48 protein-coding genes (2 of these 48 running past the window's edge) are annotated in these 57671 nt (G+C 59.4%); 27 read left to right on the forward strand and 21 right to left on the reverse strand.

Translation table 11 applies throughout. The features are described from left to right. Positions 1-45 carry the beginning of a phosphoadenylyl-sulfate reductase gene (locus HKD28_RS04465; RefSeq protein ID WP_194267167.1) on the reverse strand. It extends 636 nt beyond the left edge of the window, so only the first 45 of its 681 coding nucleotides appear in the window; the start codon lies at positions 43-45; the stop codon falls past the left edge of the window. 268 nt (positions 46-313) lie between these two features. Next, a complete protein-coding gene (pspF, locus tag HKD28_RS04470; RefSeq protein WP_194267169.1) occupies positions 314-1375 on the reverse strand; it encodes a phage shock protein operon transcriptional activator in 1062 nt (353 codons plus the stop codon). A 113-nt stretch (positions 1376-1488) separates the two neighbouring features. Here pspF and pspA point away from each other — a divergent pair, with 113 nt between their 5' ends. From pspA to radA, 8 genes are all read left to right on the forward strand, one after another. Continuing rightward, positions 1489-2172, forward strand: coding sequence for a phage shock protein PspA (gene pspA / locus HKD28_RS04475; RefSeq protein WP_099285830.1), 684 nt, complete (start codon positions 1489-1491; stop codon positions 2170-2172). Between the two features lie 27 nt (positions 2173-2199). Continuing rightward, on the forward strand, positions 2200-2439 hold the full coding sequence (pspB, locus tag HKD28_RS04480; protein WP_194267171.1) for an envelope stress response membrane protein PspB: 240 nt from the start codon (positions 2200-2202) through the stop codon (positions 2437-2439). Beyond that, the gene (locus tag HKD28_RS04485; protein ID WP_194267174.1) at positions 2436-3695 is read left to right on the forward strand and encodes a hypothetical protein; all 1260 of its coding nucleotides are present in this window, start codon (positions 2436-2438) and stop codon (positions 3693-3695) included. Before pspB ends, HKD28_RS04485 begins: the two co-directional genes overlap by 4 nt. 2 nt (positions 3696-3697) lie before the next feature. Continuing rightward, on the forward strand, positions 3698-5041 hold the full coding sequence (locus HKD28_RS04490) for a GIN domain-containing protein (RefSeq protein WP_194267176.1): 1344 nt from the start codon (positions 3698-3700) through the stop codon (positions 5039-5041). 52 nt (positions 5042-5093) lie between these two features. Next, the gene (locus tag HKD28_RS04495; RefSeq protein WP_062029251.1) at positions 5094-5879 is read left to right on the forward strand and encodes an MlaE family ABC transporter permease; all 786 of its coding nucleotides are present in this window, start codon (positions 5094-5096) and stop codon (positions 5877-5879) included. Further along, positions 5876-6676, forward strand: a complete 801-nt coding sequence (locus HKD28_RS04500; protein WP_194267186.1) for an ABC transporter ATP-binding protein — start codon at positions 5876-5878, stop codon at positions 6674-6676. The genes HKD28_RS04495 and HKD28_RS04500 overlap by 4 nt, the downstream gene beginning before the upstream one ends. Continuing rightward, positions 6673-6879 (forward strand): hypothetical protein, encoded by a 207-nt coding sequence (locus tag HKD28_RS04505; protein WP_194267490.1) that lies wholly within the window; start codon positions 6673-6675, stop codon positions 6877-6879. The genes HKD28_RS04500 and HKD28_RS04505 overlap by 4 nt, the downstream gene beginning before the upstream one ends. Before the next feature lie 172 nt (positions 6880-7051). Further along, positions 7052-8452 (forward strand): DNA repair protein RadA, encoded by a 1401-nt coding sequence (gene radA / locus HKD28_RS04510; RefSeq protein WP_194267188.1) that lies wholly within the window; start codon positions 7052-7054, stop codon positions 8450-8452. Between the two features lie 9 nt (positions 8453-8461). On the opposite strand, the gene HKD28_RS04515 is transcribed toward radA, so the two are convergent. Then, entirely contained in the window at positions 8462-10132 is a 1671-nt protein-coding gene (locus HKD28_RS04515; protein WP_194267191.1) for an alginate export family protein, read from the reverse strand. Positions 10133-10231: 99 nt separating this feature from the next. After that, complete coding sequence (locus HKD28_RS04520) at positions 10232-10819, reverse strand: IMPACT family protein (RefSeq protein WP_194267194.1); 588 nt, start codon at positions 10817-10819, stop codon at positions 10232-10234. A gap of 80 nt (positions 10820-10899) precedes the next feature. Between HKD28_RS04520 and HKD28_RS04525 the strand changes: the two genes are divergently transcribed. From HKD28_RS04525 to HKD28_RS04540, 4 genes are all read left to right on the forward strand, one after another. Next, positions 10900-13488 (forward strand): MMPL family transporter, encoded by a 2589-nt coding sequence (locus tag HKD28_RS04525; protein WP_194267470.1) that lies wholly within the window; start codon positions 10900-10902, stop codon positions 13486-13488. A 104-nt stretch (positions 13489-13592) separates the two neighbouring features. Continuing rightward, positions 13593-14144: a VOC family protein gene (locus tag HKD28_RS04530; protein ID WP_194267196.1), complete on the forward strand. Its 552-nt coding sequence runs from the start codon at positions 13593-13595 to the stop codon at positions 14142-14144. Further along, the gene (locus HKD28_RS04535; protein ID WP_099285839.1) at positions 14141-14656 is read left to right on the forward strand and encodes a cupin domain-containing protein; all 516 of its coding nucleotides are present in this window, start codon (positions 14141-14143) and stop codon (positions 14654-14656) included. Before HKD28_RS04530 ends, HKD28_RS04535 begins: the two co-directional genes overlap by 4 nt. Positions 14657-15357: 701 nt before the next feature. Beyond that, positions 15358-18561 (forward strand): TonB-dependent receptor domain-containing protein, encoded by a 3204-nt coding sequence (locus HKD28_RS04540; RefSeq protein WP_235993293.1) that lies wholly within the window; start codon positions 15358-15360, stop codon positions 18559-18561. Between the two features lie 133 nt (positions 18562-18694). Here the strand turns inward: HKD28_RS04540 and HKD28_RS04545 are convergent, their stop codons facing one another. The 3 genes from HKD28_RS04545 to HKD28_RS04555 are packed head-to-tail and all read right to left on the reverse strand — an operon-like array spanning position 18695 to position 21186. Next, the gene (locus HKD28_RS04545; RefSeq protein WP_194267201.1) at positions 18695-19930 is read right to left on the reverse strand and encodes an NAD(P)/FAD-dependent oxidoreductase; all 1236 of its coding nucleotides are present in this window, start codon (positions 19928-19930) and stop codon (positions 18695-18697) included. A gap of 39 nt (positions 19931-19969) precedes the next feature. Next, the gene (locus tag HKD28_RS04550) at positions 19970-20938 is read right to left on the reverse strand and encodes a nucleoside hydrolase (protein ID WP_194267202.1); all 969 of its coding nucleotides are present in this window, start codon (positions 20936-20938) and stop codon (positions 19970-19972) included. Beyond that, positions 20935-21186 (reverse strand): DUF3297 family protein, encoded by a 252-nt coding sequence (locus tag HKD28_RS04555; protein WP_099285842.1) that lies wholly within the window; start codon positions 21184-21186, stop codon positions 20935-20937. Before HKD28_RS04555 ends, HKD28_RS04550 begins: the two co-directional genes overlap by 4 nt. Positions 21187-21363: 177 nt before the next feature. Between HKD28_RS04555 and HKD28_RS04560 the strand changes: the two genes are divergently transcribed. The 4 genes from HKD28_RS04560 to HKD28_RS04575 all read left to right on the forward strand — a co-directional run bounded on the left by HKD28_RS04560 (position 21364) and on the right by HKD28_RS04575 (position 28752). Continuing rightward, on the forward strand, positions 21364-22560 hold the full coding sequence (locus HKD28_RS04560; protein WP_194267203.1) for a lipase family protein: 1197 nt from the start codon (positions 21364-21366) through the stop codon (positions 22558-22560). 71 nt (positions 22561-22631) lie between these two features. After that, the gene (locus HKD28_RS04565) at positions 22632-23435 is read left to right on the forward strand and encodes an SDR family NAD(P)-dependent oxidoreductase (RefSeq protein WP_194267204.1); all 804 of its coding nucleotides are present in this window, start codon (positions 22632-22634) and stop codon (positions 23433-23435) included. Positions 23436-23515: 80 nt separating this feature from the next. Continuing rightward, positions 23516-26821 carry an efflux RND transporter permease subunit gene (locus HKD28_RS04570; protein ID WP_194267205.1) on the forward strand — a complete coding sequence of 1102 codons (3306 nt, stop codon included), beginning with the start codon at positions 23516-23518 and terminating at the stop codon, positions 26819-26821. 5 nt (positions 26822-26826) lie between these two features. Next, a complete protein-coding gene (locus tag HKD28_RS04575) occupies positions 26827-28752 on the forward strand; it encodes an alpha/beta hydrolase family protein (protein WP_194267207.1) in 1926 nt (641 codons plus the stop codon). A 33-nt stretch (positions 28753-28785) separates the two neighbouring features. On the opposite strand, the gene flgA is transcribed toward HKD28_RS04575, so the two are convergent. The 6 genes from flgA to HKD28_RS04605 all read right to left on the reverse strand — a co-directional run bounded on the left by flgA (position 28786) and on the right by HKD28_RS04605 (position 34972). After that, on the reverse strand, positions 28786-29778 hold the full coding sequence (flgA, locus tag HKD28_RS04580; protein ID WP_194267209.1) for a flagellar basal body P-ring formation chaperone FlgA: 993 nt from the start codon (positions 29776-29778) through the stop codon (positions 28786-28788). 3 nt (positions 29779-29781) lie between these two features. After that, positions 29782-30573 carry a flagellar basal-body rod protein FlgG gene (gene flgG / locus HKD28_RS04585; RefSeq protein ID WP_194261072.1) on the reverse strand — a complete coding sequence of 264 codons (792 nt, stop codon included), beginning with the start codon at positions 30571-30573 and terminating at the stop codon, positions 29782-29784. Positions 30574-30606: 33 nt separating this feature from the next. Further along, positions 30607-31347: a flagellar basal-body rod protein FlgF gene (flgF, locus tag HKD28_RS04590; protein WP_194261071.1), complete on the reverse strand. Its 741-nt coding sequence runs from the start codon at positions 31345-31347 to the stop codon at positions 30607-30609. A gap of 82 nt (positions 31348-31429) precedes the next feature. Then, positions 31430-32593 (reverse strand): GNAT family N-acetyltransferase, encoded by a 1164-nt coding sequence (locus tag HKD28_RS04595; protein WP_235993294.1) that lies wholly within the window; start codon positions 32591-32593, stop codon positions 31430-31432. 33 nt (positions 32594-32626) lie between these two features. Then, on the reverse strand, positions 32627-33094 hold the full coding sequence (locus HKD28_RS04600; RefSeq protein ID WP_062027944.1) for a RidA family protein: 468 nt from the start codon (positions 33092-33094) through the stop codon (positions 32627-32629). Between the two features lie 99 nt (positions 33095-33193). Continuing rightward, positions 33194-34972 (reverse strand): chloride channel protein, encoded by a 1779-nt coding sequence (locus HKD28_RS04605; RefSeq protein WP_194267471.1) that lies wholly within the window; start codon positions 34970-34972, stop codon positions 33194-33196. Positions 34973-35106: 134 nt separating this feature from the next. Here HKD28_RS04605 and HKD28_RS04610 point away from each other — a divergent pair, with 134 nt between their 5' ends. Together HKD28_RS04610 and HKD28_RS04615 are read left to right on the forward strand one after the other, a co-directional pair. After that, a complete protein-coding gene (locus HKD28_RS04610) occupies positions 35107-35877 on the forward strand; it encodes an alpha/beta fold hydrolase (protein ID WP_194267214.1) in 771 nt (256 codons plus the stop codon). A 219-nt stretch (positions 35878-36096) separates the two neighbouring features. Beyond that, positions 36097-36825, forward strand: a complete 729-nt coding sequence (locus tag HKD28_RS04615; protein ID WP_099285988.1) for a hypothetical protein — start codon at positions 36097-36099, stop codon at positions 36823-36825. Positions 36826-36926: 101 nt separating this feature from the next. On the opposite strand, the gene HKD28_RS15680 is transcribed toward HKD28_RS04615, so the two are convergent. Continuing rightward, the gene (locus HKD28_RS15680; protein ID WP_235993295.1) at positions 36927-37172 is read right to left on the reverse strand and encodes a hypothetical protein; all 246 of its coding nucleotides are present in this window, start codon (positions 37170-37172) and stop codon (positions 36927-36929) included. A gap of 45 nt (positions 37173-37217) precedes the next feature. Here HKD28_RS15680 and HKD28_RS04620 point away from each other — a divergent pair, with 45 nt between their 5' ends. Further along, positions 37218-39398, forward strand: coding sequence for a putative bifunctional diguanylate cyclase/phosphodiesterase (locus HKD28_RS04620; protein ID WP_235993296.1), 2181 nt, complete (start codon positions 37218-37220; stop codon positions 39396-39398). A 6-nt stretch (positions 39399-39404) separates the two neighbouring features. Here HKD28_RS04620 and HKD28_RS04625 read toward each other — a convergent pair whose 3' ends face one another. Further along, positions 39405-40052, reverse strand: coding sequence for a DNA-3-methyladenine glycosylase family protein (locus tag HKD28_RS04625; RefSeq protein ID WP_194267216.1), 648 nt, complete (start codon positions 40050-40052; stop codon positions 39405-39407). Between the two features lie 237 nt (positions 40053-40289). On the opposite strand from HKD28_RS04625, the gene HKD28_RS04630 reads away from it, so the two are divergent. The 5 genes from HKD28_RS04630 (at position 40290) to HKD28_RS04650 (ending at position 45146) form a co-directional block, all read left to right on the forward strand. After that, complete coding sequence (locus HKD28_RS04630) at positions 40290-41408, forward strand: energy transducer TonB (RefSeq protein WP_194261066.1); 1119 nt, start codon at positions 40290-40292, stop codon at positions 41406-41408. Positions 41409-41497: 89 nt separating this feature from the next. Next, positions 41498-42445, forward strand: a complete 948-nt coding sequence (locus tag HKD28_RS04635) for a hypothetical protein (protein ID WP_194267217.1) — start codon at positions 41498-41500, stop codon at positions 42443-42445. 100 nt (positions 42446-42545) lie between these two features. Beyond that, on the forward strand, positions 42546-43424 hold the full coding sequence (locus HKD28_RS04640; RefSeq protein ID WP_194267219.1) for a hypothetical protein: 879 nt from the start codon (positions 42546-42548) through the stop codon (positions 43422-43424). Positions 43425-43576: 152 nt separating this feature from the next. Further along, a complete protein-coding gene (locus tag HKD28_RS04645; RefSeq protein ID WP_062027866.1) occupies positions 43577-44509 on the forward strand; it encodes a ribose-phosphate pyrophosphokinase in 933 nt (310 codons plus the stop codon). 49 nt (positions 44510-44558) lie between these two features. Then, positions 44559-45146 carry a histidine phosphatase family protein gene (locus tag HKD28_RS04650; protein WP_194267222.1) on the forward strand — a complete coding sequence of 196 codons (588 nt, stop codon included), beginning with the start codon at positions 44559-44561 and terminating at the stop codon, positions 45144-45146. A 3-nt stretch (positions 45147-45149) separates the two neighbouring features. On the opposite strand, the gene HKD28_RS04655 is transcribed toward HKD28_RS04650, so the two are convergent. Together HKD28_RS04655 and HKD28_RS04660 are read right to left on the reverse strand one after the other, a co-directional pair. Then, positions 45150-46277 carry a glycosyltransferase family 2 protein gene (locus HKD28_RS04655; protein WP_194267225.1) on the reverse strand — a complete coding sequence of 376 codons (1128 nt, stop codon included), beginning with the start codon at positions 46275-46277 and terminating at the stop codon, positions 45150-45152. Between the two features lie 42 nt (positions 46278-46319). After that, entirely contained in the window at positions 46320-47294 is a 975-nt protein-coding gene (locus HKD28_RS04660) for a glycosyltransferase family 2 protein (RefSeq protein WP_194267227.1), read from the reverse strand. A gap of 161 nt (positions 47295-47455) precedes the next feature. Between HKD28_RS04660 and HKD28_RS04665 the strand changes: the two genes are divergently transcribed. Beyond that, positions 47456-49396 (forward strand): M61 family metallopeptidase, encoded by a 1941-nt coding sequence (locus HKD28_RS04665; RefSeq protein ID WP_194267229.1) that lies wholly within the window; start codon positions 47456-47458, stop codon positions 49394-49396. 126 nt (positions 49397-49522) lie between these two features. Here the strand turns inward: HKD28_RS04665 and HKD28_RS04670 are convergent, their stop codons facing one another. The 4 genes from HKD28_RS04670 to HKD28_RS04685 all read right to left on the reverse strand — a co-directional run bounded on the left by HKD28_RS04670 (position 49523) and on the right by HKD28_RS04685 (position 56357). Next, positions 49523-51043, reverse strand: coding sequence for an efflux transporter outer membrane subunit (locus HKD28_RS04670; RefSeq protein WP_235993297.1), 1521 nt, complete (start codon positions 51041-51043; stop codon positions 49523-49525). Further along, positions 51040-54150 (reverse strand): efflux RND transporter permease subunit, encoded by a 3111-nt coding sequence (locus HKD28_RS04675; RefSeq protein ID WP_194267231.1) that lies wholly within the window; start codon positions 54148-54150, stop codon positions 51040-51042. Before HKD28_RS04675 ends, HKD28_RS04670 begins: the two co-directional genes overlap by 4 nt. A gap of 18 nt (positions 54151-54168) precedes the next feature. Continuing rightward, a complete protein-coding gene (locus HKD28_RS04680) occupies positions 54169-55305 on the reverse strand; it encodes an efflux RND transporter periplasmic adaptor subunit (protein ID WP_194267232.1) in 1137 nt (378 codons plus the stop codon). Positions 55306-55565: 260 nt separating this feature from the next. Continuing rightward, positions 55566-56357, reverse strand: a complete 792-nt coding sequence (locus HKD28_RS04685; protein WP_194261057.1) for an OmpW/AlkL family protein — start codon at positions 56355-56357, stop codon at positions 55566-55568. Positions 56358-56628: 271 nt separating this feature from the next. Here HKD28_RS04685 and HKD28_RS04690 point away from each other — a divergent pair, with 271 nt between their 5' ends. Continuing rightward, positions 56629-57225 carry a Crp/Fnr family transcriptional regulator gene (locus tag HKD28_RS04690; protein ID WP_194267473.1) on the forward strand — a complete coding sequence of 199 codons (597 nt, stop codon included), beginning with the start codon at positions 56629-56631 and terminating at the stop codon, positions 57223-57225. A gap of 72 nt (positions 57226-57297) precedes the next feature. Continuing rightward, on the forward strand, positions 57298-57671 hold the 5' portion of the coding sequence (locus HKD28_RS04695) for a hypothetical protein (RefSeq protein ID WP_194267233.1). It continues 82 nt past the right edge of the window; 374 of the gene's 456 nt are visible here — the first part of the coding sequence; it begins with the start codon at positions 57298-57300; its stop codon lies beyond the right edge, outside the window.

Here is a 57671-nt window from a genome sequence, read left to right on the forward strand (position 1 = left end):
CGGGACCTGCCGAAGATGATCCAGTTCCGTCCGTGAAAGAGACATGTGTCGCACCTGCCTGTGTCCAGATCAGTTCGACCGCTCAGGCGGCCTGCCAGAGACATAGGCGCACACCTGCCAAAAATAAACTATTTTGTTTGATATAACTTTTTTGTTTAGTTTTAATTATTCATCACACAAATTGGTTCGAAACCATAAAAAATGGCCTCAGACGCCATTTCTGAATGAAGTGAAATGCGCTCCCGTCCCGACAGCCCCACCCAAAACATCATCTGGCACGGTTCCTGCATCAGAGGGCTTCATGGACACGCCCTCACTCCTTCACGCCAAGCGCCTTCCGCGCCTCCTTGTCGGCCAGCCCGTGCAGCCGCAGATGATGGCGGAACTGGTAGTAGGTCAGACCCAGCAGTTCTGCCGCGCGCCGCTGGCTGAACTGCGCCTCGCGCAAAGCAGCTTCCAGCAAACTGCGCTCATGCGTCCTGACATCCGCCCCGAAATCACGCGGGAACGTCAGCGTCTCTCCCTCTGCCGGAACAACCACAGGCACCGCCGTCACCACACGCTGAACCTGCACGTTCTTCCAGTCAGGCACGACGAACGGGTCCAGCACGATCTCGTCCAGCGCCTTTTCCGGCCGATCCATCCTGTAGACGCTGCGCTCCACCACATTGCGCAATTCGCGGACGTTGCCGGGCCAGTCATAGGCCTGCAGCCGCTCCAGCGCGCGCTCCGTAAACCCCGCAAACATCTTCCGCCCCAGTTCCGCACTCATGCGGGTGGCAAAATGCTCGGCCAGCAGGGAAATATCCTCCGGACGCGCCCGCAGCGGCGGGATATTCACAACATCGAAAGCCAGCCGGTCCAGCAGATCCGCCCGGAAGCGCCCTTCCCGCGCCATGGCGGGCAGATCCGCATTGGTCGCCCCGATCAGCCGCACATCCACCCGGATGGTCTCGCTGCCGCCCACACGCTCGAAGCTGCCATATTCAATCACCCGCAGCAGCTTTTCCTGCACGGCCTGAGACGCGGTGCCGATCTCGTCCAGAAACATCGTGCCCCCGTCCGCCCGCTCAAAGCGCGACAGACGCCGCTTCTGCGCGCCGGTGAACGCCCCCGCCTCATGGCCGAACAGTTCGCTGTCCAGAAGCGCTTCGGGCAGGGCCGCGCAGTTGAGCTTCACCAGCGGCCGGTCCCACCGGTCCGACAGCAGAGCCAGACGCGCCGCCACCAGTTCCTTGCCGGTCCCGCGCTCTCCGATCACCAGAACCGGACGCCGCAGGGGCGCCAGACGGGAGACCTGATCCAGCATCCCCAGAAATGCCGGAGCCCGCCCGATCGGGGTCGGCACCTCGTCGATATCGGTGCTTCTCGCCATTTTATGGTCTCTCACGCCCCCGTTCAGGTCTTCAGTTCATAACACCCTCAAAACAGCATCACTGACAAGAGCAGGGATCTGTCCTAAGTCTCTTCAACAGGAAGGAAAGCATCATGGGTATTTTTTCTCGCCTCGCCGATATCGTGAACTCCAATCTGAATGCGATTCTCGCTAATGCCGAGGACCCGCAGAAAATGATCCGTCTGGTCATTCAGGAAATGGAAGACACGCTGGTCGAGGTCCGCAGTCAGGCCGTCCGCACGATCGCCGAACGCAAACAGCTCGAACGCCGCGTCCGCACCATGATGCACGAAGAAGACGAATGGCACCGCAAGGCCGGTCTCGCCATCGAACGGGACCGCGACGATCTCGCCCGCGCGGCGCTGGCCGCCCGCCACAGCGTGGAACAGTCGCGCGAAGCACTGGAACAGCAGATCGCCCAGATCTCGGACGGGCTGGACCAGCAGAACGACGACATCTCCAAACTTCAGGCCAAGATCGCCGACGCCAAATCCCGCGAAAAGGCGCTCTCCATCCGCGCCCGCACCGCGCAGGGCCGCCTGAAAACCCGCGAAAAACTCTACGACACCCGCATCGACGACACGCTGAACCGTTTTGATCAGGTGGAACGCGCTCTTGATGAGCTTGAAGGCAAGGCAGAGGCGTATGATCTGGGCCGCCGCACCGGCCACCCCACCCTTCAGGAGGAACTCGCAGCCCTTGAAACCGATGCCGTCGTGGAAAACGAATTCGAAGCCCTCAAGCGCCGTGTGGCCGAAAAGAAAAGCGCAGGCTGAGAAAAGGCTGACCGAAAGGCCCAAGGCATGAATTCGTCCATCTTCCCCTTCCTTGTTCCCATCACAGCCATCATCTGCTGGTCTGTCGTCAGCATGGTCAAACATGCCAACGGCTCACCAAAAGGTACGCCCCAGCAGGACCCCATGCTTCAGGCCGCCCTGACACAGGCCGAAGCCCATGCTACGCGTCTGGAAGAAAGGATCGACCAGCTCGAACGCATCCTCGACGAGGATATCCCGGGCTGGAGAGCAAGGAACGCACGATGACACGCCGCCCCGTCCTCTTTTCCGGCCGCCGCCCGGCGCTTCTGGCTCTGCTGGCGGGTACCGTCCTGCTGTCGCCCGCAGCCCACGCCGCGCGCATGACCCTGTCCGGAGAGGATCTGGACCTGTCGATCCCCTGCACCGGACAGGTCAGGGTCGTGGTCGATCCCAACATGAAGGACGGGGCAACGCTTGATTCAAGCAGCCTCGCACAGGTCTCCATGCATACCGGCAAGGAAGAAGCGCAAAGCCGCATCTCCATCGCCACAAAGTCCTGCGCCCCCAACGGAAAGCTGACAATCAGCATTTCCCCCAGCACCGGCCTGACAATCCACGACAGCCACGACACGCATTTCGTCATCGCCGGAAAGCTCGCCTCCCTGGACGCCAGCCTCGATTCCGCCACCATGGACATCGAAAACACCCAGTCCCTCGACCTGGACATGCAGGGCGCCTCCAGCGTCCACATCCACTCCCTCGAACGTGCCGCCCAGATCGTGGCCTCCGGCACCTCGACGCTGACGGCTGATACGGCGCAGCTCGCGGCTCTTTCGGTGCAGTTGACGCAGAATGCGGGCATGACGCTCTCGGGGGGCACTATCGACGCCCTGACGCTGATTACGGCCGATCAGGCCAGCGCCACCATTCTGGCTCACGCCACGGTGGCGACGGTCGCAGCCAACGGAACAGGTGACGTCAATATCGAGGCGGTTACAGGGCCAATGGTGCGCTCGGGAAAAGGCACCGTCCGCGTCGGCGCGGAGAATGGCGTGATCTATCGTCCCACGCCGCCGCCACCGGCTGCCGTACCGACGCCTCCTCCCGCAGCGCCGCAGCCCTCCCTTCCGGTCCAGACGCCCCCTGCCAGCGCGACCACGACCGTTCCGGCCCCCGTGGTCACGCCTCCGGCTGCTTCCGCGCCCGTCATGCAGGCACCTGTGGTTCAGCCCCCTACGGTTCAGGCCCCAACCACGCCAACCGTGGTTCCGGCTCCCGCGCCTGTCCGCCAGCCTTCCGCGCCTGACAGCCCTGCCATCCCGCAGGCGCCCAGCGTTCCGACTCCCTCAAAAGACGCCGCGTCGAAGGCGCCGCAAACAGCGCAGGCGCCTGCCAGCCTTCCTGTCACAAGCGCGCCCGCCCAGACCGCGCCGCAGACAACGATTCCGGCTCCCGCAGTGACCCCCGCCGCCCCAGCAGCAAATCCGACCGCACCCTCGACGATCGGAAAGAGCGCTCAGAACGGCGCTCAGGGAGAATAGGGATGCGCCACCATCTGCATGCGCGCCTGACTCTGCTCGCGCTTCTGAGTTGCGGTGCCGCGCCCGCGCCACCAGCCCCTCCGGCACCTCCCTCGCCTCCAGCCCCGCCGTCCTTCAACGTGTCCTCAACGAGCAGCCCTGACACGCTCGTCATCCCGGCGACATGTCTTGAAAACCTGTCCGTCGTGAGCGGCCCGAATGCGCATATCGTCTCCGGCAGCGGCAGCCTGAAAAAACATGGGGAACGCCTGACTTTCACGACCACTCCGCAGGACTGCGCGGCTCAGGACAGTGCGACCGTCATGGTTCCGGCCCGGACCAGCCTCGACATCCAGTCCTCCCACAACCATACGACGCTCTATCGCATCACTGGCGTTAACGGCGACGTCACGGCGGAGAGCGGACACGGCGATCTCGACATCGATCAGGCCAGCGGCCTGAACCTGACGATGACAGGCCCCGGAAACGTCTCGGTCGGGCGGCTGACGGGACGGATGACCGTGCAAAGCCTGTCCAGCGGCGACCTGCAGATCGGCGATCTCGCAGCTTCAAGCGCCAGCATCACGGCTATGTCTTCGGGCGATATCCGGATCGAACGTGGGAGCGCGGATGTTCTGACGGTCCGGGATTATGGCTCGGCCGATATTACGCTGAACGCCACGGCCCGCGATGCGGATCTGACCCTTCTCGGCAGCGGCGACATCACGCTTCAGAAGGTGAGCGAAACGCTGAAAAAGCGTCCTATCGGGTCCGGCACGCTCTCCGTGGAGGACACAGCCGGTGCGCGGATCACGACCGTGACCACACCGGACGGGTCCGCCATCCTCTCCGATGCGACACGCAAGGTTCTTGACCATCTCGATATCCATATGGATACGCCTGAGATCACTTTCGGCAACACATCCACTGTCCATCATTCCAGCGGTCATGGGGTGATTGGGCTGCTGCTGAAAATCTTTCTGATCATCTGGGCCGTGCGTCTTTTCCGACGCTATCGCCGGACAGGCGTTATTCCGTTCCGGGGAACGCTGGACAAGGCCGCCGCAGGATATGCGGAGGGTGTGCGGAGCTGGTCCCGGCACCGCGCGGCATGGCAGGAAACACCCGCCGCCAGCGCGACAGCCGTGATCAGGGATGCCGTGCTTGGTTTCCGGCGTCCGCAGCCCGAAGCCGCGGAAGATTTCTCCCGCTCCGTCCCGCCGGGCCATCCCCTGGCCCGGCTTCAGGATCGGCTGGCGCGCATGGAGCGCAGGCTCGGCCTGATCGAACGCTGCGTTACATCCTCCGATTTCAGTCTGGAGCGGCAGTTCCGGGATCTGGAGCGGACCGACGGCCGACGCGCCTGAATGCAGGACGGAAACTTTGACGTCCGGATGCAGGCAGGGTAGGGGCTGAAGGGTGAATGCCGTTCTTGACCCCATAGCGGCCCTTGGCCGCGCCGCTCTCGGCCTTATCAAGCAAGCAGGTGCTCTGGCCCTGTTCGCGCTGGAGGCTCTGTCGCATCTGGTGCGACCGCCCTTTTACTGGCGGATTTTCTTCTCCAGCCTGATCGAGACGGGGTTCTTCTCCCTTCCCGTTGTGGCGCTGACGGCCCTGTTTTCAGGGGCCGTGATCGCACTTCAGTCCTATGTGGGCTTCGGGCAGTATCATGTGCAGAGCGCCATTGCCGGGATCGTCGTCCTTGCCGTGACCCGTGAGCTTGGCCCTGTTCTAGCCGGGCTGATGGTCGCCGGGCGCGTAGGCGCGGCCATGTCCGCACAGATCGGCACCATGCGCGTGACCGACCAGATTGACGCGCTCACCACGCTGTCCACCGATCCGATGAAATATCTCGTGACGCCGCGTCTTCTGGCCGGAACGCTCGCGCTGCCCTGTCTCGTGCTGGTCGCAGATATTCTGGGTGTCATGGGTGGCTTCACGGTTTCGGTCGCCAAACTCGGTTTTTCGCCCTCGACCTACATCACGGCCACGCTGGATTCGCTCAAGACGATGGATGTCGTCGTCGGCCTCGTCAAAGCGGCGGTGTTCGGATTCCTAATCGCGCTTCTGGGCTGCTATAACGGCTATAACAGCCGTGGCGGCGCAGAGGGCGTGGGCTCGGCCACGACAGCCGCTGTCGTGGGCGCGTCCATCCTGCTCCTGCTGTTCGATTATCTCCTGACAGATCTGTTCTTCTCACAATGAGCAATTCCCTAGGCATCCCAAAGATCCGCATCCGCGGCCTGCACAAGGCTTTCGGCTCCAAGATCGTGCTTGATGGCGTGGATCTCGATGTCGAAGCTGGCACGTCCATGGTCATCATCGGCGGGTCCGGCTCTGGGAAATCCGTCCTGCTGCGCTGCATTCTCGGTCTGATCGAGCCCGACGCCGGAACAATCGAGATCGACGGCGAAAACCTGCTGACGGCTTCGCGTTCCAAGCAGGATGCCCTGCGTCGGCAGATCGGCATGCTGTTCCAGAACGGTGCTCTGTTCGACAGCATGAGCGTTGGCGAGAACGTGGCGTTCGGCGTTCGCGCCAAGCATTCCGACCGCAATGGCGCGACCCCGTCCCGCACGCAGGCACTGCAAATAGCCGGAGGTCTGCTCGAACAGGTGGGGCTGGACCCGTCTGTCGGCGAACTCAGCCCGTCTGAGCTTTCGGGCGGTATGCAGAAACGCGTCGGTCTAGCGCGCGCCATTGCGGGCAATCCCAACATCATGTTCTTCGATGAACCCACGACCGGGCTGGACCCGATCATGGGCGCCGTCATCGACGGGCTGATCGTGGACTGCGTGCAGAAGCTCGGCTCCACCGCCATTGCCATCACTCACGATATGGCCTCGGCCCAGCGGATTGGGAACCGTGCGGCGATGCTCTATCGCGGGAAGCTGATCTGGCAGGGCGAAGCGTCCGAGCTCATGAATTCGGGCAACGCCATGGTGGATCAGTTCACCCATGGCCGACGCGAAGGCCCCATCACCATGGAGCTACGCAAATGAGCCTCCTGCCCCGTTTCCCGAAAACCGATCCCATTATCTGGAAGCGCATCGGGCTGAGCTATCTGATCGCCCTGCCGCTCCTGTTCATAATGTTCCGTCATCAGCCCGCACATCCGAACATGGTGCTTCAGCTTCTTGGGTTTCTGCTGATTATTGTGGTCTCGCGGCTTCTGGCGCGGTTGATTCTGCGGACGCGGGAGTAAGGATTCCGGGCTCTGCCCGGGCCCGGCAGGGATCTTGATCCCTGCACCCTGATTCTAAAGGTTTCCAAAGGTCGCGACCTTTGGTGGGGTCCGGGGCAAAGCCCCGGCTGGATCAACGGTTAAGCACTCCCTATATACTGGGTTTGTTCCCCTCAAATCGAAGAGACCAGCCTTGGCCAAAAAGCCGACCACCCGTTACGTCTGCCAGAACTGTGGCGCCACCTATCCGAAATGGAACGGGAAATGCGAGGCCTGCGGCGAATGGAACACGCTGGTTGAAGAGACGGTCGAGCCGACGGCCCGCAAGACCGGCAAGCTGAGTTCAGGGCGCCTGCAAACAGTCCGGCTGGATGGCGAAACGCGCCCGCCCCCGCGCATTACGACAAGCATTGCCGAACTGGACCGCGTTCTGGGCGGAGGTCTTGTCCCGGCGTCCGTCGTGCTGGTCGGCGGTGATCCGGGCATCGGCAAATCCACGCTCATGCTCCAGACGACCTGCGCGCTCGCGCGGTCGGGGCATCGCGTCCTGTATGTGTCGGGCGAAGAATCGGTGGACCAGATCCGCATCCGCGCCCAGCGGCTGGGTCTGGACCGTGATCCCAAAATGCTGGACTCGCTGGATCTTGCGGCCTCCATCAATGTCGGGGAAATCGTGGGCTCGCTGGAGCAGGACCGGGCGCATACGGTCGTGGTCATCGATTCCATCCAGACGATGTGGCTGGAAAGCGTGGAAAGCTCGCCGGGATCGGTCTCCCAGGTGCGGGCGAGTGCGTTCGAGCTGATCCGGCTGGCCAAGACGCTCGGTTTTGCGCTGATCCTGATCGGGCATGTCACGAAGGAAGGCTCCCTCGCCGGGCCACGTGTTCTGGAACACATGGTCGATGCGGTCATGTATTTCGAGGGCGATCGCGGGCATCAGTTCCGTATCCTGCGCGCGGCCAAAAACCGCTTTGGCGCGACCGACGAAATCGGCGTTTTCGCCATGACCGATATCGGGCTGACAGAAGTGCCTAATCCCTCCGCGCTGTTTCTGGCGGAGCGGCGGGGCAATATCGCGGGCTCGGCCGTTTTTGCAGGGCTGGAGGGCACGCGCCCGGTCCTGCTGGAAATTCAGGCGCTGCTGTCTCCCAAGGCCGGAGATGGGGCGCCGCGACGGGCTGTTGTGGGCTGGGATACGTCGCGACTGAACATGCTGCTGGCCGTGCTGGATTCCCGATGTGGCCTCAAGCTTGCGAATATGGACGTCTATCTGAACATCGCGGGCGGTTTGCGCGTGAACGAACCGGCTGCCGATATGGCGGTGGCCGCGGCCCTTGTGTCCGCCGCCACGGGCCATCCGACCTCCCCCAGTGCCGCCTATTTCGGCGAAGTCGGGCTTTCGGGCGAAATCCGGCAGGTCAGTCAGGCCGATCTGCGTCTCAAGGAAGTCGCCAAGCTGGGCTTTGGCGAGGCCATTCTGCCCCGGCGCGTCTCGGCGGCTTCCGCGCGGGTCAAGCCGCCCACAGGCCTGAAACTACGCGAAATCGGACATCTGACGGATCTGGTCGGGCTGTTTTCCGACAAGGACGAATAACAGAAGCTTTCAGAAGCGGAAGACGACATTGGACTGGGCGTAGCTTCCGCTTTTGCCGCCCGCCGCATGTAACCCGTTCGAGGCCATGAACCGCGCGCCATAGATCTGCCAGGTCAGGTGCCGGTTAAGCTGGAGCTTGAGGGACGCCTGCGGCACCACGCCGATATAGCCGCCGTGATAGGTTTTCGAGAATGTGTACGGGCCGGACGAGTTCCAGATCGCGCCATCAGCATTCTCCCGCCACATGAACGGCACCTTGAACTGGATGCTCGCAAAGCCTTTCCAAGGCGTGACGCTCAGGACTGGCGAGAGGCTGACGAGGTTGGAGGGCTGGATGTAGGTCGTGGTGTCCAGATAATTCGTCTGCGGGTTGAAGGGCGCCATATAGGTGCGAACCGGGCCGGCCGTTCCGTTGGCCCCGCCGGAATACAGATCCGCCTGAACGCCGATGAATGGATGCAGTGGCGAAGGCGTATGCCGGTATCCCACGATTGTATTGACCGAATAAGCCTGCACGTCGCTCTTTTTCGCGCTGCCTGATTTCTGGAACGTCCCATCCTGATAGAGACCCCCAAACGAATATTCGAAAGACGCGGCGGTACCGTACCAGCGGAAGCCGACATTCCCGCGTGAAGACGTGCCTTTCAGGGCACCGGATGCGAGGGGGACGACGGACAGGCTGCCGCCATAGCGATAGCCGTAATAGAAAATATCCAGAAATGAATGAACCGTCTCGCTACCTATGGAAAACTGCGGCACGAGAGCCGTGATGTCCCCGCCATACAGGCGCGTGTTGTAATCTTCCGTATCGTGGAACATCAGGGTCGCGTCGGTCTTGGTCTGGACGAAATCGAACGCATCCACGCGGATATTGGGCCAGATCGCATAAATGCGCCCGCCGTTCCATGACAGCGGCACGTTGGGCGTTTCGCGGTTATACAGAACGTAAGACGGCGCATCGAGGAACTGCTGACGGCCGAACATGAAGCCGGTCTGCGCACCTGCGAGCTTGCCTTTGAACTCAATGAAAGCCTGCTGGAGATCCAGCCGTTTGCGGTACGTCGTATTGTAGCCGAAGCCTTTCCAGCCCCCCGCATCCGCATTGATGAGCTGCCCGAACAACCTTACATGCTCGCCCAGATGCAGGTCCGCGCCATACAGGTTCCGCACACCGAACCGGCCGGAATTGCTGTTGCCCTTCTTCCCCAGAAAAGGCGCCTCCTCGTACCAGTTGCGCAGACGCGTTTCGCCGGAAAAGGACAGCCAGATCGTTCTCGCATCATTCAGGGCGATGAACTTCAGCGGATCGAACGGGTCGTCCCGGCGCTTTTTGTCGCGCAGGAAACTCCAGTCCTCCGCCCAGGGGGCCACACCGTAACGACCGACCGGTCCGAAGCCCGCTGATTCGCCGTTACCATAACTGAACGCGCCCCACGGACCCTGCCGCCCCTGCGGCGCATGGTTCTGACTGGCCACAACACGGCGCGGCTGGCCCACGACGCCAGCATGGGGATAGTTCTGGATGGGGGGACGTTCCGTAGAAAGAACGTGGATCCATTCTTCCGGACGTGCAGTCGGGACGGTGGACGAATCGGCTGCCGCTGCCAGTCGGGAGGTGCAGATTCCAAGCGCCATCATAGCCAGAATGGACCGATTCCGATATGAATGATGACGTAACATGCCCTGCAAACTCCAGACGGGGTTCGCAGAACATTATGCAGACCTGAAAAAACATCAATCATGATGGTTTTAAATAAAAATGACTATTTTTTTTAGTATTTAATCTAGCCGGGCAATGTCCATCTGCCCCCGCGTCAGATCCCGCAGCCAGTCCGTGATGGCATCCGCCTCTTCGACTGGCACGGCCAGCGTCATCCACGCGCCTTCGGCGTCGAACTCGCATTCCGTCCGGCTCGCACGCCAATTTTCGATCTTGGACTCCACCATCGCATAGCTGGAAAACGGGCAGTGAAAGCGCAGAGGCACGGTTTCGATCCGCTCGATCCGTTCTGCCTCGCGCAGACAGGCCGACGCCGCGCCGCCATAGGCCCGCACCAGCCCCCCGGCCCCGAGCTGCACGCCACCATACCAGCGTGTAACGACGATCATGACATTGTCGAAATCCTGCCCTTCGATGGCGGACAGAATGGGCCGCCCGGCCGTCCCTCCGGGTTCGCCGTCATCGCTGCACCGGAAGCGCTGACCGGTTTTGAAGGCCCAGCAGTTATGGGTCGCCTCCAGCACGGCGACGTCACGAAAGAAGGCCATGGCGGCGGCTTCGTCTTCCACAGGAGCTGCGGAAGCGCGGAAAACGCTGTTCTTAATCACACTTTCGTAGGTCGCGAGGCCGGGTAGAGTCCATGTCATGGCTTTCCTTCTGCATCAGGATCGCCGAAATGTCAGGATGGGGTAGGGAAACGCTGCCCGTTCTGTTAAGGGTAGCCCCCATGTTTTCGGATCTGACCGGTCGGCTGAATGCCGTCTGCGCGCGTCGTGCGCCCCTCGTTCTGGCGCTGTTTGCACTGCTCTGTGCCGCCTGCGTTGCCCTGAGTGTCACACGCATCAGCGTGACGACGGACACGAGCAAGATGTTTGCCAACAGTCTGCCGTGGAAAAAGCGGAGCATGGAGCTGACGCGCCTGTTCCCGCAGGACAGCAACCAGCTCGTCGCCATCCTCGACAGCCGCATCCCCGAACAGGGACGCATCGCGGCACGGGAGCTTGCGGCCACGCTTTCGCAGGACCACACGCATTTCAAGACGGTCAGCCTCCCCGGCGACAACCCTTTCTATAACAGTCACGGCTTCCTGTTCCTCGACACGAAGGATCTGGAGCCGCTGCTGGATTCGATCGTCTCCGCACAGCCCTTCCTTGGCACACTGGCAGCCGATCCGTCTGCGCGCGGGCTGTTCGGCGCGCTGGGCCTGATCGGTGAGGGCATCAAGGCCGGTCAGGGCATCCCCAGCGGCTTCAACGGCGCGCTGGACGGCTTCGCAACTTCTCTGACACAAGCCGCGGACGGCCATCCGCAGGATATGTCCTGGCAGAACCTGCTGATCGGCAAGCTGGCGGAACTGGGCTCGCGCTACGAATTTGTCGTCACACAACCCAAGCTCGATTACAGCTCCTTCCAGCCCGGCGAAGGCGCTACGACCGCCATGCGTCAGGCGATCAACAACCTTGAATTCGTGAAAACGAAGCAGGCCACCGGCATCATTACCGGTGAAGTGAAGCTGTCGGATGAGGAGTTCTCTACCGTCGCTCACGGCATGGTGCTGGGGCTCATCATTTCACTGGTTCTGGTCGCGGTCTGGCTGATTCTTGCGGTCCACTCCCCGCGCGTCATCCTTCCGATCCTGCTGACCCTCATTGCTGGCCTGCTGCTGACGACCGGCTTTGCGGCTCTGGCTGTGGGTGAGCTGAATCTGATCTCGGTGGCGTTTGCCATCCTGTTCGTCGGCATCGCGGTCGATTTCGCCATCCAGTACAGCGTGCGCCTGCGCGGACAGCGCAACCCGGACGGCTCGTATCCGTCCCTGCATGACGCCATCGTTCTGACAGGTCAGGAAAGCGGCGCGCAGATCCTTGTCGCAGCCCTCGCCACAGCGGCGGGCTTCCTGGCGTTCTATCCCACGAGCTTTATTGGTGTGGCGCAGCTCGGGCTGATCGCAGGTTTCGGCATGCTGATCGCCTTTTTCTGCACGATGACGCTTCTGCCAGCCCTGCTGTCCGTCTTTCGCGCGAAGCTGGGCAGCGGAGAGCCGGGCTTTGCGTTCATGGCGCCTGCGGACGCGTTCCTGCGCCACAAACGCCACAAGGTCGTCGGCATCTTCGCCCTTCTGGGCATCGTGGGGCTGGCCCTTATGCCGCTCCTGAAGTTCGACGCCGACCCGCTGCACACCAAGGACCCCAACACCGAGGGAATGCGGGCGCTCCATTTGCTGGAAGCCAATCCGCTCACGACGCCCTACAGCGCGCAGGTCCTGACCCCGAACCTGACGGACGCGGCGAAAGAGGCAGCGGAATTCTCGAAGCTTCCCAGCGTGCATGACGTGCTGTGGCTCGGCGCGCTGGTTCCCGATGACCAGAAAACCAAGCTGGCCATGATCGAGGACACCGCCTCCATTCTCCTGCCGACCATCACGGTCGCCAATCCTGAACCCGCACCGGACGCTGCCGCCATCCGCGCTGCCGCCATCGCCGCCGTGCAGAAGCTGGACGCCGTAAAGGAGCAGCTTCCCGCACCGTTGGAGAAAATCCGTCAGGCGCTGCACACGCTTTCCACGGCACCGGACAACACGCTGCTTCAGGCCAGCACCGCCCTGACGCGCTTCCTGCCGGACGAACTTTCGATGCTGCGGATGGCGCTTCAGCCCGCGCCCGTTACGATGGAAAACATTCCGCAGGATGTGCGCCGCGACTATGTTCTGCCTGATGGCCGCGCACGGCTGACAATCCATCCCAAGGGGCAGATGTCCGAAACGCCGGTGCTGCACCGCTTCGTCAGCGAACTGCGTTCGGTCAATCCGGATGTTGCTGGCCCCGCGATGGAAATCACGGAAAGTGCCAATACAATCGTCCATGCCTTCAAGGTGGCGGCTATCTGCGCCCTCATCATGATCGCCATCATCCTGCTGGTCGTACTGCGCCGCCTGCTGGATGCCGCCCTTGTCATGGCACCGCTGCTGATGTCGACCCTCCTGACCGTCATCCTGATCGTCACGGTGCCGGAGACGCTGAACTACGCCAACATCATCGCCCTGCCGCTGCTTCTGGGTGTGGGCGTGTCGTTCAACATCTATTTCGTCATGAACTGGCGCGAAGGGGTGAAGGGCCCGCTGACGTCTCCGACGGCGCGCGCGGTGCTGTTCTCCGCCCTGACGACCGCCACGGCTTTCGGCTCCCTCGCCCGCTCGGGCCATCCGGGCACGGCGAGCATGGGGCGACTGCTTCTGATGTCCCTTGGCTGCACACTGCTCTGCACGATGGTATTCGTCCCGGCTCTGCTGCCCAAACGCCCAACCGACGAGGCCTGATTCCAGGCATCCTCTGCTGACACGGCTTGCCGCAATGTGACGGGCATTCTGGCAACCGTGCGTTTCCTCAGGGGTTGAGATCTTCTGCAACGGAGGATCGCCCCTTGACCACAGAACATTCAGGCTTGCCGCGTGGCATCGACCATGTCGGCGTCACCGTCCCGGACATCAACTCTGCCATCCGCTTTCTTGAAGAAGCGTTCGGGGCAGTTGCCCTCTACCGAAACGTCACCCGCACCGCGCCTCAGAAAGGTCCGGAGACGGAAAAAATCCTCGGCCTTCCGGGCGGCACCGTCGTCATCGAAATGTGCATGATGGCGCTCGGTCATGGACCAGGCATCGAACTGTTCGAGATGAAAGGCCCTGACCAGCGCGAGGCCGCGCGCCCGTGCGACTGGGGCCTTCAGCATTTCGCCGTCTATGTCGATGACATTCACGCGGCCTGCCACCGTTTCCAGAAGGCCGGTGGCACTCTCCTGACCGAACCACAGGGCCAGCCCTCTCTCGAAGCCGCACCGGGCAACATGTTCTGCTACGGCCGCACGCCCTGGGGCATGATCGTCGAGCTGGTCTGCACGCCGCATCAGGAACGCTTCAACGACATCGCTCCCATGAACCGATATCAGCCACCCGCCCTGAAAGGATCAGACGCATGACACGCCTTCTTCCCCTAGCTGCGGCACTCCTTGTGGTAACGGCCTTCGGTGCCGCACACGCTGCTGATCCCACTCCGCCAACGGCCTGGTACTGGCATAACTGGACGGACCATGACGGCATCAGTCACATGACCCGCTGCCCGTTCCATAATTACGATCTGAAAACCATGTCCAAACCCGCAGGGCCGCAATGGCAGGACCATGTGCATGAAGGCAATGCCCGGATCATTTCCACTGTACAGCCCGCGCACTGGGACGGAAGCTGGCACCCCGACCCCAAAGTCCAGTGGATCATTCCGCTGAAGGGCTCCTGGTACGTGACGGCCATGGATGGAAAAAAGGTCGTCATGGGACCCGGGGACGTCTCCCTCGGCGAAGACCAGATGAGTCGCAAGGACGCAAAAGGCCATATTGGTCATTTCGCGGGCAATATCGGCGACGGCCCCGTCACCCTGATGGTCATCCAGACGGATGAACAGCCAACCACGGATCAGCCCTGCCGTTTTCATTAGGGTTTGGAAATGGTCGTACATTCTGCCGTCAAAAAGTACGACCATCTCTAAAGACAGCAGCCAACGTAAAACCGTAACAACCTTTATGATTCGTTATTAATGAGCAAAAAACGGCCCTCGAATCGTTTTTCCTTTGTTTTCTGGTAGGTTCAGGGGAAGAAAAATCTTCCATATGAACGATTATAAATCGCTACTAAGTTACTTTTCGGATTTTATGAAGAATGCCCGATAGCACCTAGATATCAAAAAAGAATTCCATATATACATGAGGATTATTTTTTAGCATTAAAAGAAAAAATATAGACGAATGAAATAATTTTAATTTATTGGTTATTTAGAATATTTTCCTCGATATATATAAATATCATTTAGTTTTTATATTTATTTAAATCATATTGGTTTTTATATTTATTTTTTATATTTATATTTACTTTATTCTTTCTGAATTTATTTGAAATAAAACTCCGAAATACGAAAATGTGACATAAGCGCAACGCCTTTCATGACATGTGTCAAGCATGTTGCATTTTCGTAGCAGAAGCATTGCACACCGTTTCGATTTTCGATGAACATGTCGCCAGAGATACAAAAATTTCATGCGACCTTATCGAGAAGGGACAACGGCCGCGATGACCACCTCTGTGCAACATTCACTCAAAAGACGCACACCTGCGCCCCGGACAGTCGTCCGGATGTTCCTGATGGCCGGCATTTCCTACAGCGTTCTGCCCAGCATCAGCGCTCATGCACAGACCACAACGACAGCCCCTACAAAACATGCTGCCGTTCATAAGAGTGCTACCAAGAAAAAGGCACATACAAAAACCGCCACCGCAACGACCGCCCCAACGGCGGCAGCTCCGGTCGTCGCTCCAGTCACGGCAACAGCAGCAACCAGCACCAACAGTAAGGTCATGCGAGACGCCGAAGCGTCTGCTGAAGCTGAAAATCTGAAGGTTTCTGAAACGGTTACGGTCACTGGCACGCGTCTGTCGCAGACGCGTCTGACAAACGTCATGGCTGGTACGTCACTGTCTGCAGACCAGATCAAGAAGCGCGGATACACCGATATCGGCATCGCGCTGATGCGTGAAAACCCGGCTTTCGGCGTCGGCGACAATACGCCAATCGGTGCCCAAGGCAGCTTCGGCGCCGGTCAGTCCTTCACCTCCCTGCTCAACTTGGGCAGTGACCGGACCCTGACGCTAATCGATGGTATGCGCATGGTAGGTGGCTCGACGGCCTCTCTGTACGGCGCGGGCTCGGGCTCCCAGGTCGACGTCAGCGCCGTTCCGACCTCTCTTCTAAAGGGTGTGGACACCAAGCTTGGTGGCGCTGGCGCTGCTTATGGCGCGGACGCCGTTGCCGGTGTGGTTAACTACCAGCTTGATGATCACTTCACGGGTGTGGACTTCAATGCTCAGGGCAACTGGAGCCAGAAGCTCGATGCCCCCGGCGAAAAAATTACCTTCAAAGTCGGCCATGATTTCGATCACGGCAAGGGAGGCATGGTCTTTGACGTTGAATACCGCAATCAGGGCGGTATGCTGGACAATGACCGTATCAACCTGACCGGGCGTGACCGGATCGGCTATGTCCGCGCACCGTACGGCAGCACAAACTCTCCCTATATCTATAATTTCGACAAGGCTTCCCGCAACATCACTGCTACCGTAACCGGTATTCCACAGCTGACGGGCGAAAATGTTCCCATCTCGTATGGCAAAGTTGTGGATGGCATTTCGAATGCCGCAGGTCAGCCACTAATGTTCAGCCGGAACGGGCAGTCTCTCGTTCCTGTCACGTGGAACTACGCAACAAAAAGCTCAACAACTGTGGTAGGGGGTAACGGAACTGCCCTTCAGGACTACGGCCAGCTCTTCACCCCGACCAACAAGCTCAACCTGACACTGCTCGGTCATTACGATATCACCGATCATATTCATGCAACGTGGCAAGGCTGGTACGCTCGCGGAACAGCGTCCAGTGAGGTCGCACAGGGCACCTGGAGCACGCCATCATTCAATGAGCCACTGACTCTGGAGAATTATCACAACGATGGTGCCGTAACAGGTGCTTACCAGCTCAGCACGAACAATCCGTTTCTGACATCTGCTGAACAGACAACGATCAAGAACGCACTTGCCGCCAAAGGTCTGCCGACCGACACATTCTATATGTCGCGTCTGAATCAGGACCTGGACGGCGGGATGTTCCAAACAACGATGCAGATGTTCCGCTTCCAGGGCGGCCTGAATGGTGACTTCGACGCCGTCGGTCGTCACTTCAACTGGAAAGTCCAGGGCGAATACAGCCGCTACCTGAACGATACATGGGCACCGTCCATCGTAGCACAGAACCTCATCAATGCGGTTAATTCCACAACGGATGCGAACGGTAACATCATCTGCTCCCCCGGCTACACCAACGCACCTGTAAAGACTCGCAGTGCTACCTGCGCACCGTTCAATCCTTTCGGTACGGGTCAGTCTTCGCCAGCAGCCGTGAATTACATAACGGCAGATGCCCATCAGAAAAATGCCAACGCACAGCGTGATATTCAGGGCGAAATTTCCAGCACAGTAATGCGGCTCCCCGCAGGCGACGTGAAATGGGATATCGGTTATGAACATCGTCGTGAGGGTTATCGCTTCACTCCCGATGCGTTCTCCCGCGGGTGGCTACAGAGCGACGGTTCGTATCTGCAATACGGCAACGCAACCTCACTTCCTCCCACTGGTGGCGCATATCACACGCATGAAGTTTTCGGTGAACTTGACGTTCCTCTGATCTCTCCCAGCATGCATGTCCCCGGCGCCTACAGCCTGTCCGCCACAGCGAACGGCCGTTACATCAACAACAGCATGACCGGCGGCTACTGGACGTACATGTTCGGTGGAGCATGGTGGCCGACACAGGACTTCGGCCTGAGCGGCAACTATGCACGCTCCGTGCGTAACCCATCTGTGACCGAACTATTCGCGCCCCGGAGCACAGACTATGAGTATGGTACCGACCCCTGCTCGACAGCGGGGATCGGCGCTGGCCCAAATCCTGCCATCCGTGCAGCAAACTGCGCAAAGGCCGGAATCAGCCAGCCTTTTGAATCCGACTTTAATAACTTCTCCATCACAGGCACGGCTGGCGGCAACAACAAGCTGAAGAACGAAGTCTCAACCAGCTATACAGGAAGCCTGGAACTTCGCCCGCACTTTATCCGCGGCTTTGACTTCACCGGCTCTTTCGTGGATGTAAAAATCAATAATGCGATCACGTATCTTGGCGCGGAAGATGTCATGGACGCGTGCTATGACTCGACGTCCTATGGTCCGAGCAACGCTTATTGCAATCTGTTCCAGCGTAATTCATCAACACATCAGCTTGAAAACTACCAAGTCGGCTACTACAATATTGCCAACTATGAGACGCAGGCCCTTCAGGCCCATCTCGAATACAACACATCCCTCACGCGTGTTGGCCTGCCTGCTTCTGCTGGTTCTGTTGGCCTCACAGGCACATATGTCCACTACCTGAAGAGCCAACAGTCGTATCTGGGCAGCAGCTATCTTCTGTCTGGTACAACGAGTGCACCAAACGACAGCTTCACGCTGAATGCCAACTACATTCGCGGCCCGCTCTCGGTTCAGTGGCAGACGATCTGGTATGGTCCAACAAAATATGCCGTTCAGGTTCCGTCTAACTATTATGCTGCTAACAACCGTCCTTCCTGGACTTACTTCAACCTGACGCTGGGCTATGACATCACCAAGAACTTCAGCGCCAACTTCATGGTGAACAACATCACCAATGCGCTGCCGAAATATCCCGGTACGGTCAGCCTGAATCGCTACTACGATGCGATCATCGGCCGTTCCTTCCAGATGAATCTCGGGGTTCATTTCTGATCCTGCGATCAGAGGGAAAACTGGAAAAAGGGGGGCTTCGGCCCCCCTTTTTTTGCCCGCAGCCCGAGACGAACATAAAAAAAGGGGCGGATTTTGATCCGCCCCGTTGCAATGCTCAGTGATCCAAAGAGACTCAACTCGTTTCTTTGGGCGTATGCTTGACCTTGATGTTGTAGCCCCTGAGCATTCCGTACCAGTAGAGCTTCGGAAACACTTCCGTTTTGAGGAACCATGCGAAACGGCTGGGTTTGCGCTGGTCATACGGGAAACTCGGCGCGACCTTGCCGCCATACAGGAACTCGGCCAGCACGACCTTGCCATAGGACACCGTGAGCGGGCAGGCGCCATAGCCATCATAGTTACCCGTCTGCGGGCGACCGTCGAGTGAGGCCAGAAGGTTTTCCACAACGACTGGAGCCTGTTCGCGGGCAGCCGCGGCGGTCTTGGCGTTGCTGGTGCCCAGGACGTCTCCGGCACCGAAAATATTGTCATAGGTCTTGTGCCGCAGGCTGGCCGGATCGACGTTCAGCCACCCGACTTCATTGGCCAGCGGGCTTGCCTTGATAAAATCCGGAGCACTTTGCGGCGGCACGACATGGAGCATGTCGAATGGCCGCACGACAGTCTCGTCCGTCCCGACGATCTGGAACGTGGCCTCGCGCTTCTCGCCATCCACCTTGATCAGGTTTTCCTGCTTGTGAAGGTTCACGCCGTAATAGTCGATCTGGCGCTGGAGCGACGGGACGTAATAGGACACGCCGAACAGCGCATTGCCCGCCATCGAGAAATCGACATCGGTGCGGTGGAGCGAACCTTCGCGGCGCCAGTGATCGCAGGCCAGATAGACGATTTTCTGCGGTGCGCCCGCACATTTGATGGGCATGGGCGGCTGCGTGAACAGCGCCTTGCCACCATCGAGATGCCGGATGCATTCCCATGTATAGGCGACTGTCTCGCGCGAATAGTTGGACGTCACGCCATTACGGCCCAGCGTCTCGGACAGACCTTCGATCTTGTCCCAGTCAAGCTGAAGACCGGGGCAGACAATCAGACGGCGATATTCGACGACGCGGCCGCCTTTCAGTGTCACGGTATTGGCTTCGGGCTGAAAGCTCTCAACGCTGTCCCGCAACCATTCGACATTGCGCGGGATCAGCCCGCCTTCCTGCCGCAACGTTTCGGGAAGCGTCATCACACCAGCACCCACCAGCGTCCAGCCGGGCTGATAGGCATGGGTCGTGGACGGCTCGATAATGGCGATCGAGAGGTTGGCGCGTTCGCGTCTGAGCTGGGCTGCGATGGTGATGCCAGCGGCACCACCGCCGACGATGACGACTGAGAAACGATCCTGATGTGTCGGGTCTGCCATGTTCGGGTCCTCCAACGTCATGATGTGACGGCAAAGACGTTAGTCCAGAAGGGCAAGTCTTTCCGTCAGCAGGGAATAGAAGGCGTCTGCATCAACGTCATTGATCCATAACGCGTTCGGAACGCGATTGGTTACGTTCCACAGATCCACAACACTCTGACCCACGCATAGCGGCGCGTCGACCTCGATCTCCACATTGCAGCGCAGCCCTGCAAAAAGCTCCGGCCACAACAGGAAGCCGATGGTGAGCGGATCGTGCAACGCACCGCCCTCCCAGCCATATTTCTGCTTCTCGAACCGGTCTTCCGCCCCCAGCATCCGCACGACCATGTCCGTCACGGGCGAGCCAACCGCCGCAATCGGCTTCAGGCGGGCCGGTGTGGCAATGGCGCGATGCGTCACATCCAACGGCAGAAGCGTGATGGGGATGCCGGAACGCATGACGATGCGGGCGGCATGAGGGTCCACGAAGAAATTGAATTCAGCGGTCGGCGTGATGTTGCCACCCTCGCGCTGGGCACCGCCCATGGCCACGATCCCCGCGATCCGGGATGCGATGTCCGGTGCATGAGTCAGGGCCAGCGCCAGATTCGTCATCGGGCCCAGGCAGACCAGCGTGATCGTGCCCTCGGGCTCACGACGCAGCAGGTCCACGAGATAGGTTGCGGCATCAATAGCCTGTGGACGCAGCGTCGGCTCGGGCAGATTGGCGCCCGCCATGCCCGTTTCGCCATGCACATGCTCGGCGCTGATGGGTGCGCGATGCAGCGGACGCGCTGCGCCCGCGAATACCGGAATATCGGTCCGGCCCGTCAGTTCGAGCAGGGCGCAGGCATTTTTCGTCGTCAGGGCGACGGGAACATTGCCAGCAACGGTCGTGATGGCCTCGACCGCCAGTTCCGGCGAGGCCAGCGCCAGCAGGATGGCCACGGCATCGTCCTGACCCGGATCGGTGTCGATAACGATGCGGCGGGGTGCGGTCCCGGTGGAGCTGGCCTGTGTCATCATGCGTCTTCTTCGGAATCCTTGATCCAGACCTCGACCGGCCCCGTGACCTTGATCGTCATCGGACGGCCACGACGGTCCATGGCTTTGCCGACGGCCAGACGCACCCAGCCTTCGCTGATGCAGTATTCCTCGACGGTGGTGCGCTCTTCGCCCTTGAAGCGGACGCCGATGCCGCGCGACAGCAGTTCTTCGTTGTAATACGGGCTGTCGGGGCTGGCGGAGAGACGATCGGGAATGGTGTCGGTCATGGCTATCCTCGTTGTATCAGATCCGATCATGTCGGACCGGCGCGTCAGAGGTCTTCTCTGTAGCGCCGGATGGTCGGCTCTCCAAGTCCGGCCCCAAACGCAACGCCGGATATGGCTCCTCCCACAGGACGCAGAGCACTGCTATGAGAGACGCTCCTTGTCGGAGACAGACCGCCCATGCCGTATCGCTCTTTTCGCCATAAACCGCTGACCGCCCTGACATCGCTCGTCATGCTTCTAACGGCCGGAGCCACCCTGTCCGGCTGCGCCTCGGATGACGATGGCGACAACTGGTCCGTCAGCGCGCCCGTCTCGGCGGGGCAGGCGATCCGGCTGGATTCCGTGCCGTCCCATGAACCGGCTTCCGTCTATCGCCTGACCTATCGCAGCACGGATGCGCGCAACCCGCATCAGCTCGTGCGCGTGTCGGCACAGGTTCTGGTCCCGCGCGGTCCGGCTCCGGCGGGAGGCTGGCCTGTTCTGGCCTGGGCGCATGGAGAGAGCGGCCTGCACCTGACCTGCGCGCCGTCCGTAATGGGAATCGGTACCGTTCAGGCCCGTTTCTATGACGGATGGCTGCGTCAGGGCTTTGCGATCGTCGCGACCGACTATCCCGGCATGGGCGAGCCGGGCGCACCGCTGTTGTTGAATGCACGTTCGGAAGGCATGAGCGTGCTGGATTCCGTACGCGCGGCCCGCGAACGCCTCCCCGACCTGTCGGAGAACGTGGTGCTGAACGGCCATGCACAGGGTGGGCAGGCGGCTTTGGCGGCTGCGGCCATGGCTTCGACCTATGCGCCGCATCTGCATATTCTGGGCACGATCGCCGCCGCCCCGCCCTATCTGGACGAACAGGCGGCGCAGGAGCTTCTGCATCCCGCCAATCCGCACAGCTTCTCCCCCGCCGTGCCGGAACTTCTGACGCTCGGACAGTCGCTGGTCGAGGCCGATCCGTCCACCGACATCAACGAGGCCTTCACGCCCCGGGGGCAGCGCCTTCTGCATGATGCGGGCTCCATGTGCGCTTCGGACTTCTTCCCGATCGCCAAACGCTCCGGCCTGACGCCCGCAACCCTGCTCGAGCCCGAAGCGGGCCGCGTGCTGGCCCCTGCATTTGACTGGGCGAAATATCCGGGCTTCTCCCTGCCCTCACCTGTCCTGATCGAATCCGGCGCGCAGGATCTGCACACCTCCACAAGCCAGCAGAAACGCCTTGTCGCGCGTCTCTGCGCCGCTGGAACACCCGTGACGCACCGGATTCATGACGCCAGCCATAACGGCACGCTCGCCGCCATGATTACGGAAGCCCACAGCTTCGCCGGGCAGCTTCTTGCGGGCACCAAGCCGCCTTCGGACTGTAACTCCGCGAAGTAACCTGACGGAGAAGAGATGTTTTCGCTCCTTCGGGGGTCACTTCGCGGAAACACTCTGTTAAAATCGGCCCCATGAATATCCTGATTACAGGGGCCGCATCCGGGATCGGACGCGGTCTTGCCCTGAAACTGGCCCGTCCAGGCGTTTCCCTGCATCTGTGCGATCACGCTGAAGATGGCCTGATGGAAACAGCCCGACACTGTGAGGGGCAGGGAGCCAGAGCGGTTCCGGCCGTGCTGGACACGCGCGATCGGCAGGGCATGGCGGAGTGGGTCGCCGCCGCGTCGGAAGACCGGCTCGATATGGCGTTTCTCTGTGCGGGCATCACGGGCGGCCTGCCGCATACCGACAGCGACGGCCTACTTCTGGAGCGTGAAGAGCGCGTCCGCGACATGCTGGACATCAACCTGACTGGAACGCTCAACACGTTCTTTCCAGTCGTCGAAGCCATGCGCGGGCAGGAGCGAAACGGCGAAAAGCTGCGGGGGCGGATCTGCGTGATGGCGTCCGTCGCGGGGTTCGTGTGCTACCCCGGCACGCCGTCCTATTCCGCATCCAAGGCCGCGCTGGACCGTTTCATTGTGGCCAATGCGGCCCGGCTGGGCGGTTTCGGCATCAGCCTGACCAGCGTATGCTGCGGATTTGTGGATACGGCCATGGTGAAGGGAAACCGCTTTACCATGCCGGGTCTGGTGTCCACGGAAGAAGCCGTGCGCCGGATCCTGCGCGGAACGCTGCGCCAGACGCGCCGGGTAATCTTTCCGGCATGGTTGGTCATGGGGTCCCGCCTGATGGATCTTCTGCCGCCCCGTCTGACAGAACGCTATTACGTCACCCAGCCTTCCGCACAGCCGACGGGTATGCCGGACTTCTGACGGCCCGCACACTGAAGAACTGACATTTTGTGTCCTATCAGTAATGACCTGAAACGCGGTTTTATGGATAAACTGACCGCATGAATTTCTGCCGCCTGTTCATAGACCGCCCGGTCGCGACGACACTGATGTCCATTGCCATCTTCATGGCGGGACTGATCTGCTATCCGCTCCTGCCCGTCGCCACGATGCCGGACATGACCACGACATCCATCATGGTCGTGGCGACCCAGCCGGGCGCTGACCCGCAGCAGATGGCGACCTCCGTCACAACGCCTCTGGAACGCAGGCTCGGCTCCATCGCGGATCTGGAAAGCATCGAATCCGACACCAGTGCCGGACAGGCCCAGATTTTTCTGGAGTTCTCGTCGTCGCGGAACATCGACGGCGCCCTGCGTGACACGCAGGCAGCCCTGCGCGCCGCGCGCGCCGACCTGCCAACGGGGACCATGGACGCCGACCCGCAGGCTTTCAAAATGGATGGCGGCGGCTTCCCGGTCTATCTGATGAGCCTGACCGGAGACCAGAAAACACAGGCCGAACTTTACGATATCGCCAATATCCGCATCAAGCCGCTGCTGGCCGAGGTCAAGGGCGTGGGGCGTGTGGAGGTCGTGGGGTCGACGAATCCCGCCGTGCGCGTCGAACTCAATCCCAACCCGCTCTATAAATGGGGCATCGGGCTGGAAGACATCCGCACCGCCCTTGCCTCGGCCAATGCCTTCACACCCAAGGGTTTCATCGACAGCAACGGCCAGCGGATGATGCTGTCCACCAACGATCAGGCCGTTAACGCAGCCCAGTACCGGGACCTGATCATCGCATACCGCAACGACTTCTACCCCGTCCGGCTGAGCGACATCGCCACCGTCACGGACAGCGTGCAGGACGTTTATCAGACCAGCTACATCAACGGACACCGCGCCGTCACACTGGTCGTGACCGCCCAGCCCCATGCCAATACCGTGGCCATCGTGGACGGCATCAACGCCAACCTGACGCATCTGCGTGACGCGCTGCCTGCAGACGTCAATCTGGTCGTGGGTCTCGACACGTCCCGCTCCATCCGCGCGTCGCTGGCGGATGCGCGACTGACGCTGATCCTGTCCGTCGTGCTGGTCGTGCTTGTGATTCTGCTGTTCTTCCGCAGGTTCGTCACGACACTCATTCCGGCCGTGACGGTCCCCATCGCGCTCTCCGGCACACTGGCAGCCATGGCGGCGTTCAACTTCACGCTCGATGTCCTGTCGCTCATGTCCCTGACCATCGCAGTCGGCTTCGTGGTCGATGATGCCATCGTCGTGCTGGAAAACATCGCCCGACATATGGAGGAAGGAAAGGACCGTTACACGGCCAGTCTGGTCGGCTCTTCGGAGATCGGTTTTACGGTCCTGTCCATCAGCGCCTCTCTGGTCGCAGTCTTCATCCCGCTGCTGTTTCTGCCGGGCGGAGCGGGTTCGATCATGTTCGAGTTCTGCATGACGATGATTTCCGCCATCGTCATTTCCATGTGGCTCTCCCTCACGCTGACGCCGATGATGTGCGCGCGGATGCTGGAAATCGACCACGGCGATCAGCCCCGCAAAGGCTTGATCGGTTCTATCGCGTTCCTCACGGAAACCTCGCTGGACTGGACACTGAAACAGTATGGCCGCTCCATGCACTGGTGTCTGCGTCACCCGGTCCTGATGGGCATGACGCTGCCGCTGAGCTTTGTGGTGCTGATCGGCTCCATCGTGCTGATGCCCAAGGAATTCATCCCGTCACAGGACATGTCGCTGCTGGCGGGGCGCATCAAGGGCGACTCCACGATGTCCTTTCAGGAAATCGACCGACGCCTGAGAGAAATCGGCGCCATCGCCCAGACGGACCCCGATGTCACATCCACCACCATTTTCAGCGACGATAAAAACAGCGGTGAGCTTTATATCCATCTGAAGGAAAAGGACGAACGCGTCTCCGCCGAAACCATTCTGGACCGCATCCGCAAACGTGTGCCCAACGAACCCGGTGCGGACGTCTCGTTCTGGAGTGTGGGCGGCAGCAGTCAGGGCGGCAGCAGTTCCAAGAACACCGGCAGCTACCGCTACGTCCTGCGCGGAGACAACGTCTCGGACCTGTTCGGCTATATCCCGATCCTGCTGAACGCCCTGCGCGCCTCGGGAAAGCTGGTCAATATCTCCTCCACGACCGAAGGACAGTCCGTCGCGGCTTACATCACCGTCCAGCGCGATACGGAAGCGCGCTATGGCGTCACCCCGCAGTTGATCCAGAACGTCCTGTACGATTCCTATGGTCAGGCCATCGTCTCCACGATCCATCTGCCCACGACCGAGCACCGCGTGGTCATGGTGCTGGCGCCGAAATACCGGATGGACCCCGAGACGCTTCATCAGGTCTGGATTTCCACTTCGGCAGGGACAGCAGCGGGCGGCGTGGCCTCCAACCTGATCCGCGCCCGCAGCGACTCCAGCACCTCCGCCAGCAGCTTCACATCTCTCGCAACGGCCTCCATCCAGAACTCGCTGGCCAACCAGTTGTCCGGCAATACCTCCAGCGGTTCCGCCGTCTCATCTTTGATCGAAACCATGATCCCGCTGATGAACGTCGCGTCCATCCAGTGGAAGCCGCAGCCGCTCGATATCACCCATCGCGGCAACTATTATTCCGCCAACATCTCGTTCGATCTGGCGACGGGCGTGAGCTACAACGATGCGGTCGCGCTCATCAAACAGACCATGCAGAGCACGCACGCCCCCGATGGCGTTCTGGGTGACTTCACCGGAACGGCCGGCGACACGCGCAAGCTCATGATCAATGGCGCACTGGCGTTTCTCGCCGCCATTGCCGTGATGTATATCGTGCTGGGCATTCTCTACGAGAGCCTGATCCATCCCATCACGATCCTCTCCACCCTGCCCTCCGCCGGGATCGGCGCGGTTCTGGGGCTGTGGATTGCGGGAGAGTCCTTCAGCATCATCGCCATGATCGGCATCATCCTGCTGACGGGCATCGTCAAGAAAAACGCCATTCTCGTCATCGACTTCGCTATCCATGCCGAACGTGTCGAGAAACTCTCCCCGAAAGATGCCATCTTCAAAGCCTCTATCACCCGCTTCCGCCCCATCCTGATGACATCCCTCGCAGCCGCACTCGGGGCGGTCCCGCTCATCATCAGCAACGGTTATGGGGCAGAAATGCGCCGTCCGCTTGGTGTTTCCATCCTCGGCGGGATGATCGTCAGCCAGCTTCTAACCCTTTACACGACGCCAATCGTCTATCTTTGGATGGATGCCATCGGTGCGAGAACGAAGCGCCTGTGCCACTGGCTGCTTGGTCTGCTACGTCGCCACAGCACCTCCGCCCCTTCCGCCAGACGGACCTGAAAACCATGATCCCTTATCGTCGCGTCGCCCTGCTGGCCGCGCTGTTCCCCACGATGGCCCTTGCCGCCCCCGTGCAGCTTTTCGACCACATCTCCATCTCTCCCGATGGAAGCCGACTGCTGTCATTGCAGGAACCCGTCGGGGAGCCTGCAACAAGCACCATTTCCCAGCCTGTGCTGTATACCCTCCCCTCCGGAGCCCGCAGCAATCTGGCTCTGTGTCATGGCTGTGAAGCCAGCGCTTTCGCCTGGCGTCGCGACGGGCAGGCACTGGCCTATGTTCTGAAAGATCCTTCCGTCAAAACCCTGTCTGTCTGGCAAACGGACAAGGATGGTCACCATGCAACACAGGTCCTGACCTTCAAGGGAACCCTTCAGTCGCTGTCCTATGGACCCAAAGGACAGCTTGGCGTTCTGGCGATCGAAAACGCCCATCGACAGCCCGGCGCAATGGAAGCAGGCGCAGCCCCGACCGGGGAAATCAATGCACAGATCGACGAACAGCGGATCGCTACGATCGAAAATGGCCACCTGAACTGGCAGTCGCCCGCCAATCTGTATGTTTATGAGTATGACTGGCGCCCGGACGGCGAGGGCTTTGTCGCCACGGCTGCTCCGGGAAACGGAGACGATCATTGGTGGATTGCAAAACTCCACGCCATCGCAAATGGGACGGACACCGTTCTTTACACCCCGCCTCAGGAACAGCAGCTCAACCTTCCGCGTGTCTCTCCGGATGGAAAACAGGTGTCCTTTATCGGCGGCCTGATGAGTGACTACGGAGCGATTGGCGGCGATGCTTACAGTCTGGATCTGACAAAAGCTGGCGCGAAACCCGTCAACCTGACACCGGGGTTGAAAGCTACCGTCACCGACCTTTCCTGGGAGTGTGGGCCGGGCCTCATTGCAACAGGTCTCAAGGGAGACCGCAGCGTTATCTGGTCCCTCCAAGGCGGATTGAGATCGTTGTGGGAAGAGACCATGATGCTGTCCAACGGGCGTTCCGAACCAAGCCTGTCCTGTGCCGGGCAGCACACCGCCATTATCCGGCAGAGCTTTGAAAAGGCCCCGGAAATCGCCGCTGGCCCCATTGGGCAATGGAAGCCCGTCAATCAGGACAATGCAGCCCTTCCGGCGCATCTCAAGGCGCGCAGTCTGACATGGAAAAGCGATGGCTATTCCGTGCAGGGCTGGCTTCTGGAACCCCTGACGCGCAAGCCGGGCATGGAGAAGAACGGTAAGGTCCCGATGATCGCCTATGTTCATGGCGGACCGTCCAGCGCCTCCAACCCGCGCTATTTCCGCGATAACAGCAAGCTTGCGATGGCGCTTCTGAATGCGGGTTATGACGTCTTCATGCCCAATCCGCGCGGCAGCTTCGGACAGGGCGAAGCCTTCACTTCGGCAAACCGCCGGGATTTCGGACATGGCGATCTGCGCGATGTGCTGCGCGGGATTGATGCGGTTGAGAAAATCGCGCCTGTCGACGACCACCGTCTGGGCCTGACCGGATTTTCCTATGGCGGCTACATGACGATGTGGAGCGTCACCCAGACAAACCGCTTCCGGGCAGCTGTTGCCGGAGCCGGAATTTCAAACTGGTTGTCCTATTACGGTGAAAACAACATCGATAGCTGGATGGTACCCTTCTTCGGAAAATCCGTCTACGACGACCCGGACATCTACGCCCATTCCTCACCCATTCTCTATATCCGACAGGCTCATACTCCGACCTTCATTTTCGTCGGCTCTGCGGATGAGGAATGCCCAATGCCCCAGAGTCAGGAATTTTTCCATGCGCTCCAGACCCTGCATGTGCCGAGTTCGCTCGTCATCTATCCGGGACAGGGCCACGGCATGAGCGATCCAAAGTCCTGGGACGATGCCGTACAGCGGACCATCCACTGGTTCGACACCTATCTGACGAAGTAAAACACCGGCCTGACGGGCAGCGGCGGCTGCCCGTCAGAGAGACGGGAGAGCCGTCGTCTGCTGATGGGTTCTGCTGTCAGCGGAAAGCGGCATGATGCCGGGAATGACTTCCACTTCCGTCCGGTCCACAACACGCCCTGTCAGAACCATATGGCTGCTGGCATTGTAAACATGCACGGTATCGCCCTTCCCGCCTGTTTCCAGAACGGTTCCAGACACCGTCAGGTGAAGGCTCTCGCCGGAAAACGTCGCCACCACCGGCGAACCGCGATGGACAAGCTGGGGATGTGCAAGTTGCGACACACTGAGAACCTGACCAGCGGCAAGCACGCCACGCGCCTCCAACCCCACCGCATCCTCAGGGTTCTGTAACGCATCATCCGGAATCAGACCGACGCGGACAAACGTCATGGTGACATCGTCTGGCAGGATGGGCTGTCCCAGATGCATGGCGTGACGCAGGGTTACCGCACGCACCTCCATGGTTGCCGTGCCACTCACATTGAAAGCCGTTCCCTGCCCACCTTTGGCAGAAGGCACCTCAAGCCGAGCCGTAAAATGCTCGCTGCCATGCGGCGGACGGTCAATATGCAGAATGGCGGGTGCGCCCTGATCCGCAACCGGAACTGGCACCGGCTTGAACCCGGTCAGCGCCACTTCCACCCGTGCCTCGGAAGGCAGTTCCAGCCCTTCGCGGACAACAGGCAGGACATCATCTGCCGTAATCATCCGCGCCGTGTGGGTTACGGTCACAGATACCAAAGGCGAAGCATCCGGCCAGTCCACGCCGAACTGAGCGGCAATGGCGGTCAATTGAGGGCCACCCACTACATAACTGGCTCCGAGCGCCGGAGCATCTCCGATCTCGGTATCCTGCCCCTTGCCCAGATCATCGAACAGGTCCGACAAACGCACGCGTGGGTGATCGACATTGATGGCCGTGCGTAACGTCGCCGCCGACGCAAAGGAAAATGCCTCGCACCCCGCCAGCAGCAGAATGCCACCCGTCAGCAGGGCGCGGTTCATCTTTTACGCGCCGCCCAGATTGGTGACGGTTTTCAGCATGTCATCAGACGCGGTGATGACCTTGCTGTTCATTTCATAGGCGCGCTGTGCCGTAATGAGGTCAGTGATTTCGGTCACGACATTGACGTTCGAGTTTTCGACATAACCCTGCATGATACTGCCGTAGCCGACGGCTTCAGGGTTGCCCATCATGGCATCGCCAGAGGCCGTCGTCTGCGTGAACAGGTTCTGCCCCATCGCGGCCAGACCGTTCTCGTTGGTGAAGATGCCAAGCTGAAGCTGGCCGACGAGCGTCGTGTTGTTCTGCCCGGCGATCTGCACACTCACCTGACCAGACTGATCAATCGAAATGCTCTGGGCATTGTTGGGGATCGTGATCGTCGGGCTGATGAGATAGCCGTCTGCGGTCACGAGAGAACCGTTATTGTCCATCGAAAACGTGCCGTCGCGGGTATAGGCAAGCTGTCCCGAAGGAAGCTGGACCTGAAAATAACCGCGACCCTGAACCGCCATATCAAGGGAGTTGCTCGTCTGCTCAAGACTGCCCTGATCGTTAATGCGATAGATCGCCGCCGTCTTCACACCGAGGCCGACCTGTGCGCCGGCGGGAATAGTCGTCCCGGTATCGGAAGAGCTTGCGCCCACGCGACGGAGATTCTGATAGATCAGATCCTGAAACTCGGCGCGAGAGCGTTTATATCCCGTGGTGCTCATGTTCGCGATGTTGTTGGAAATCGTTTCGACGTTGGTCTGCTGGGCCTGCATGCCCGTTCCGGCGATGTCGAGTGCGCGCATGGAAAATTATCCTTGTCCCGTCAGGGGAAATAATCAGGCCGAAACCTGAACGATCTTGTCGATGGCGTTTTTCTGGCGCGTGGCTTCGGCATCTACGAACTGCGCCATGAACTGGAAATTCCGCTGGATTTCCATCATTTTCGTGACTTCGGTCATCATCTGGACGTTGCTGCCTTCCACCATGCCCTGCACGATATTGGGCCGTTCCACAGCGGTTGTGGGCTGCTCCGTCCGCAAAAGCCTGCTGCCTTCGGCCTGAAGTTTGTTGTCGTCCTGTGCCGTCACGATGCCGATCTGACCCTGTTCGCCCGTTTCGGTCGAGATCACGCCATCGGCGGAAATGGTGATACGGTGGTCGGTCTGGGGAATGACGATCGGCTGACCATCACGGTCCAAAAGGGCATTGCCGCTTTCATCAACGACGGCGCCGTCCTGCTGTTCCTCAAACCGCCCTGCCCGGGTCAGGCGCACACCATTGGCGGTACGGACCTGAAAATACCCCTCGCCTCCAAGCGCCAGATCCAGCGGATTGCCGGTGGACTGCATGTCGCCCTGCTGAAAGTCCCGATATGTCGCACGGTCCTGCGTATAAGATTCCGTATCCGCACCTTCGGCCTGTTTGGAGCCGTGCTGATGGGACAGGAAGTCACTGAAGAGGACATTTTCGCGTTTGTAGCCTACGGTCGATGCGTTCGACATGTTGTCCGCAACCACGGACATGGCGCGCTGCTGGGCATCCATGCGCGAAAGCGCGATATAGGTACTGTTCTCCATGGGCGTTACAGGCTCCGGTCAATCCTGATTTCGGAGCACAGCGTAGCGGCACAAAGCTTTCCCAATCGTTAAACGAACGCCCTTAACCCGACTCGCTGTGACGATATGGTGAAAGAGTCAGCAGTTCCGTCGCCTGTGCCTGCAGGACCGTCCGCTCCTCGTCCACGAAGGCAGCGACCGCCTGTCGCAGACCGGGATCGAGAATGGCATGGGCGGAATGGGTGAAGGCCGGAAGATAGCCGCGCTGGATCTTGTGTTCGCCCTGCGCCCCGGCTTCGACGCGGGAGAGGCCGTGCTCGATGGCGAAAGCAATCGCGCGGTAATAACACAGCTCGAAATGCAGGAAGGGCCAGTCCCCCTCGCAGCCCCAGTTCCGGCCGAACAGCGCGTCCGTCCCCATAAGATTCAGTGCCCCCGCAACCGCTTTTCCGTCATGATAGGCCATCATCAGGACCACGCGGTCTCCGAGGCGTTCGGATAGCATGGGAAAGAAGCGCTCCGTCAGATAGGCGCTACCCCATTTTCGGTCGATCGTGGACTGATAGAAGCGGTAGAATGCTGTCCAGTCTTCCGGCGTGATGTCGTTTCCGCGGAGCGTGCTGAAGGTCAGGCTGCAGGACTGGGCGGCGCTGCGTTCCTTACGGATGGACTTGCGTTTGCGGGAGGACAGCGCGGCCAGAAAGTCATCGAACGTCGTGTAGCCGTTATTCTGCCAGTGATACTGAAGGCCTGTTCGCGGCAGATAACCGGCGTCGGTAAAGGCATTCAGCGAAGCCGCATCGCAGAAATTGGCATGTAAAGACGACAGACCAAGCTGCGCCGTCGCCTGAATAAGTGCGGCCGCGAGGGCCTGCGCCATGGCTTGCGGATCAGGCAGATCGGGACGCAACAGGAGTCTGGGTCCGGGAACCGGTGAAAACGGAACAGCACAGACGAATTTGGGATAGTAGCGGCCGCCCGCGGCTTCATAGGCGCGGGCCCAGCTCTGGTCGAAGACGTACTCGCCCCAGGAATGGGATTTTCCATAAAGCGGGGCGAGGGCCGCGATGGAGCTGTCCGGCGCGCGCAAGGCGGCATGACGGACCAGCCAGCCGGAGCGGTCCGCGACGGAACCGCTGTCTTCAAGGGCGGACAGAAAACCGAAGGAGACAAAGGGATTGTCCGCTCCCGCACAGGCGTCCCAGGCTTCGGCCCCGATCTCGTGGATCGAGGCATGAAGGCTCAGGCTCCAGTCGGGGGACGGCATGGTCTCCGTTTCTCCCATTCGGTTTCTCCCGTATCAGGCGATTTCGAACAATGCCTCGACCTCGACCGGGGCATTCACGGGCAGGCTCGGCACACCGATGGTGGAGCGTGCATGACGTCCGGCGTCACCGAACACGTCCACAGCCAGATCGGACGCGCCGTTCATGACGGTGGCGTGGTCGGTGAATTCCGGCGTGCAGGCAATGAAGCCGCCCAGACGGACAACGCGCGTGATACGGGAAAGATCGCCGTCGAGCGCGGCCTTGGCCTGTGCCAGAACATTGATAAGGCAGGCGCGGGCACAGGCCACACCGGCATGGGCCGAAACTTCGTCACCCAGCTTGCCGGTGATAAGCAGCTTGCCGTCCACCAGCGGGAGCTGGCCGGACACGACGAGCAGGTTTCCCGTCCGTACGGTCGTGACGTAGTTCGCAACCGGAGCAGCTGCGACCGGCAGCGTGATGTCGAGGGCGGCGAGGCGGGATTCGGGGGTCGCGGTCATGGGACAATCTCCGGTTGGGGCGCCCGGAACGGGCATCTGATAGGACTATATGTTGAAGCGGGAACGGCCCGATGCCAAGGGGGAAAGGCCGGAACCGGGTCAGGTTGGCAGGCTGTCATCGCCCGCGAGGCTCCTGCGACTGCGTTCGAGTTCCTCGGCATAGCGGCGCAGGGCGTGCTGTTCGGTCAGGGTTCCGATCACCTGCCGGGACTGCGGGTCCTCGACGACCACAAGCGCATCGGCCTCGGCTTTTTCGAACAGTTCGATCGCCTCGCGGACATTCATGAGCGGTGTGAGCATGGCGTTACGGAACAGAGCCAACGTTCTGATCGGTGTCTGATCGGAAGGCGCGGCATGCAGTTCCGCCAGATGGACGATGCCGTCATAATGACCCGCTTCATCAAGCAGCACGATCCGCTGGGCCGAGCCGGGGGGAAGCAGCGTCTGCGCCCTGCTCACGGACGTCTCCGCCGGAAGGGTCCTGACCTGTCCACGCATCATCCGGCGCACATTCAGAGAGCGCATCCAGCCGATATCGACTGCAGAGCGGATGGATTCGCCCCGCAGATGGAAACGCCATGTTGCAAAGCTGTAGCCGAACAGGCGCCGCACCGTGAGCAGGGAGAGCACTGCGGCCACCAGCGTGGCACCACTCATGGACACGCTGCCGGTCAGTTCCAGCATCAGGCACACCATCGTCATGGGACTACCAATGACCGCCACGGCCATCGCGCTCATACCAATCAACGCGCAGGCCGTAACGGAATCCGGCGCAACACCCAAGAGTGCCAGAAGCGTGCCATAGATCGTCCCGGCCAGCGATCCGAGATACAACGACGCAAAAAACAACCCCCCCCGGAACCCCGACCCGATACACAGGCACGATGCCAGCGCCTTCAGGAGTAAAAGCACGACAGCCATTCGCGCAGTAACATTCCCGGCGAAGACAGTCCGCATCGCTTCATGTCCTGCAGACAGAACGGAGGGGTGCAGCGTTGCCAGCCCTCCCACAATCAGTCCGCCCACCGCCGGACGTAGCCAGACCGGGCCGGGCATGCGCCGGAACAGCCCCTCCGTCTGGGTGACGCAGAACATTAACCCGATAGCCGTCAGCGCCGTCAGAACACTGATGAGAACTGCCCCGGCCGTTCCTTCCCACGACAGGTCTCCGGGAGACGGAATAACGATGCCCGGCGGCACACTGTCCAGAAAGCGCGTCACGCCCACACCTGCCAGCGCAGCCACGGCCACAGGGGACAAACTGCCCAGAGAATAAGACCCGATCACCAGTTCGAACGCATAGAACGCGCCCGCCACCGGCGCATCGAACGCCGCCCCGATCGCGGCCCCGGCCCCGGCTCCCACCAGAACACGCAGATCTTCCCGGCGCACCCGAAATGACCGACCGATCCGGGAGCCAAATGCTGCCGCGATCTGGGTAAATCCGGCCTCAAGCCCGATGGAACCGCCCACGCCGTTGGACAGAACCGTCTGACAGACAATGACCAGACTGTCCCGTACCGACATACGTCCGCCATGCAGCGCATTTGCCTCGATGGGGTCCACTGGGCTGCGCGGCATAGTTTTTGCGATCAGTACCCCGAACAGGCCGATCATCAACCCGCCGCCGCTTAGTACGACAACTGTCCGGATAGGGGGCAAAGCGTTCAAACCGGACAGATGACCGCCGGACACGCCCGAAACACCAAAAAGCAGTCTGTGCATCCAGAAGGTGAGATGGGTCATGACGACCACACACAGCCCCGACAGAATGCCGACAAACCCCGCCAGAACGCTCAGCCAGATCTCGTTGCCACGCACCAGTGTCCGCAGATTCAGGGGGGCGTGAGGAAACAGACGCGCCTGTAAGCGGTTCAACCGCTGGCGCAGGATGCGCGAACGGTCCTGAAAAGGGGCGGGACTGGTGGACAAGCGGGCTCCCGGGCGGCAGGTGTGATCCTGTTTGACGGCAAGCGCGCTGCCGATCAACAGCTGTCATGGAAGGATCACCGATGAAACTGCATGCCATCGAACGCGGCGAAGGCCCGGAGACGGTCGTTTTCCTGCACGGACTGTTCGGGCGGGCCCGGAATCTCGGCTTTCTCCAGCGCGGCGCAGCTGCGACCTTCCGGACGCTGGCGCTGGATCTGCGCAATCACGGCCACAGCCCGCACGGCCCCGCCAGCTATGCCCTCATGGCACAGGACGTTCTGGAAACGCTGGACGATCTGGGAATCGAGCGCTTTGCGGTCGTCGGACACTCCATGGGTGGTAAGGTCGGTATGATGCTCGCGCTCGCCGCCCCGGAGCGCGTCACGAAGCTGCTCGTTGCAGACATCGCCCCGGCCCGAACAGGACATGGGCAGCACGAAATGATCTCGAAGCTCGAAACCCTCACATTTCCCCCCTCGCTGGAACGCCGGGAAGGGCTGGCCCTTCTGGAGCCCATCACAGGCAGCCGTCCCGTCGCCGAACTCCTGCTGCAAAACATCCGGCTGGGCGATTCTCCAGGCTGGAGCATCGGCTTTGACGCGCTTTCCCGAGACATTCATGACATCGAAAACTGGCCCGACCTTCAGATTGCGCCCTACGAGGGGCCGGTCCTTTTTCTGCGCGGCGGAGCCTCGCCCTATGTCCTGCCCGAACATCACGATCACATCCGGGCACTTTTCCCGCACGCGCTGATCCACTCCCTGCCCGATGCCGGGCACTGGCTGCATGTGGAACAGCCCCGGGCCTTTCTGAAAGAAATGATGGAATTTCTTCAGATTCCAGCCCGGTAAAAGACGTTACGAAATCAAACCAATCAGATAGACGGCAGTTTTTCAGGAACCAAATCGTTACGATTAAGCAACATAGTGAAAATCTAATATATTAATATTTTGGTAATTTAAAAAAATTCAATTATAATTAAAGTAAAAAAGTTACTTTTCTGAAAAATTAACGACTACAACATCACTGCCGGAACGGCACATGTAATAAACTTCTTCAGGATTACGCGGATGTACGCTCTACTGTTCTCCGAGCCCTTGGTAAATCGTGCCGAAATGCGTGTCTTTACACGGGAGAAAATCTATTCTTCCGCATTGGCCCGGGGCGCAGCCCATGGCGATAAAGAGACTATTAAGGCCATGATGATCGGCTGGTGGCCTTTTATTCAGGCTTTCGAGCGCGCTATTGACGTGCGCGTCGGCCATCTTCCCATCAAACCGCTCGTCCAGCGCTTCGGGCAGACCCGGATCAAGACCTTCTTTTCAGAAGCGCGTGAAGCCGTGCGGGAAATGAAGGAAGAGGAAGGCTCACACGCCATTCTCTGGGCCGATGGCGCAAAAGAATTCGGCCTCGACCTGTACGGAACGCATTACGACACGCTTCCCACGGTCCAGAAGCTGATCGCCAATGCCGACAGTGAAGATCCCGTGGTCTTCTTCTCCTGGCTCGCAGCCGTCGAATACATCGCCGAAGAACTGGCCGCCTATCTGTGCCATGCACCGAAATTCACCAACCTGTTCGCAAAGAAGCACTGGACATGGGGTCTGGCGCATGATGAGCACGAACATGACGGCCCGTCCCATCTGGAAATCGATGAGGATCTGGCCCGCGGGTATTATCCGTCCAACGACCCGGACATCACCCGCGCCGCGCTGACAGCCAATATGCGCGAATGCATTGAAATGTTTGAAAAAGCCAGCCACGAGATTTACGCCACGACGCCGGAAATGGCACACTAACGAAACCTTAACTCTTTAACAGCTATCTCCGTGTCCGGGGCGCCATACCCGAGGCGCGGAGATGTTGCCTGCAACAGATTCGCTCTCTGCAAAGAAAAACTTCATAAATTCCTGTCATCGTGGCCCCCTCCTCCGCTATTGGGAAGGTTCATGATGTCTTTGCCTGTCTCACCGGCTTCCGTTGTCGCCTTCCCGCCATGCGCGACATAATGACAGCCGTCCTGACCCTGCTGAAACAAATGCGGTTTGCGCGACTTTTTCCCTTCCGGGCCGAGATCCCGGCAGGCGCAGAAGAAGAGATTCGCCTTTCGCGTTGCAGAGTTCTGCGCGGTCTGAACTTCTTCCATTTCGTCCCCCAGATCAGCTGTGGCCCGATCGCAGGCCTTTGCCTGATGCGGAACTATCCTTTTTACGGCGCGATTCTGTGCGGAACAGTCCTGCTCCTGCTCGCACTTTACAACATCTGCTTTTATGCAATCCCCACCGAAAAGTTGGTCGACACTCGGCAGTCATGGATTCTCAAGGGTCTGAATTTCGCATTCGCCCTGTGCTGGGTCACCCTGCCTCCGGTCGTATTTCCTTACGGAGACGCGAATGACCGGGTTCTGGTCGCCGGCATCATGGTCGGGTTGACCGCGACGACCATTACACTGGTTCCTCTGACGGGCATGGGGGAAATCATTGCCTCCATGCTCATTCTGTCCTGCGGCGGTGCCCTGTTCGAAGCATGGACGATCGACCACGGTATTTTCTATTTTTACATCGCCATCGAAATGGCGGTTTATCTGTTCTTTGTCCTGTCCCTGACGATGGCCGTCCGCACCCTGTTCACGGCTTTTCTGGTCAGCCGGTATTCCCTCGAACAGCGCAACAGCATCGTCCAGCTCCTGCTCCGCAACGCGGATGACGACACTGGCGACTGGCTGTGGGAGACCTGCGCGTCCGGAAGCCTGCGCAATGTGTCAGCCAGTCTGGCCTCGGCCTTCGGCAACAGCCGCGAGTGGCTTGAAACCCGCATCTTCTTTGACATCCTGTCTGATCTGGCCGGCCCGGCCGCTTTTGACGGCGATGAACGGACAGGGCTTGGACGTCTGCGGCAGTGCCTCGACAACCGGATTTTCTTCCGCGACATCGTGGTGTCCGGCACCCTGCAGGGTCAGCAGCGCTTCTGGTCGCTCAGCGGGCGTCCGGTTTTTCAGGACCGCATCTTCGTCGGCTATCGGGGCGTTGGAACGGATGTGACCCAGACGCACTGGGCGCAGGAAAGCGCGTCTTTCAGGGCACGGCATGATCTGCTGACCGGTTTACCCAACCGCGGTGCTTTCCTCGATGACATGGAAACCTACCTCATCGAGGCCGCACGCACGGGAGAAGCGTTCGCACTGCTCAACCTCGATCTGGACGGCTTCAAACAGATCAACGACCGGCACGGCCATTCCGCCGGCGACGAAATGCTCCGGAAAGTCACGGTTGTCCTGAGCCGCACCCTGAGCGAACGCCACAGGCTCTACCGTTTTGGCGGCGACGAATTCATGTTGCTCGAACGCCAGACAACACCGGCCCAGGCTTCCGCCACCGCGTCCGGGCTGATCAATGCGCTGACGAACGTGCCCATCCGGGTGGGCGAAGGCGTGCGCTGCGCGGTCGGCCTCAGCGTGGGAATCGTGCTGTCCATCGGCGGCTCGGAACGTGTGGGAAGTCTGCTGGAAGCCAGTGATCTGGCGCTTTACGAGGCCAAGAGCCTCGGAGGCCACACGCATCGCTTCTACAACCCGGAGCTGCGAACCGTCGCCAAACGAAACCGGGACCTGATCCGTGCGCTCCCCCAGGCGCTGGAGGAAGGCGGTCTGGGCATTGTCTATCAGCCTTTCTTCAACACCCAGAGCCAGAAGCTCTGCGGGTTCGAGGCGCTGATCCGCTGGTCCCATCCCGAATATGGCCGCGTCCCCCCCGAGCGGATCATCCAGCTTGCCGAGGAAGCGGGGCTGATCCAGAAGCTCGGTGTCTATGTCATGGAACGGGCCTGCCTCTTTGCCAGCGAATGGGAGGACGGGCTAGTGTTGTCGATCAATGTTTCGGTCGGGCAGCTTGAGGCCCCAACCTTCCTCAAAGACACGTTCCGGGTTCTGGAAAAAACCGGCTTCCCTGCCCGCTGCCTTCAGATCGAAATGACCGAAAACATCTTCATGGAGCCGGATGCCGCGACTTTCACGCTGCTCAGCCGCCTGCAGAGCGCCGGGATTTCCATTGCGCTCGACGATTTCGGCAAGGGCTTCTCGTCTCTCGGATATCTGCGCTTCTTCCCATTCTCGAAAATCAAGCTGGACGGTCTGTTCGTCAGGGACATGCTGCGCGAATCCCGCGCCGCTTCCATTGTGCGCGCCGTGGTGGATCTGTCGATCGATCTGGGCGTGGCCGTGACTGCGGAAGGCGTGGAAAGTCAGGAACAGCTCTCCTACCTCAAGCGTCTGGGCTGCACGGAGGTTCAGGGCTATCTGCTGTCACGTCCCCTTTCCCCCGAAGATACCCGTCAGTTCATGACGACGATCCCGGCCGTGATGGAAGCGTCCTGAACTGCTTCAGGCCGTCAGGGGATTGGGAGCCGTTTTCTTCCCTTCCTCCGCCACGCGCCAGCAATACCAGGCCAGCGTCGAGCGATAGGGGGAGAAGCGGGCCGTTTCCTCTTTCAGCGCTTTTGGTTTGGGAGGCAGTTCCATTCCCCGCAGGCGCCGCCAGCCTTCCCGAACGCCAAAATCATCGACGGGCATCACGTCCGGACGGTTCAGCGTGAACATCAGCAGCATTTCGACTGTCCAGCGTCCAATCCCCCGCAAAGTGACAAGACGCGCGATCAGCTCTTCATCCGTCATGCTCCGGGCCTCGGCGCGGCTGGGAACGGTTCCATCCAGACGGGCCTGTGCAACACCGCGCATGGCCAGAAGTTTGTTTCCCGAAAGGCCGCAGGCACGCAGGCTTTCCTCAGACAGTTCCAGAAGCCGTCCGGGCGCTGGCGGCGCTCCATCCACGGTACCCTGCTCTCCCAGAACGCAGAGGCGTCCGAAAATCTTCCGCGCGGCGACCCCATGAAGCTGTTGCCCGGCGATGGCGCGCAGAAGGGCATCATAAGGCTCCTGCCCGTCATCACCCCTCAGGGTGCAGGGTCCAATACGCGCCATGGCCGCCGCCAGACCGGGATCGGAGCCAAGAAGTGTGGCATAATCAGCCATCAGACATGCGCCTTTCCGGAAGTTAAGGTTCGGGTGACTCTTTGTGTCTTTCGTGGGTCTCGCATTACTGCCATGATATGCCAAGACAGACGCCCACCCCCAGCCCCGGATAACCAGCCTGCCGGATGACAACCCCGACCGCCCTGGTGCAAAAGGTCTGGCGATGATGCGACGCCACCTTCTCCTTACCGACCGGCTGTTTTCTGCCAGGTCCTTTCCCGACGGACGGCCCCGCCTATGAGCGGAATAGCCACAGTTACGTCTGGAAAGCCGCAGAAGCGCGAGCCGCAGCTCTTCGCCCCCTCGGCGCGGACTGCCCCCGCACGTCCGCAGCACGCCCCGGCCGGAACGCGCGAACGCCTGCGGGATTACGTCCCGCCCGCAATCCCGGTCCGTCCGGTGCTGACGCCGATGATGCGTCCGCAAACCATTGTCGAAAACGGGCCAACAGTTCCGTTCATCTTCTCGGCGGGGCTTCACGCGGCCATTCTGGCCTTCCTGCTGATGCAGCATCAGGGCATGCATGGCTCGCCTGCGGGGCAGGAGCAGCCGCAGGTCGAGATGGTTTTCGATACCCCGCCCTCGAAAAGCAGCATGCGCGGGCCACGGGCGCATGAAGAAGGCGGTGCGCCCCCTCCTCCCTCAGCCCAGAGCCCGCAGGAAACACAGGAAGACCAGCAACAGCCGCAGAAGGAGCAATCTACTCCGACGCCTGCCGTCCCGACACCTGAAACGCCGTCCGCGCCTGAAGTGCCAGAAGAACCCTCAGCCGAATTGCCCAAGACAGCCCCCACCCCGGCCCCCATTACCCCCGGAGCAGCGCCAAGCCGCCGCAGCCAGCAGACGTCGCCACATGCTCATCACGCGCAGCGGTCGGTTCGCTCCGACCGGAACAATCCGTTCGCCCATCCGATGGATCTGTCCTTCGGTGAACAGCCGTCGCCCTATCGTCGCCACCGTGGCCGCGCCTCGGGGTCCGGTGGTCCGATCGACATGTCTCTTGGACCGCTCAGTCTGAACGGCGCCATCAACGCACCGTATCAGACCCGCACCAGCGTCAAGGGCGTCAGCGAAGATTACGGCGGGGAAATCGACCGCTGGATCCGGGCGCATATGTACTATCCGGAAGAAGCCGCCCGTGCAGGCGAGGATGGTCCATCCTCGGTGCATGTGGTGCTGGACCGGTCGGGCCATGTGAAATCCGTCCGTCTGATGAGCCAGTCCGGCTCCTATTCGCTGGATGCGGCGACGACCGGCATGTTCCAGGGCGCACATCTGCCGCCGGTCCCGCCGGATATGAAGGGTGACCATTTCGATATCGACGTCACGATCAACTACATCCTGATCCGCCGGTAAGGACAGCAGCCGACGGAGGGCGCGGCTTCGACATCGGAGCCGCAATCCCATACAGTCCGTCAGGTCACCGTCCTGTTGCCGGAGCCCCGATGCGCCGTTTCCGTTCTGCCCTGCTGCCTCTCTGTCTCCCGCTGACCCTCCCACTGGCTCTGGGGGGCTGTTTCAGCCTTTCCCGCCCCTTCGCCGACCCTGGGCAGCAGGCCAGATACCTTACGGCAGCCAATCTCCCTCCTGCGCGCCTCGCCGTCCCGACCCCGCCAAACGCGCTGCTGTCCGACGATGCTGCCGCGCTCTGGGCCCATGATGTGGCACAGGCCATGGTCAACCAGTCCGTTCCCGCCATCGCACAGCCCCGCAAAAAGGGAGACTGGTGGGTGAAACTGAGCGCGGCCACCCACGGGAATACGGTCGTCCCCCACTACGTCATCATGACCCCGGAAGGAAAAGCGCGAGCGGAAACAGACGGGGCTGCCGTGGATATGGCGTCCTGGAGCGCAGGAGACCGGCTGGCGCTTCAGGACGCCGCCATACACGAAGCGCCCCAGCTTGCGACCCTGCTGACGGGCATTCAGGCGAACATGATGCAGCAGGACCCGCACAGCCTCATGAACCGCCCGGCAAAAATCTGCTTCAAAGGCGTCACCGGTGCCCCCGGAGACGGAAATGTCTCCCTCGCCCGCGCCTTCTATTCGTCCTTTCCCGACAAGACCAACACGGTCACGACAACCGAAAAAGGTGCAGACTTCATCGTCCGCGGAACAGTCGATCTCAAGAAAGGCGCTGCGGGCAATACCGGTCATCCGGTCGACCATATTGAGATCGTCTGGCATGTCCTGACGCCGGATGGGAAAGAGGCAGGCGCTGCCACCCAGCTGCACGACATCGCCCCTCATTCACTGGATGGCGCATGGGGTGATACAGCGGACATGGCTGCCGAAGAAGCAGCCCAAGGCGTGCGGACCATCGTCACCAACTATTCGGGCCGCGAACATGCCCCGCTGCCGGAGACAAAGGGTCCTCCGAAAAAATCGGCCTGATACAGAAGAACGGGGGGTTCCATTCCATTAATGTAACTCTGAGTATCTTTATGTAATACAATTTGTTACATCACTCCGGCCTTTTCATCCGGAGTGTCCGATGCGTGTTTCTTTCCGTTTGCTGCTGTCCAGCCTGGGTTTCTGTGCAGGCCTTGCTCCCCTCGCCGCTTTTGCAGACCCGGCCCCTGTCATTGCCGTAAACCGTGAGATCGGCCTTTCGATGACGGGCACGTTCCGCAACAGCGTCAGCGGCGGCAATTCCCGCCTGATGGAGAATAGCGGTTCCGGCTTCATCACACAGTCAACAAGCACCTCGCGCTACCGCACCATCGGCTGGACCCCTGGCTTTCAGGCCGATGCCTCGGTCATGTTCAACGCCTTCGGGATCGAGAACCTTTACGGCGCGCTCCATTTCTCGCTCGAAGATGGCCAGAGAAACTACAAGTCCCACTACCGCAGCTATTCCAGCAATTCTGCACCATACGGGTTCTCCGCTGGCGGAAACGACAGCTCCAACGGCACGGACAATCGGGGAGAGATCGGCAAGGGCTTTCTTCTGCTCTCCGATAGCTTGCTGCTGACGCCTTTCATTCAGGGCGGATATGTCACGAGCGGCAGTGACGGAGATTTCGGCTACGGCTCTGGCCGTTACTTCGCGGGCGCTGGCCTGAAAGCCGATTACGCTCTCACCTCCCGCCTCGTCCTGCGTGGGCGGTTCGGATGGGCGGAAGTTCTCAATTCCGGCATTTCCTACAACAACCAGCCCCGTCCCCTGTGGGAAGGCGGCCTTGGCATGGATTACCGCATGACCCAGCGCCTCCACCTGACGGCGGGAGGAGACTACTCCTACATTTCCTACGGCCATGATCGACAGGTGGAATCCAGCACAGAATTTGGAGCAGCCTATTCTTATTCCGGCGTCTCAAGTGCCCTGAGCAACGGTCTGAAGCTGCATGCGGGTCTAGCCTGGCAGTTCTGATTCTGTCTGACAGACCGCGTCCGGCTGGCACGGCATGCAGTGACCGGCCAACTGGTGCGCGGAAAGAATGAAACACGACGGATGACAGGGGGGCTTTGCGCTGTTAGAAGGCCAGCAACTTCCCTGTCGGACACCGGACGAGGCCGTTTTTCATGAAGATCGTAGCCTGCAACAGTAACCTGCCGCTGGCCCGTGCGGTCGCCCATGAACTCCGGATGCCTCTGTGCAAGACCGTGGTGAAGCGCTTTGCCGATGGCGAAGTCTTCGTCGAAATTCAGGAAAACGTCCGGGGTGAGGACGTCTTCGTCGTGCAGAGCACCTGCATGCCGACGAACGACCATCTCATGGAACTGCTGGTCATGCTGGATGCGCTGCGTCGTGGATCAGCCAAGCGCGTCACGGCTGTGATGCCGTATTTCGGTTATGCCCGTCAGGATCGCAAATCCGGACCCCGCACGCCCATCAGCGCCAAGCTCGTGGCGAACCTTCTGACGGAAGCTGGTGCCAACCGCATCCTGACGATGGATCTGCACGCCATGCAGATCCAGGGTTTCTTCGATATCCCGACCGACAACCTCTACGCCGCACCGCTGTTCGTGCGCGACCTCAAGACGCGCCTGCCGGACCGGGAACTCATCATCGTCTCGCCGGATGTTGGCGGCGTGGTCCGTGCGCGCCAGCTCGCACAGCGCCTGAACGTAGATCTCGCGATCATCGACAAGCGGCGTGAACGCGCTGGCGTGTCGGAAGTCATGAACGTCATCGGTGACGTCGCCGGCCGCTATTGCGTGCTGGTCGACGATATCGTCGATAGTGGCGGCTCGCTGTGCAACGCCGCCAACGCGCTCATGGCCCGTGGGGCGGAAGGCGTCGAAGCTTACGTCACTCACGGCGTTCTGACTGGCAATGCCTGCCAGCGCGTGAAAGACAGTCCGTTGAACATGCTGACGCTGACGGACAGTATCCCGGCGACCGAGGCCCTCCTCGAGACCCCGAATATCCGTCAGATCACGACAGCCAACCTCCTCGCCCGGGCTATGAGCGCCGTGGCCGATGAAAGCTCGGTTTCCTCACTGTTCGACTGAGCGTCCACCGGTCCACCCTCACGCCCCCTCTTCGTGAACGGACTTGCCCATGACCCAGATTATCCCCAAGCCCTACTGGTATCTGCGTCATGGTGAGACCGACTGGAACGCCCGGGGACTGGCGCAGGGCCGAACGGATATCCCCCTCAACGAGACGGGCATCGCCCAGGCCGTGCGTGCAGGAGAAGCACTCGCCCCCTTATTCCGCAACGGCAACCGCCCGTTTGATCGAATTGTCTCATCGCCCCTGAAGCGGGCTTTGGTCACAGCGCAATATGCACAGGATACGATCCACGACCGCACCGGGATCAAAATTCCCCTGGAGGTCAATGCAGGCCTTATAGAGGTCTGCTTCGGCCTCTATGAAGGCGCCCCCATGGACGAATGGTTTAAGTCCTGGATTGAAGAAGGGCAACATCTGGAAAACGGAGAAAGTTTCACAGACCTCTCCGTCCGCGCCATCTCAACGATCAACGCCGAACTCGACAAAGACGGAACACCGCTCTTTGTCGCTCACGGCGCATTGTTTCGGGGAATACGCTCCGGAATGGGACTTCCGGCAAATGTCCGCCTACCAAATGCGGTAGCACTCAAGGCCAGCCCTACAGTCAGTGGCTGGTCTGTAGAGACCACATAAACATCACTGGTTTTTTACGAACCCCTGAATTTCTTTTCTGAAAACTCTCATTTCATCATCATTGCGCCAAGGCGCTCTATAGATGCTTTCATTCCAAATCTGAGACAATACCTCCCCGTTGCGATCAACATCTTCCTGTTGGAAAGAGCTTTCGCTTGGGGAGACCTCTATATTCCCTGAGATGGAATAAAATACGCACTCTGGCGAATTTTCTTTTATTATTTCGCCGCCATAACCCGCACGAATCATCCTCATTGTATGCTCGACATGCTCGTGTCCATACCGGCCAAATCTGCTATCCAGATAGCCGACATAGGCAAGAGCTTCTTTTGTAAAACCTGAGCACTGACCGCTCAGATAACCCGATTTATAAGGCTGATTCCATTGCCCCATTCCGTCGCTGGCTGGGCCAAACCAGGGGGGATCGAAATTAATGTGACCGTAAAGAGCTGATGACAGTACCCAATCTATATCCCAGCCAAATTTTGTCGGGAAAACATCGTCTTCCATTAAAAGAGTTAGCGAGTTGGATAAAATTTCATTTGAAAAAAATAATGCTCTGTTTTTATTCCATGCCACACCTTTATTTTCAGAACTAGCCCAATATATTCCACCAAAATCCTTCAGAAGATCTTTAGTTTCATCAACAGATCCGTCATCAGAGATAATTAAATCAATATCAAAAAATGAATTCTCTTTTATTTTATTTAAATTTTCAATTAATAATTTAGATCTATTATAGGTTGTAACTGAAACACCAACGGAAAAATTCTTTTGACCAATAAATTGTGAAACTTTATCAGAAAAAATTCTGATAGATTCTATAGAGTTATCATAAAAACCAAAAACAATCTTGGCTTTTGTAACAATAACCAAATCTTTGAGATTTTCTATTTTTATTCCAATAGAAAATCTGGATTTTGTAGCTTTTTCGCCAAAATGGCTTACGACATCTGAACTATTCAAATAATTTATAACAAAGCTGTGCTCTGTTTTAAATTTTTCTTCAAATTGAACAGTCATTGAAATGATTGGATAATCTTCGCCAAAGGCCCACCCGTCAACCTTCAAGTGACCATCTTTGAAATATACATTATCAATAGAATGTATAATATTTTTTTTGTTATCCACTACACACATCCTCGATATAGTAATCTGTCAGTTTTATTTCAGTTATAAAGCCAATCCTTCATTATAACCAAAATAAACATAATGCCTGAACGGATCAATCCCATCGGCAGCTATATGAGGCCAATTGGCAAGATATTTTTTTGCATCGAATATTTTATATTCTCGTACGACGCCTTCATCATCAGCACTATCCGCAACAGCCATCGCGGGAACAGCTTGATCGGCTTCTCGACACGAAAACAGGGGATTTTCCAATCCCAGCATTCCCAAAATATGAGGGATGTCTGGAACATAGACCCTCAAAGCTTTTGACAAGCGTTGATTAAACCAACTTTCTCCTTCGGTCAGTCGGCCCAGCAAATGTCCGCCAGGACCTTGAAAATTTTTCAAGGCTTCAGAATCATTGATATCAACAAACGGAGCTAATTTATTATATGCTCCTCGGATGAAGTCATTGTAAGGTTTATGGTGATAATGAAAATAGATAAATTGTGTATTTATTTCCGTAGATCCGAGCACTGTCTCACAAAAGTGAAAACCGTGATCTAATTTTTTAAGTGTATCTTTTCTAACAAAAACCTTTCCTGATGGTTGTGGCCAGTACCACCCAGGACTATTGACGATATTGAACAGATCCATCGTTATTCTGAATGGCCCCTCCAATCTATCCAAGCGTTCTAAATGTGAATGAATACTATTTTTATTTGCTAAAATATTTCCATTGCTGCAGACACCCAAAAACTCATCAGCATCCATTGGAAATGCGAAATCGTATTCTTCGCCAGATTCATCAAGATTTTTTATAAATCTGGCAATGATATCTCCCTTGTCATGGAAATGTTGAGAGTCCCGATACCCCCAAATAACTGTCCCACCTACGCTTTCTAATAACAATAAATTATCAATAACAGACTGAATGGTACTCCCATTATCAAACACAACTATATTTTCAAATCCAAATAAATACCCATGGTACTTTATCCATGGAAGCAATGTATTATTCTCATCTTTTTGCATCGTTATGCATTTTACTATCATAAAATCTCCATATAATATTTAATGTTTTAATAAATCTGATTGAATGCCGAGTTAGCCGTTATATTTTTTAAAACTCTTGTTGACTCCTATCAATATCGTTATTTCTTTTAACATTATAGATCTCCTGTCGGACCATATCCATGCCCTCCATACGGACTTTAGTCGCACTCGCGACATTCACCAGCCTTGTTCCGCCAGCTCTCGCGCAGTCCCAGCCCATGCCGCTCCCCATGCCCGCCGCCATTCCTGAACCGCAGGATCGGGCGTTTCCCGGAACCATGACGGTCTCGGTTGATGCGACGGATACGCTGCATCATGTGATGTCCATTCATGAGACGGTTCCGGTACCGAAAGAGGCGCAGCAGAAGGGAGAAATGGTCCTTCTGTACCCGATGTGGATTCCGGGCGATCATTCTCCCACAGGCGTGATCGAACAGCTCGCCAGCCTGCATGTGCAGAGCAACGGTCGTACGCTGGACTGGAAGCGCGACACAGTCAACGTGGCCGCATTCCATATCCCCGTTTCTGCCAGCACCCCGACGCTGGATCTTCATTTCCAGCTCCTGACGCCGCTTTCGCCGGGTCAGGGCCGCGTGGTCATGACACCGTCCATCGTCAATGTGCAGTGGGATCAGGTGTCGCTTTACCCGGCGGGATATTTCACCCGTGGCATTACGGTTCAGCCTTCCGTGCGCATTCCGCATGGCTGGCAGATCGGCTCAGCCCTTCGCGCGGGAGTTTATGGCGACGAAACGCATTTCAATGCCACGACGTTCAATACGCTTGTCGACTCTCCGATCTTTGCCGGACGTTATTTCCGCAAGTTCGACCTGACCGGCCCCGATCATGTTCCGGTCTCGCTGGATGTCGTGGCAGACGAGCCGGACTCGCTGGATGCAACGCCGTCTCAGATTGCGGCCCATCAGAACCTCGTCCGGCAGGCCACAACGCTGTTCGCCTCGCATCATTACGACCATTACGATTTCCTCCTCGCCCTGACGGATGAACTGGGCAGCATCGGTCTCGAACATCATCAGTCCAGCGAAAACAGCGCTGCTCCGGGCTATTTCACGGAGTGGGACAAGACATTCCCCGAGCGTGACCTTCTCGCCCATGAATACACCCACTCCTGGAACGGCAAGTATCGCCGTCCGGCCGATCTGTGGGCGCCCAACTTCAACACACCGCAGCGCGGGTCCATGCTGTGGGTTTATGAAGGCCAGACACAGTATTGGGGCAATGTCCTCGCCGCACGTACGGGTCTCGTGACGAAGGATCAGGGTTTCGAGGCGCTGGCCTATATGGCGGCGTCCTATGACAACCAGACGGGTCGTCAGTGGCGTCCGCTGGAAGACACGACCAACGATCCCGTGATTGCACAGCGTGCCCCGCTTTCATGGCGCGACTGGCAGCGTTCGGAGGACTATTACGTTGAAGGCCAGCTTGTCTGGCTGGATGCGGATGCTCTGATCCGCAAGCTCTCCAACGATCACAAGTCGCTGGATGACTTCGCAAAGGCCTTCTTCGGTACCAACAGTGGCAGTTTCGTCGTCAGCCCCTATCAGTTCGACGATGTGGTCGCCACGCTCAACAGCGTGCAGCCTTATGACTGGGCCAAGTTCCTGCACGACCGTCTGGACACGATCCAGCCGCACGCGCCGCTCAACGGTCTGACCAATGGTGGGTACAAGCTGGTCTATACGTCCAAGCCGACCGCCTTCGTAAAGGCCAGTGAAGCCGCACGCCACACCACGGACCTGTCCTTCTCGCTCGGCCTGACGGTCAATGCGACCGGACGTGTGGGACGTGAGCACTGGATGAGCCCGGCCTTCAAGGCAGGTCTGGTTCCGGGCGTAACGATCGTGGCCGTCAATGACATGAGCTTCACGCCACAGCGTCTGCTCCACGCCGTTACGGACGCGCAGAAGGACCCGAAGCAGGACATCCGTCTGATCGTGAAGTCTGGCGACCATGTCACCACGGTCTCCATTCCCTATCATGACGGTCTGCGTTACCCGCATCTGGAGCGTATCGCAGGTACGCCGGATCGTCTGAGCGAGATTTACTCAGCGCGTCAGTAAGGCTGACATTTCCGGGGCGCTGCCCCGGAACCCCGCAAAGGGACTCAGTCCCTTTGATCCCGTTCCCAACCAAGCGGTTTCCAAAGGCCTCGGCCTTTGGCGGGTTTCAGGGCAGAGCCCTGAACCTCACCAAGGCACCAACGACTTCCCAAGCGCCTTCTGAGCCTCTGGCGTCATGCCCATGTCATTCCGGTTCCACCAGCCCCCGCCGAGAGACTGGAACAGCCCGACGCTATCTGAGAAGCGCGCCCCCTCGGCCTGAACATAGGCCAGACGTGCCTGCGCATCCGTCTGCTGGGCTTGCAGCAGCACAAGCTCGCTGACATCTCCAAGACGCAGCTGCCCGCGCGCAATCGTCATGCTCTGCGTCGTGGCCTTCAGCAGCTCCTCGTCGGCCTTCAGGGCATCGGCATCGAACGTGACGGCATGCAGGCTGTCCGCCACGTCCTGAATGGCGGACAGGACAGTGGCCTTATAGGTCTCGTTGGCCTGAAGTAGGTTGTCGCGCGCCTGACGCTCGGCGTGCAGAAGTGAACCACCCTGAAAGATCGGCTGCATGACGGTCGCAGCGATCGTCCAGTTGCCATAACCGGGCTTGAAGAAGTCACTCATCACGCCCACGGCCTGCGCCGGTGTAGCGCTGAGCTGCACGTTCGGCAGACGGTTGGCGATGGCCACACCGATCTGCGCGCTGGCAGACTGGATCTGGGCCTGAGCCGCGCGGATATCGGGGCGCTGGTTCAGCAGGTCAGCCGGCAGCGAGACCGGAAGCACCTTCGGCAGAGTGAACTGTTCCAGACGAAACTCGGGCAGCGGCGTGTTGGGCGTCACGCCCACCAGAACCGCCATCTGGTCCCGCGTCTGCGCCAGTTGGAGGCTCAGGCCCGGTAGCGTCGCCTCAAGCTGGGCCACGGAGGCCAACTGCTGCGCCATGTCCTGCCGGGATGCGTTTCCGATTCCCTGCTCGGCCGTTACCGTCTTCAGCACGGCGCGCTGACTGCGGATCAGTTCGTTCGTGGCGTCGATCTCGGCGCGGATCGTGGCTTCCTCGATCGTCGCATTCACGAGATCGGAAATCATGGTCAGCGCGGTGGCTTCGAGCTGGAACTTCTGCAGGTCCGCCTGCGCTCCGGCGGCCTCGATCGCGCGACGCGTTCCGCCCCACAAGTCCGGCACATAACCGATATTCAGCTGCGCGGTGTGGACGTTATAGAGCCACACATTCGAGTTCGGAACGGGAGAGTAGACCTTGGACGTCTTGTTCCGCGTCGGATTGAACGAGGCCGAGAGCGTCGGATACAGGCCCGCACCCTCGATCCGCCGCTGCTCCCATGCGGATTTCAGCCCCTGCTGCATGGCGCGCAGGGACTGGTTGTTGGCCAGCGCCTGATCGACGAGCGCATTCAGGGACGGATTGCCGAACACCGTCCACCATTGCCCCGGAATGTCTACACCGGACTGGAACTGCTGCGGTACAGTTGCACCCGCGACACCATGCCCGGCGGTCGCGGTCAGGGGCTGACCTTCATAGGCCGCGTTCTTCGGTAGGTCCGGGCGATGGAAATCCGGGCCGACCGCGCAGGCGGAAAGCGCCGTCAGACACAGCAGAAACGACGCACGACGAGACATCACGAAGCGCATCGTCATGATCCGGCTCCCTCTGAGGCAACTTGCGGACGCTTCTTCGCATCGCGGCGTTCAACCCACATTTCAAGCTCGCTGAAATAGACCGGCAGGGCAAACAGCGTCAGCAGCGTGGCGATCCCCAGACCGCCCACCACGACCGTCGCCAGTCCGCGCTGCACGTCCGTGCCCACACCCGTGGCAAGAGCAGCCGGGAGCATACCAGCCGTGGCCACTGTCGCGGTCATGAGAACCGGACGGAAACGCTCGGCAGCCCCGGCGATGGTGGCATCACGAACTCCCAGACCTTCCACGCGATGGCGGTTGATACTGGCAATCATGATGATGCCGTTCTGCACAGCCACACCGAACAGCGCGATAAAGCCCACGGCGGTCGCGATATTGAGTGTCTCACCGCGGACATGCAGCGCGATCAGGCCGCCCAGAGTCGCCAGCGGCACGACGCTGAGAATCAGCAATGCCTGCCGGATCTTGCGGAATTCGGCAAACAGCAGGACCAGCATCACCGCGAACATTACGCCCAGCGCGATCATCAGACGCTTCTGGGCCCGCTCTTCCTGCTGGAAGGAGCCAGCCCATTCGAGCGTATATTTTTCCTTGTCGAAATGCAGTTGCTGGTCGATCCGTCCCTGCGCATCCGCCAGATACTGCGACAGCGGACGCTTGCCGTTGTCCACGCGAATGGTGACCTGACGATGGCTCATTTCGTGGGCAATGTTGCTCTCGCCCATATGCAGCCCGACATGTGCGACCTGAGACAGCGGAATATAGGCGCCTTCCGCATCCAGAAGCGGGATCTGCGACAGGGACTGCATGTCCTGCAGGTCCTTGCGGCGGATATGGAGCGTCGCGTTATAGAAGCGATCCCCCACATAAACGGTCGTGATGGGGGCATCGCCAATGGCGTTCGACACGACATCGGAAATATCCGAAATGCTGATGCCGTAACGCGCAGCAGCCTGACGATCGGCCACCACCTCAATCTGCGGAATGCGCGGTTCCTGAAAGATCGATGCTTCCGTCGTACCCGGAACCTGATGGAGAATATCCACGATCTGCTGACCGATGCGGCGCAGTTCCTGAAAATCGTTGCCATAGACGCGCAGGACCAGTGGGCTGTGCGCTCCGCCGACCAAATCGCTCATATTGTCCTGGATCGGCTGGCTGATGCCGAAATCGATCCCCGGAATCTGCGACAGACGCCGACGCAGACGTTCGACGAACTGCGCCTTGGTCTCGCCTGAAGGCCACTGGTCATACGGCTTGAGACCGACCGGCATTTCAATATGCGACGGCGTCCAGGGGTCGGTTCCGTCGTCCGAGCGTCCAAGCTGCGTAATGGCATAGGACGTTTCGGGGAACTCACGGACTGCATGGCGCAATTCATTGGCGATGGACTCGCCCTTCTCCAGAGAGATACCGGTCGGCATCTGCACCTGAAGCCAGAGCGAGCCTTCATCCAGATCCGGCAGGAACTCGCGCCCGATGGACGCCCCAAGGAACACGACCGCAACCATCGCCGCAACACCAGCACCATAGGCGATCAGCGGGCGGTCGATAAAATGGCCAAGCAGACGCGTGTAATGCGCATGCAGCCATTCCAGCGGGCGGTTGTGCCAGATGTGCTTGGGCTTGCGCAGGGCCAGATAGGTCAGGGCCGGAATGAGCGTCAGGGCGCAGAGCAGCGCACCCAGCAGCGCGAAGCTGACGGTATAGGCCATCGGGCGGAAGAGCTTGCCCTCACTGCCCTCGAACGCAAAAAGCGGGCTGTAGGCCACGATGATGACGAGCGTGGACGAGAAGATTGCCCGCCCCGCACGCTGCGCGACCGGCAGAACCTCGACGGGATCAAGCGCCTCGGTCGGGCGCTCCTCACGGATACGGAGGATTGTCTCGGTAATGACGATGGCACCATCCACGATCACGCCGAAATCAATAGCGCCGAGCGAAAACAGGTTCGCCGACATCCCGAAACTGTGCATCAGCACGAATACCACTGACAGCGCGAGCGGGATCGTCACGGCCGTGACAATGGCACTGCGCGGACTGCCCAGGAACAGCGTCAGGATGACACCCACGAGGACGATGCCCTCGATCATCGTTTCCGTGACTTTATGCGTCGTGGAGAGCACGAGATGGTCACGGTCCATGTACGGCACGATACGGACATGGCTGGGCGCAAGCTGCTGCTGGAGCTTCGCGATCGTAGTGTGAAGGCCATCGAGCACGAGCGAGGGGTTTTCCCCGCTCAGCATCGTCACCACACCTTCGATCGTATCGGGATTGCGGTCCTTGCCCAGAATACCCTGCCGGACCTGATGCCCGAACTGGACGCGTCCCAGATCTTTCACGAAAACCGGCACGCCGCCATGGCTGGCAACGACGATATTCCCCATATCATCCAGATTATGGATCATGCCGATCCCACGGATGATATAGGACTGCTCGCCCCGGCTGACACGCCCACCACCCGCATTGGCGTTGCTGTTGCGAATGGCGGTCAGCACGTCTTCGAGGCCGACATGATAGCGTTGCAGCGAATCAGGATCGAGAACGAGCTGGTATTCGCGCGTCAGACCGCCGAAATTGTCCACATTGACGACACCCGGCACGCGCTGGATCGCCGGAATGATGGTCCAGCGCTGGAGATCGGACAGCTCCATCAGGTTCTTGTCGTCGGATTCCAGCGTATAGCGATAGATCTCGCCGCTCGGCCCTGAAATCGGCCCCAGCGACGGCATGGCGCCATTGTTCAGCGGATTGTTGGCAAGCTGCGTCTCGACGAGCTGACGCGCCGCATAGACATTCGTGCCTTCACGGAAGATCAGCGTAATCAGTGACAGGCCGAACGTGCTGGTGGAGCGGCTGTCCGTCACGCCGGGAACACTGGCCAGCGTCCGCTCAAGCGGGATCGTGACCTGCTGCTCCATTTCCTCGGCGGCCAGACCCTCCTGCTGGGTCGTGATCGACACGCTGACCGAGCCCAGATCCGGATAGGCCTCGACCGGCAGGATCTTCCACGAAAGCCCCCCGAGAAGCGCCAGAATCAGGGCAGAAAAGAAAACAATGTTCCGGTGGTTGAAGCACCAGGAGATGAAACGCTCGATCATCAGCTCAGGGCCACCGGATCAGTCATCGTTCAGGAGAATGGCACCGCTCGTCACGACGCGTTCTCCTGCGGAAATGCCCTTGAGCACACGGACGTTTTCGCCTTCATCATAGCTGATGGTGATGTCGCGCCGCTGGAAGGTGTGGGGCACTGTCTCAATGAAAACTGACACCTGATCGTTGTTCATCAAAAGGGCGGCCTTGGGGATGATGACCTCACTGGGCTGCGGAATGTTCAGGGTCGCATTCACATACATGCCCGGACGCAGGGCGCCATCGGCGTTGGGACAGGCGACATAGGCATTGACCCGGCGCGTATCACTATGAAGTGCCGGGTCGAAACTGATGACCTGCCCCGAACAGGTCCGGCCCGGAAACTCGTCGAAAGTGACGGACAACACGTTGCCCTCACCGATCTGCGCCAGATTTTCCTGCGGAATGGCAGCAGCAACCCAGACCTGCGACAGGTCCAGAACCGTCATCTGGATCGCGGTCGGATCGGTGATGTTTTCCCCCGGCGCCATGATCGTCGTGGAGACGACACCATCGACGGGAGACACGAGCGGTGCCTGCCCCTTTGCGGAATAGCCCGGCCGCGCGCCCAGAACCTGAAGCCTGCGCTGCGTGCGCTCGGCTTCCGCCTGTGCCTGCGTCAGATCGTTACGGGCGGCTTCGATATCCTTGACGGCATTCCCGCCGATCGCCTGAACGCCCTGCGCGCGGGCATAGGCACGACGCGCGAAATCCAGAGCGGCCCGCGCGCGGGTATCGTCAGCCCAGGCCTGATCCAGATCACCAGCAGCAATCGTGGCCAGAACCTGTCCGCGCTGCACATGCTGGCCCAGATGGACCAGAACATCCGTAATCCGGCCCGCGACCGGGGCATACACATTCACCTGCCGGTCGGGTTCCGTCATCACCTGCGCGGGAAGCAGAATGCCGTGATCACGCGAGACGCTTACAGCGGCCTGTATCGTCAGACGCTTCTCAAGCGGACTGCCTTCCCGGACGACAAGACCGCCCTTCGACTGCGTCACCATAGGAGGTTCGGTCGCTGCAACAGTCGAATGCGGGGATCGGAATCGCAGAACGACGACGAGAAGGATGGTCAGGCACAGCAGACCAATGGCCCACGCGCCGACGCGGGTAACGCGCATGCTGATAGAAAACCCCGTAACTCTGTCAGGACAGACGTCCCGTTTTGACTGAAACGTCTGGACAATGACCTGTCGGCCAGCATTCGGACGTTTTCATATCCCATGGAAGGACGCCAGACGTCACATACGGAAACGAAAAGATTTTTGCACTGACGGAATGGCCGGATTGCAAAAGTTTTATGTGATTGCCACAAAAATGCAAAAAAGCGGCCCTTCGGAGAAAGGCCGCTTTCCTGATACGCCAGTTTCTGACCCGAAGATCAGAAACGGTATTCGATACCTGCGCCAACGACGGTCGGGTCGAGGGAGTCATGCGCCGTGATTTTCGTGGTCTCGGCATTGTTCTGCGCCCAGGCATGGACCCGCATGAACATCTGCTTGACGTCGAAGTTGAAGAACCAGTTGCCGACAACCTGATAGTCGAAACCGACATTGACGGACGGGCCACCCGTCACACCGATATTGAGCTTCTGCGTGAGCGGACCACCAGCAGGGGAAACGTTATGGAACCAGGCCAGCGTCGCGCCAACACCCACATACGGGTTGAAGCGCTTGTGCGGACGGAAGTGCCAGGCAAACGTAACAGTCGGCGGCAGAACCCAGGCGCTGCCCACATCAACCTTGCCCAGACCCGGAACGCCTTCAGCAGCGATCTCATGACGCGTGCTGGCAGCAATCAGATCGACCGAGACGTTGTCCGTGAAGAAGTATTCGAACGTCAGCTCCGGCATGACCTGACGCGTCGTCTTGACGCGGCCGCCGAGATGCGCGCCGTTCAGTCGCAAGCTGCTGTCACGATCTTCCGGCATCACGCCGAGGGCGGACAGACGAACGATGAAGTCGCCCTTGCCCAGCCCGATGCGGGTGTTGGCACAGGTCTGGAACAGGCCGCAATGGCCGGAGGCAGGCGCATGGATGTTTACGGACGGCACGGGAGCCGCCGTCATGGGTGCACTGACCGTAGCCTGGGGAGCAGGAGCAGTGACCTGCGCAAACGCGGGAGTTGCAACGGCGCCGACTGCGGCGGCCAGCGCGAAAGCGTTAAATTTCATCTGGAATTTCCATCACCATTCGTTGAGCCTCACAAAGCACTCCTCCCCTCCCATCACCTTGACCTGAATCAAGTCTGGTAAATTATGTGGTAGTGTGGCTGAAAGTCTTCAGGCTGCGCTCAGCACAACGGGAACAGGATTCATCATGTCTGCGTCACATACTCCAGAAGATGTCCATGATCGTTGCGCCCATTGCGTAGGGCGACGTCTGAGTGTGTGCAGCAGCATTGACGACTGTGATCTTGCCATCCTTGCCAACGAGTCTTCACGAATGACCGTTGCCGACGGTCGATCCTTTATAGAAGAGGGCGCACCGGCCAACGATTTCTTTGTCGTGACCGGAGGCAGGGTCAAGCTCTTCACCCTTCTGCCGGATGGGCGACGCCAGATTACCGGCTTTGCAGAAGGCGGACACTTCCTCGGACTCGCCGCCTCCACCAGCTACGCTTTCGGGGCTGAAGCCCTCGGCGGGGCCACGCTCTGCCGCTTCCCCCATGCCGGCATGCAGCGCCTGACCGAACGCTTTCCCACCCTTGAACACCGCCTGCGCGAAGAAGCCTCCCGAGAACTCGCCCTGATGCAGGCCCGCATGACCCTGCTGGGACGCAAAACAGCTCGCGAACGCGTGGCCACCTTCCTGATCGAACGCTGCCAGCATCTGGAAAAGCCCGACCTGTCCCGTCCGGTCGAACTCGACCTGCCCATGCCCAGGACCGATATCGCGGATTATCTCGGACTCACTATTGAAACGGTCAGCCGGATCCTCAGCGCCTTCAAAAAAGAAAAACTCATCAGTATCCGAAGCATTACCCACATTACATTACTGATGCCGGAACGGATATCGACGATCGCAGAAGGCATGGAATAGGCCCCTTTTCAAAAAGCCACATTCCCGCCATCAGGACGCTCTATGTTTTACTGATCGTTTACAGGAGATGTCATGATTTTCATTCCTTCCCCCCGCACGATGCTTGCTGTCGGACTGATTGCCGGAGCCGTTTCCCTTGCTCCGCAGACCCATGCAGCGGACACCACGGCATCCAGCGCCTGCCAGCAGACTGGCCAGAATGATGTCATCGGACGTCTGGCACAGCGGGAAGACTGCCTGAACAGCAAGGTCCAGAACTACCAGAAGCAGTCCCAGGACGCTCAGGCCGCGCGCGAAAAGCGGATTCAAGACCTGAAGGACAAATACACGAACGCTCCGGCCAACGAAAAGGCACGCCTTCAGAAGCAGATCGCTGGCGAACAGTCTAAGCTGACCAACCTGCGCGATCAGGAAAATCAGCGTCTGCAACAACTCAAGAATGCCCC

Origin of the sequence: Gluconobacter cadivus (assembly GCF_015244745.1) — a bacterium.
In the GTDB taxonomy this organism is placed as follows: domain Bacteria; phylum Pseudomonadota; class Alphaproteobacteria; order Acetobacterales; family Acetobacteraceae; genus Gluconobacter; species Gluconobacter cadivus.

What these genes read in the sequence shown, in the direction of transcription:
- HKD28_RS04645 (WP_062027866.1), top strand. Translation starts at nt 43,577, where the DNA reads ATGAAGATCGTAGCCTGCAACAGTAACCTGCCGCTGGCCCGTGCGGTC.
- HKD28_RS15680 (WP_235993295.1), bottom strand. Translation starts at nt 37,172, where the DNA reads ATGGAAGAAGTTCAGACCGCGCAGAACTCTGCAACGCGAAAGGCGAAT.
- flgF (WP_194261071.1), bottom strand. Translation starts at nt 31,347, where the DNA reads ATGGAGAACAGTACCTATATCGCGCTTTCGCGCATGGATGCCCAGCAG.
- HKD28_RS04610 (WP_194267214.1), top strand. Translation starts at nt 35,107, where the DNA reads ATGAAACTGCATGCCATCGAACGCGGCGAAGGCCCGGAGACGGTCGTT.
- HKD28_RS04515 (WP_194267191.1), bottom strand. Translation starts at nt 10,132, where the DNA reads ATGTTACGTCATCATTCATATCGGAATCGGTCCATTCTGGCTATGATG.
- HKD28_RS04630 (WP_194261066.1), top strand. Translation starts at nt 40,290, where the DNA reads ATGAGCGGAATAGCCACAGTTACGTCTGGAAAGCCGCAGAAGCGCGAG.
- HKD28_RS04640 (WP_194267219.1), top strand. Translation starts at nt 42,546, where the DNA reads ATGCGTGTTTCTTTCCGTTTGCTGCTGTCCAGCCTGGGTTTCTGTGCA.
- HKD28_RS04545 (WP_194267201.1), bottom strand. Translation starts at nt 19,930, where the DNA reads ATGGCAGACCCGACACATCAGGATCGTTTCTCAGTCGTCATCGTCGGC.
- HKD28_RS04635 (WP_194267217.1), top strand. Translation starts at nt 41,498, where the DNA reads ATGCGCCGTTTCCGTTCTGCCCTGCTGCCTCTCTGTCTCCCGCTGACC.
- HKD28_RS04660 (WP_194267227.1), bottom strand. Translation starts at nt 47,294, where the DNA reads ATGCAAAAAGATGAGAATAATACATTGCTTCCATGGATAAAGTACCAT.
- HKD28_RS04620 (WP_235993296.1), top strand. Translation starts at nt 37,218, where the DNA reads ATGCGGAACTATCCTTTTTACGGCGCGATTCTGTGCGGAACAGTCCTG.
- HKD28_RS04500 (WP_194267186.1), top strand. Translation starts at nt 5,876, where the DNA reads ATGAGCAATTCCCTAGGCATCCCAAAGATCCGCATCCGCGGCCTGCAC.
- pspB (WP_194267171.1), top strand. Translation starts at nt 2,200, where the DNA reads ATGAATTCGTCCATCTTCCCCTTCCTTGTTCCCATCACAGCCATCATC.
- HKD28_RS04665 (WP_194267229.1), top strand. Translation starts at nt 47,456, where the DNA reads ATGCCCTCCATACGGACTTTAGTCGCACTCGCGACATTCACCAGCCTT.
- HKD28_RS04680 (WP_194267232.1), bottom strand. Translation starts at nt 55,305, where the DNA reads ATGCGCGTTACCCGCGTCGGCGCGTGGGCCATTGGTCTGCTGTGCCTG.
- HKD28_RS04600 (WP_062027944.1), bottom strand. Translation starts at nt 33,094, where the DNA reads ATGACCGCGACCCCCGAATCCCGCCTCGCCGCCCTCGACATCACGCTG.
- HKD28_RS04685 (WP_194261057.1), bottom strand. Translation starts at nt 56,357, where the DNA reads ATGAAATTTAACGCTTTCGCGCTGGCCGCCGCAGTCGGCGCCGTTGCA.
- flgG (WP_194261072.1), bottom strand. Translation starts at nt 30,573, where the DNA reads ATGCGCGCACTCGACATCGCCGGAACGGGCATGCAGGCCCAGCAGACC.
- HKD28_RS04625 (WP_194267216.1), bottom strand. Translation starts at nt 40,052, where the DNA reads ATGGCTGATTATGCCACACTTCTTGGCTCCGATCCCGGTCTGGCGGCG.
- HKD28_RS04570 (WP_194267205.1), top strand. Translation starts at nt 23,516, where the DNA reads ATGAATTTCTGCCGCCTGTTCATAGACCGCCCGGTCGCGACGACACTG.
- HKD28_RS04525 (WP_194267470.1), top strand. Translation starts at nt 10,900, where the DNA reads ATGTTTTCGGATCTGACCGGTCGGCTGAATGCCGTCTGCGCGCGTCGT.
- HKD28_RS04675 (WP_194267231.1), bottom strand. Translation starts at nt 54,150, where the DNA reads ATGATCGAGCGTTTCATCTCCTGGTGCTTCAACCACCGGAACATTGTT.
- HKD28_RS04575 (WP_194267207.1), top strand. Translation starts at nt 26,827, where the DNA reads ATGATCCCTTATCGTCGCGTCGCCCTGCTGGCCGCGCTGTTCCCCACG.
- HKD28_RS04505 (WP_194267490.1), top strand. Translation starts at nt 6,673, where the DNA reads ATGAGCCTCCTGCCCCGTTTCCCGAAAACCGATCCCATTATCTGGAAG.
- HKD28_RS04565 (WP_194267204.1), top strand. Translation starts at nt 22,632, where the DNA reads ATGAATATCCTGATTACAGGGGCCGCATCCGGGATCGGACGCGGTCTT.
- HKD28_RS04485 (WP_194267174.1), top strand. Translation starts at nt 2,436, where the DNA reads ATGACACGCCGCCCCGTCCTCTTTTCCGGCCGCCGCCCGGCGCTTCTG.
- HKD28_RS04560 (WP_194267203.1), top strand. Translation starts at nt 21,364, where the DNA reads ATGCCGTATCGCTCTTTTCGCCATAAACCGCTGACCGCCCTGACATCG.
- HKD28_RS04670 (WP_235993297.1), bottom strand. Translation starts at nt 51,043, where the DNA reads ATGACGATGCGCTTCGTGATGTCTCGTCGTGCGTCGTTTCTGCTGTGT.
- pspF (WP_194267169.1), bottom strand. Translation starts at nt 1,375, where the DNA reads ATGGCGAGAAGCACCGATATCGACGAGGTGCCGACCCCGATCGGGCGG.
- HKD28_RS04690 (WP_194267473.1), top strand. Translation starts at nt 56,629, where the DNA reads ATGACCGTTGCCGACGGTCGATCCTTTATAGAAGAGGGCGCACCGGCC.
- HKD28_RS04520 (WP_194267194.1), bottom strand. Translation starts at nt 10,819, where the DNA reads ATGACATGGACTCTACCCGGCCTCGCGACCTACGAAAGTGTGATTAAG.
- HKD28_RS04650 (WP_194267222.1), top strand. Translation starts at nt 44,559, where the DNA reads ATGACCCAGATTATCCCCAAGCCCTACTGGTATCTGCGTCATGGTGAG.
- HKD28_RS04490 (WP_194267176.1), top strand. Translation starts at nt 3,698, where the DNA reads ATGCGCCACCATCTGCATGCGCGCCTGACTCTGCTCGCGCTTCTGAGT.
- HKD28_RS04540 (WP_235993293.1), top strand. Translation starts at nt 15,358, where the DNA reads ATGGCCGGCATTTCCTACAGCGTTCTGCCCAGCATCAGCGCTCATGCA.
- HKD28_RS04555 (WP_099285842.1), bottom strand. Translation starts at nt 21,186, where the DNA reads ATGACCGACACCATTCCCGATCGTCTCTCCGCCAGCCCCGACAGCCCG.
- HKD28_RS04550 (WP_194267202.1), bottom strand. Translation starts at nt 20,938, where the DNA reads ATGATGACACAGGCCAGCTCCACCGGGACCGCACCCCGCCGCATCGTT.
- HKD28_RS04535 (WP_099285839.1), top strand. Translation starts at nt 14,141, where the DNA reads ATGACACGCCTTCTTCCCCTAGCTGCGGCACTCCTTGTGGTAACGGCC.
- HKD28_RS04615 (WP_099285988.1), top strand. Translation starts at nt 36,097, where the DNA reads ATGTACGCTCTACTGTTCTCCGAGCCCTTGGTAAATCGTGCCGAAATG.
- pspA (WP_099285830.1), top strand. Translation starts at nt 1,489, where the DNA reads ATGGGTATTTTTTCTCGCCTCGCCGATATCGTGAACTCCAATCTGAAT.
- flgA (WP_194267209.1), bottom strand. Translation starts at nt 29,778, where the DNA reads ATGAACCGCGCCCTGCTGACGGGTGGCATTCTGCTGCTGGCGGGGTGC.
- HKD28_RS04595 (WP_235993294.1), bottom strand. Translation starts at nt 32,593, where the DNA reads ATGCCGTCCCCCGACTGGAGCCTGAGCCTTCATGCCTCGATCCACGAG.